The sequence below is a fragment of the Corallococcus sp. AS-1-12 genome, from assembly GCF_020036995.1.
Lineage (GTDB): Bacteria > Myxococcota > Myxococcia > Myxococcales > Myxococcaceae > Corallococcus.
On sequence record NZ_JAIQDD010000010.1, the window covers coordinates 113109 to 169884 of the forward strand.

Here is a 56776-nt window from a genome sequence, read left to right on the forward strand (position 1 = left end):
CGCACGCCGGCTCCGACGTGGGCGCGGCCAAGTCCACCGCGAAGCGCAACGCGGACGGCACCTACAGCATCAAGGGCACGAAGATCTTCATCTCCGGCGGCGACCATGACATGGCCGGGAACATCATCCACCTGGTGCTCGCGCGCATCGACGGCGCGCCGGTGGGCACCAAGGGCCTGTCGCTGTTCATCGTCCCCAAGCTGCGCATCAACGCGGACGGCTCCTCCGGCCAGTCCAACGATGTCACCGTGGCGTCCATCGAGCACAAGATGGGCATCAACGGCTCGGCCACCTGTGTCCTCAACTTCGGTGAGAACGACGGCTGTCTGGGCGAGCTCGTGGGCACGGTCGAGCACGTGGGCATGAGCCAGATGTTCAAGATGATGAACGGCGCGCGCATCGCCGTGGGCATCCAGGGCGTGAGCCTGGCGTCGGCCGCGTACTACAACGCGCTCGACTACGCGAAGGACCGCAAGCAGGGCTCTCACTTCACCAAGTGGAAGGACCCGTCCGCGCCGCGCGCCGCCATCATCGAGCACCCGGACGTGCGCCGCATGCTGCTGGACATCAAGGCGCACGTGGAGGGCATCCGCGCGCTGGTCATCAAGCTGGCCATGCACCTGGACAAGGCGAAGCAGCTCGCGGGCAAGGACGACGACGCGGCCACCTACCACAGGGGCCAGGTGGAGGTGCTGACGCCGCTGGTGAAGTCCTACGGCTCCGACCAGGCCTTCCGCCTCTGCGCGCAGGCCATCCAGGTGTACGGCGGCGCCGGCTACATCCAGGACTACCCGGTGGAGCAGTACACGCGCGACTCGAAGATCTTCTCCATCTACGAGGGCACCAACCACATCCAGGCCATGGACCTGGTGGGCCGCAAGATGGGCCAGGCGGGCGGCGCGCACTTCCAGCAGTTCATGGGCGACGTGGGCAGCTTCGTGGAAGCGCACCGCGAGCACCCGGTGCTGGGCGAGGCCGTGAAGACGCTGGCCGGCGCGCAGGAAGGCCTGATGTCCAGCGCGATGGCGCTGTTCGGCTGGTCGCAGGACGCGGGCCGCTTTCCGCTCATTCCCCTGTCCGCCAACCGCTTCCTCAACATGATGTCCGAGGTCGCCGTGGGCTGGCTGCTCCTGGACGCGGCCGTCATCGCGGAGAAGGCCGCCGCCAGCGTGGCCGCCGACCACCCGGACAAGGCGTTCTACGAGGGCAAGAAGTTCAGCGCCCTGTGGTACGCGCGCAACGTGCTGCCCAACGTGGAGTACGCCGCGCGCCTCATCGCCACCGAGGACACGTCCCCGATGGACATCACCGACGCGGCGTTCGGCGGCGTCTGAGGCACTTGAAGTCCTGAAGTGAAGAAGGCCCTCCGGCGCATGCGCCGGGGGGCCTTTTGCCTAGTTGCCTTCGCGCACGCCGATGGCGAGCTGCGCGAGCCCGGCCTTCTTCGCCAGCTCCATCACCTGCACCACGGTGCCGTGGGGGACGCCTTCGTCCGCCTGGACGATCACCACGGTGTCGGGGTTCTGGTTCTTCGCGGTGTCGAAGGCCTGCTTCAGCTCCGCTTCCGCGACGACGTTGCCCGCGAGCACGAAGCGGCCGTCCGCCAGCACCGCCACGGACAGGTCCGTGGTGCGCGCGGTGACGTCCGCGGCGCCGCCCTTGGGCAGGTTCACCTTGAGGCCCGCCTTCGCGCCGCCGCCCGGGCCCTGCTGGGTGATGACCGAGCTGGTCACCATGAAGATGATGAGCAGCACGAGCATCACGTCCGTCAGCGGCGTGATGTTGATCTCCGCGAAGCCCGCGCCCTCCACCTCGTCGTCGCCCGAGCCGGGCGTCTTTCCCATGGCCATGGTGGGCGTGTCTCCTTACGAGGCGGGCTGCGGATCCGGGCGGGGAGCGGGGGGCGGGGTGCTCTCGCGCGGGGGCGGCGTGGTTTCCGGCAGCGGGCCGCCGGCGGAGCGCTCCTTGAGGACCTCCGCGAACTCGTCGCCCAACAGGCGCAGCTCCACCAGCACGCGGGACAGCCGGGCCTGGAAGTAGTTGTAGAAGACCATCGCCTGCACGGCGACGAGGATGCCCACGGCGGTGGCGACGAGCGCCTCGGAGATGCCCGTCATCACGGCCGCGGAGCCGCCGGTGCCGCCGGCCTCCACGTCCACGCCCAGGTCCTTGAAGGAGCGCATGATGCCGGCCACGGTGCCGAAGAGGCCCACGAAGGGCGTCGTCGAGCCGATGGTGGCGAGCAGCCACAGGTTGCGGCGCAGCTTCAAGCCCACCTGGGCGCGCTCGCGCTCCACGGCGGACTCGATGCCGTTGCCGCCGCTGGAGCGGGAGCGCTCCCAGCGATCGAACCCGGCGAGGAAGATGTCGGCCGCCACGGCGTCGGAGCGCTCGGCGGCGGTGCGGGCGGCGGCCACGTCCCCCCGGAGGAGGTGCTTCTGGACGATCTCCCCCAGGTTGCGGGAGCGCTCGCTCACGCCCCAGAGGGCGATGAGCCGCTCGATGGCCACGCCCAGGGCCACCACGGAGGCGCCCAGGAGGAGGGCGAGGGTGACGCCGCCCAGGCGAAGGTAATGAAGTAGATCGTTCAGGCTCATGATGGATGACCGGGCAGGCGGCCCTGGCTCACACTAGGACATATGAACCGCGCAGCCGCCGCAATCTTCCTGGCCCTCCTCTGTTCGGCCTGCCCCAAACGTCTCGAGTTCGGTCCGGAGGGCCGCATCGAGGACGCCCAGACGCTCTACCAGCACGTGCGCGAGCGGCAGGCGAAGGTGGTGAACCTGGAGGGCGACGCCAAGCTCCACGTGGACTCCCCGCAGGGCAGCGGCACGCTCTCCACCTATCTCTCCATCACCCGCCCGGCCCTCATCCACCTGGAGACGTACGACTTCTTCAACCGCCCGGTGGCCTCGCTCGTCTCCGACGGTGAGCGCTTCGGCATCTACCAGGCGCGGGAGAACACGTACCTCCAGGGCCCCGCGAGCGCGGAGAACGTGTCCCGCTTCCTGCCCGTCGTCCTGCCGAGCGAGGAGCTGGTGGCGGTGATGCTGGGCCAGGTCCCCCTCCTGCCGCCGGAGTCCATGACCCTGGAGCTGGACGAGAAGGAGCGGGTCTACGTGCTCAAGCTCCAGCGGGGGCCGGCGACACAGACACTGCGCGTGGACCCCAAGCACCTGCGCGTGGTGAAGAGCGAGGTCCGGGGCGTGCCGGGCTACGACCTGGCGTTCGAGGACTTCCAGCAGCGGGGCGACCAGTTCTTCCCGGACAAGGTGCACCTCATCGCCGCCTCGGCGGACACGAAGCTGGACCTGAAGTACACGGACATCCGCCTCAACGGCCGCCCGGACCTGACGCTCTATGAAATGGGCGCGCCCGAGGGGGCGAAGGTGGTGGACGTCGACGCGCGGGGCCAGGAGGTCCGCCCGGAAGGGGCGGTGTCGCAGCCGCCCCCTGCGCCGGGTTCCTGAGCTTCCAGGCGTCGAAAGGCAGCGTCCCGGCGCAAACCGGGTACTATGGCGCGCACGACATGGCACAGATCAAGCTTGGAGAACTGCTGATCAAGGCGAACGTCCTGCAGGAGAGCCAGCTCAAGGCGGCGCTCGCCGAGCAGGCCAAGTGGGGCGGGAAGCTGGGCGAGATCCTCGTCCGGATGAACCTCGTCTCCGAGGACATCCTCGTGCGCGCCCTGTCGAAACAGTTGGGCATGCCGGCGGTGAACCTGGACTCCGTGCAGATGGTGCCGCCGCACGTGAAGGCCAAGATTCCGGCGCAGACGGCGCGCGACTTCTCCGTGGTGCCGCTGCAACTGCGCGACGACGGCAAGACGCTGGTCGTCGCCATGTCGGATCCGCTCAACGTGCGCGTGCTGGACGAGCTGCGCGCCCTGTCCAAGTGCCGCATCGTGGCCAACGTGGCCGGGCGCACCTCCGTGGCGCGGGCGTTCGCGCGCCTCTACGAGGAGACGGCGGAGCTGGAGGACGCGGACACCAACTTCAAGGTGGTGGACGCCCAAGGCCGCACCGTCGTGAAGAACCTCAAGGACCTGGACCCGGCCGCCGCCGTCGCCATGTCCCCCAAGCCCGCCGCCGCTCCGCCGCCCCGTCAGGCCCCTCCGCCGGAGGCGCCGCGCGCGGCCTCGGGCAGCCCCGCGGAGCTGCTCAAGAGCGTGGAGGAGGTCCAGCGCAAGGAGGTCGCGGCGCTGAAGGCCATGGTGGAGCTGCTCATCGAGAAGGGCGTTTTCTCCCGCGAGGAATACCTCGCCAAGGTCAAGCGGTAGCCCCCGGCCATGCGCAAGAAGATTGGTGAACTCCTCGTCCAGGCCGGAGTGGTGACGGACGAGCAGGTGAAGCAGGCCCTCGCGTCCGGACGGCGCGGCCAGGGCCGCAAGCTGGGTGAGGTGCTGGTGTCCATGGGCCTGTGCACGGGCCGGGACATCGCGCGGGCGCTGGCGGCGCAGCACGAGCTGCCGTTCGTGGAGATCCCCGAGTACATCCCCCATGCGGTGTCCTCGCTGGTGTCCATGGACTTCCAGACCGAGCACCGGGTGCTCCTCTTCGCGGCGGAGCAGGACGGCCGCAGCGAGAAGATCCACGTCGCGGTGGAGGACCCGGGCAACCTGATGCTGGTGGACGAGCTGCGCTTCCAGCTTCGCAAGCCGCTGAAGGTGTTCGTCGCCGCGCCGGATGACCTGGAGCAGGCGTTGTCGCGCGGCCGGGGCGAGCCCCTGGACATCGTGGAGGCTGAACCGATGGACATGGACGAGGACGATTCGCCGGACATCCTGACGTCTCCGCCGCCCCCGCCCGCCGCCGCGCGCGCGCCCACGCCGCCGCGTCCGCCCGCGCCGGCGCTGGACTGGGACCTGCCGCCGCCGCCGCCCAACGAGTCGGGCGTGGACGGCGCGGAGGTGCTGGAGGACATCCTGGGCTCCACGCCCCGTCCCAAGGTCCCCAAGGCCCCGCGTCCGCCGCCCCCGCCCGCCGCGGCCCGTCCGCCGCCGCCTCCGCCCCCCGCGGAGCCGGAGGACCCGAGCAAGCCGCGCGTCCCGGTGGTGCTCTTCGGCGGCGCCGCGCAGGGCGTGAAGCCGTCCGTGGCGCTCACGCCCAAGCCGGACTTCTCCGAGGAGGACCTGGCGGTGCTGGACGACATCGACCGCATCTCGCGCGGCGAAGAGGCCAGCCTGGACACGGAGAAGGTGAAGCCCGCGCGCATGGTCGCGAGCCTCATCCGCCTGCTCATCCGCAAGGGGCTCATCCAGGAGGCGGAGTTCCTGGAGGAGCTGGCCCAGAAGTGACCGGCGCCGCGCCGTCCCCCGGGGCCTCCACCGGCGCCCCGCTCCTGGACGTGCGGGGGCTCGTCACCCAGTTGTCGCTCCCCCGCGGCACGGTGCGCGCGGTGGACGGGGTGTCCTTCTCCGTTCCCCCCGGCGGCACGCTGGGGGTGGTGGGGGAGAGCGGCTGCGGCAAGAGCCTCACGGCGCTGTCGGTGATGCGGCTGGTCCCCCAGCCGCCCGGCCGCGTGGTGGGCGGCGAGGTGCGCTTCCGGGGCGAGGACCTGCTGGCCCTCCCGGAGAAGCAGATGCGGCGCGTGCGCGGCCGGCACGTGGCCATGGTCTTCCAGGAGCCCATGACGTCGCTCAACCCGGTGTTCACCGTGGGCGAGCAGATTGGCGAGGGCGTCCGGCTGCACCTGGGCGCCACGAAGGCCCAGGCGCGTGAGCGCGCGGTGGAGATGCTCCGGCAGGTGGGCATCCCAGCGCCCGGCGAGCGCGTGGACGCGTACCCGCACCAGCTCTCCGGCGGCATGCGCCAGCGCGTGATGATCGCCATGGCGCTCGCGTGCGACCCGGCGCTGCTCATCGCGGACGAGCCCACCACGGCGCTGGACGTCACCATCCAGGCCCAGATTCTCGAACTGCTCAAGCGCCTGCAGGCCGAGCGCAACATGGCGGTGATGCTCATCACCCACGACCTGGGCGTGGTGGCGGGGAGCTGCGACGCGGTGGTGGTGATGTACGCGGGCCGCATCGTGGAGCAGGCCCCGGTGCGCGAGCTGTTCGCGCGGCCCGCGCACCCGTACACGGCGGGCCTGTTGCGCTCCATCCCGTCGCTGCACGACGCGGGCGCGGCGGTGGAGGGCGGACGTCAGCGCCTGAAGGCCATTCCCGGCATGGTGCCGTCGCTCACCGCGCTGCCGTCCGGGTGCGCGTTCCGCGACCGCTGCGACCGCGCCACGGAGCTGTGCGCCCGCGTCACGCCCGCGCTGGAGCCGAAGCGCGGAGGCCAGTCCGCCGCCTGCCATCATCCGGTGCCCGCGCCATGAGCGAGCCGCTGGTCCAGGTGCGCGACCTGAAGGTGCACTTCCCGGTGAAGGGCGGCCTGCTGGGCCGCACGCGCGGCACGGTGCGCGCGGTGGACGGCGTGTCCTTCGACGTCGCCCGGGGCGAGACGCTGGGCCTGGTGGGGGAGAGCGGCTGCGGCAAGAGCACCCTGGGGCGCGCGGTGCTGCGCCTCATCGACCCGACCTCCGGCTCCATCCGCGTGGCCGGGCGCGAGCTGACCGGCCTGTCGCAGCGCGAGCTGCGTCCGCTGCGCCGCCAGATGCAGCTCGTCTTCCAGGACCCGTACGCGTCGCTCAACCCGCGCATGACGGTGGGGGACATCCTCGCGGAGCCCTTCGCCATCCACGGCCTGGCGAAGGGCAGGGCGCGCGAGGACGAGGTGCTGGCGCTGCTCGACGCCATGGGGCTGCCCCGCGAGGCGCGCCAGCGCTACCCGCACGAGTTCTCCGGCGGCCAGCGTCAACGCATTGGCATTGCACGTGCCATCGCGTTGCGTCCAGACCTGGTGGTGGCGGATGAGCCCATCAGCGCGCTGGACGTCTCCATCCAGGCGCAGATCGTCAACCTGCTGGTGGACCTGCAGCGCGAGCGCGGCCTCACCTACGTCTTCATCGCGCACGACCTGAAGATCGTCGAGTACGTGTCCACGCGCGTGGCGGTGATGTACCTGGGGCGCATCGTGGAGGTGGCGCCGTCGCGGGCGCTGTACGCCGGGCCTCGCCACCCGTACACGCAGGCCCTGCTGTCCGCGGTGCCGGTGCCGGATCCGGAGCGCCCCGGCACGCGCCTGCTGCTGCCGGGAGAGCCGCCTTCGCCCCTGTCGCCGCCGTCCGGTTGCGCGTTCCATCCGCGCTGCCCGCATGCGATGGAGCGCTGCCGCCGCGAGTCACCGCCGCTGTATCCCCTGGGCGGTGGCCACGCCGCGGCGTGCTTCCTGGCCGAAGGGGATTCGCGCGACGTACAGGACGGGCCCGCCGTTTCCGCGTCCGGAGGAGGTGCCGGTGTTCTGGCTCAGCCATCATCACGCGGATGAGTACAACCGCACGTACGTGCTCGCGGGCGTGCGCGTGTGCGCGCGGTGCCTGGGCACGTACCCGGTGCTCGCGGGCGTGTTCCTCGCGTTGTTCGCGCTGAAGGCGCCGCTGCGGTGGGAGTGGGACGTGCCGGCGGTGCTGGCCCTCACGCTGCCCGCGCTCGTGGACTGGGCGGTGGGACGCTTCCGGCCCGCTTCGGGTTCCAACGCGGTGCGCACGCTGACGGGCGTCCTGCTGGGAGTGGGGCTCGGCCGCTCGCTGTACGTGCATGTGCAGCGCCCGTTGCCGGCGGTGCTGCTGGCGCAGGCACTTCTGGTGACAGGGGTGGCGGTCCCTGTCATTCTCGCCACTTACCGGCGGCCACGGCCGGAATAGACCTTTCGCGCACGGCTGTCCGTTACAGGCCGTGGGCGGTGAAGGGGATGGCACCCGTGGCTTCATGGGCACTGGGGGAAGTTTGGCACCCGAAACCTCAGACGAGCAGTTGATGCTCGCCTTCCAGGCGGGAAACGCGCGTGCGTTCGAAGCGTTGGTGCGCAAGCACCGCGCGCCGGTGTTCAACTTCATCCTGCGCTTCGTGGGCCACCGGGCGCGGGCGGAGGACGTGCTGCAGGAGACCTGGCTCAAGGTGGTCCGCAGCGCCCGGGAATACGAGCCCAAGGCCCGGTTCACGACCTGGCTGTACACCATCGCGAGGAACCTCTGCGTGGACAGCACGCGCAAAGAGAGCTACCGCCAGGCGACGTCCCTGGAAGCCCCCTCGGCGGGTGCCGACGGCGACGAGGGACGTCCGCTGGGCGAGGGGCTGCCGGATGCCGGGGCCAGCCCGGAGCGCGGCGCGCACAACGCCCGCCTCCGGCCCCTGCTGGAGCGGGCCCTGTCGGCCCTGCCGGAGGAGCAACGCGAGGTGTTCGTGCTGCGCGAGTACAGCGGCATCCCGTTCAAGGAGATCGCCGAGGTGACGGGCGTGTCCGAGAACACGGTGAAGAGCCGCATGCGCTACGCGCTGGAGGGCCTGCGCCGCCGCCTGGGTGAGCTGGGCGTGGACGGCGACCTGTCGGAGGATGGAAGGACGGTGGCGGGATGAATGCCCAGAATGCCCACGCGCACGAGGACCGGCTCCTCGACTTCGCCTACGGCGAGCTCCCCGCGTCGGAGGCCCACGCGCTGGAGCAGCACGTCCAGGGCTGCGCGCGCTGCACGAAGGCGCTGGCGGACATCCGCGGCGTGCGCACCGCCATGGCGCAGTTGTCCTCGGAGCCCGCGCCGGACGCGGGCCTGGAGTCGCTGCTCGCGTACGCGCAGCAGTCCGCGCGCCGCGCCGCCGCCGGCCCCGAGCCGAAGCCCTCGCGCTGGCGCCGCTTCCTCTTGCCCGCGGTGGGCCTGGCCACGGTGGGCACCTTCGGCCTCCTGACGTTGACGGTGCGCGAGAACCTCGACCTGTCGCCGAACCTGTCACAGCGGGCCGCCCCCAGCGCGGCGATGGAGGCGGCGAAGGTCGCCCCCGTCGCCCCGGCCCCCGCGCCGTCGAGCGCGCCCCTCGAAGGGGACGCACCCGAGGGCGGCTCGGAGGCCCTGGCGGCCGCGCCGGGCGCGATGGAGCTCAACCGCAATCAGATGGAGACCAAGGCCCAGCGCAAGGGCACCGCCGCGGCCCGCCCGTCGGACTGGATGAACGCGGGCAGCGGGGGCGCGCTGCTGGAGCGCCGCGCGGACGCGGAGGCTCCGAAGAAGAAGGTGGCCAAGGCCGTCCGGGACGCGGACGGCGAGTTCGCCGCGCTCGAGCCGCCTCCGGCCGCGCTGGAGGCGCCGTCGAAGGAAGCGGAGGCCCATGACAGCTTCCTCGCGAAGGACGAGCCCGCGCGGGGGCGCGCCTCGGCCAAGGTCAGCGACAAGGCGCTGGCCACGAAGGGCGACTCCCTCCGGTTGGGTGAGGCGGCCTATGGCCGTGGGCTCGTCTCGGATGACGCAGAGGACACGTCCGCGAGCGCGCCTCCGCCGCCGCCTCCTCCCGTTGCCTCCGCGCCCGTGGTGCAGGCCGTGCCCATGGCCCCCGCGAGCGTGGGCTCCATCGGCGGTGCGTCGCCGCCGTCCACGCGCGCTCCCGCCGCGCCCAAGGAGGAGTCCGCCCGGGCCGAGGCCGCGAAGCCCGCTCCCATGGAGAAGTCCGCGTCCCAGGAGGCGATGACGGCGCGCGACCTGTCCGCCCAGGCCCAGGCCGCCGCGAACCAGGGTGACCGCGCCCGGGAGGCACGGCTGCTGCGCGCCGCGCTCGCGGCCGGAGCCAGCGGCAGCGAGAGGCTGGCCCTGCTCTCACGGCTCTGCGAGTCCGAGTCCGCCCAGGGCCGGACCCGGGAGGCCGCCGCCGTCTGCGGGCAGATCATCAAGGAGGCCCCCGGCTCCAGCGCGGCGCAGCTCGCCCAGCGCCGCCTGCGTCAGGCCTCGCCCCCCACGGCGCCGGCGTCCGCGCCGGCCAAGGCCGCTCCTTCCCAGCCCGCGCAGTAGGGAAGGGCGGCAGTCCACATGACCGATGCGGCCGGGGCCCGGGTCCTGGATAATGGGGACATGACGTCGGACGTGCACGCTCCCCCCGTGAACAGCCCCCGGAAGTCGCCGCCGCGCTCCCCGCGCCGGGCCCGCCGTGGCCAGGCCATGGTGGAGTACTCGATGATCAACTGGGTGTTGATCGTCGGGCTCGTCATCGGCGCCACGGTGAAGATCCGCTGGACGGACGACCGGCAGACCAACGTCATCGACCTGTTCCTCGAGGCGTATCAGATTTATTACGACTCGTTTTACTTCGTGCTGAACCTGCCGTTCCCCTGAGGGACGCCAGGGCCGCGGATCAACCCGCTGCGTCGAGCCGTCCTCCCCCTGGGCGGGCAGGCTCCGTGAGCGCTGGAGGTCCCGGGATTCCGCTTTGTCACGAGAGGTGGTTTTGACACCCGATGTGGGGCATGGCTAACATCTTGCTCCGTTCGCGCCCTGGCATCGCCCCCTCGTCCAAAGCAGTCCTGCCGCCACGACGGCGCCCCACCGTTCTGGAGGACCTTGAACCATGTTGAAGGGTAAGACCCCGCTCGTCGTCGCACTGGTGCTCGGTTTGCTCGCGGGCATCGTGGCCTACTCGGCCATCAAGAAGAAGGAATCGGATGTGCGCCGCGGGTGGAACCTGGTGCCCGTGGTGGTGGCGGGCCAGGACATGCCCGAGGGTTCGGTCATCACGTACGAGATGATCTCCCAGCGCTCCGTGCCGGAGCAGTTCGTCACCTCGTCGGTGGTGAAGCCGGACTCCGCCAACTACATCGTGAACCAGAAGGTGCTGGTGGCGCTGCAGGCCGGCGACCCCATCCTCTGGAGCCAGTTCGAGACGACGAAGGCCGCCGAGCGCCTGTCCACGAAGGTGCAGAAGAAGGCGCGCGCCATCACCATCGAGGCGAAGCAGACCACGTCCGTGGGCGGGTGGATCCGCCCGAACGATCACGTGGACATCATCGGCACGTTCCGCGATCCGCAGACGGACGAGAGCGTCGCGGTGACGCTGCTGCAGAACATCATCGTGGTCGCCACGGGCAAGATCACCGGCACCACGAACATCAACCTCATCCCGGAGAACCAGCGCGAGTACTCCAACGTCTCGCTGATGGTGCTGCCGGAAGAGGCGGAGATCCTGGTGCTGGCGGCGGAGCTGGGGCAGTTGACCCTGTCCCTGCGCAACGAGGACGACGTGGACCTCATCGAGGAGCGTGGCCGCGCGACCATCAGCACGCTGCTCTCCGGTGAGCGCACCCGCGTGCTGGAGCAGAAGCGCCGGGAGATCATCCAGATCATCAAGGGCAGTGGCGGCGGCGAGAAGGCCTCGGCCGGAGCTCCGTAGTCGTCGCGCGCGGGGCCGCTTCGCCAACGCTGAAGCGGCCCTGCCGACCCCTCCCTCATCCCCCGGGGATTCGCGCCCATGCTCGCAGGTATCGTCCTCCTTCTCGTCACCGGCTCGGTGTTCTTCTTCAGCCTGGTGATCTTCAGCGTCCTGTCGAAGGCGTATGAGCAGTACCAGGAGCGCTACGTCGCCAAGTCGATGAACGACTTGAGCGACATGTTCCTCTTCATCGACGCGCGGCAGATGTTGATCCTCAACATCGCCTGCATGTGCCTTCTGGGCATCCTCAGCTACATCATCTTCAACCCCATCCTGGCGGTGCTCGCGACCATCTTCGGCTTCTTCCTGCCGATGCTGCTCGTGAAGCACTACCGCAAGCGCCGCATCAAGAAGTTCAACGTGCAGTTGGTGGACGCGCTGCAGGCCATGGCCAACGCGTTCAAGGCGGGCCTCACGTTCCCGCAGGCCATCGAGCACGTGGCGCGCGAGGCGCTGCCGCCCCTGTCCCAGGAGTTCGGCCTCTTCGTGAAGGAAGTGAAGCTGGGCGTGCCGCTGGAGGAGGCGCTCATCAACATGGGCCGCCGCGTGGGCAGCGACGACCTGGAGCTGGTGGTGGTGTCCACCAACATCGCGCGCCAGTTGGGCGGCAACATGGCGGAGATGTTCGAGACCATCTCCACGGTGATCCGCGAGCGCTTCCGTCTGGAAGGCAAGATCGACGCGCTGACGTCCCAGGGCAAGCTTCAAGGCTGGATCGTGGCGGCCATGCCGGCGGTGCTGGGCATGGTGCTCAACTACATGCGTCCGGACCTGATGGAGCCGATGATGAACCACATCTTCGGCTACATCCTGGTGACCCTGATCGCCATCATGGAGATCATGGGCATCCTCATCATCCGGCGCATCGTCAACATCGACATCTGAAGCGAGGCGCACCGTGCAGGAAGTCCTGACATTTCTGCTGATGGGCGGCTCGGCACTGCTGACCGCGGGCGCGGTGGCGTTCCTGGGCATCGGCCTGTACACCAACCTCCTGGAGCGCTTCCTCACGGAAGTCCGCGACGAGTCCGCGGGCGGCATGAAGGGCGCGGGCTCCGTCGCCATCCGCAAGCTGGGCGCGATGAACCGGCGCTTCATGTGGCCGGGCTACGAGTCCAAGACGCGCCGCAAGCTGATCAAGGCGGGCGAGCCGTCCCAGTACAAGCCCGAGGACATCATGGCGCTGCAGGAGGTGAGCGCCTTCCTGGGCCTGCTGGTGGGCCTGTTCGTCGCCAACGGCATCGGGGCGAACCTGGCGTGGTCGCTGCTGGTGATGCTGCTGGGCCTGTTCTATCCGCTCATCTGGTTGAACGACCAGGTGAAGCGCCGTCACCTGGCCATCAGCCGCGCGCTTCCGTACAACCTGGACCTGCTGACGCTGTCGGTGGAAGCGGGCATGGACTTCACGGGCGCGCTGGCGAAGGTGGTGGAGAAGGGCCGCCAGGGGCCGCTGCGCGAGGAGCTGCAGTTGGTGCTCAAGCAGCTCAAGATGGGCAAGACGCGTGAAGAGGCGCTCAAGGGCATGATCGTGCGCGTGGACCTGCCGTCGCTGACGACGTTCGTCACGGCGCTGATCCAGGCGGACAAGATGGGCACGAGCCTGGGCAAGGTGCTGCGCATCCAGTCCACGCAGATGCGCATCGACCGCACGCAGCGCGCGGAGAAGCTGGCGGGTGAGGCACCGGTGAAGATGCTCTTCCCGCTCATCGCGTGCATCTTCCCGACGGTGTTCATGGTGCTCTTCGGGCCCATCGTGTTCCAGTTCATGTTCGGCAACGTCGGGGGCTAGTCCTCTGCCCATCCTGCTCACCATCACCCAGGGGCTCCAGGTTGGACGGGAGCTCGCCTTCGAGCAGGCCGAAGTGAAGATCGGCCGGACCTCGGAGAACGACCTGGTCCTGCATGACCACGGTGTCTCCCGGCGTCATGCCCGCATCACGGCGAGGGATGGGCGTTACTTCGCCGAGGACGTTGGCAGCGCGAACGGCACGCAGTTGAACGGCCAGCCGCTGGGCGGCCAGAAGCAACTGCGCGACGGCGACCGCATCACCGTGGGGCCGGTGGAGTTCACCTTCGTGTGGGTGGCGCCGGAGGATGACGACGACGTCACCCGGCCCATCCGGCGGATGCTCGCGCCGCCGCACGCGAAGGTGTCGCCGCAGGGCGTGGAGCAGGCCTCGCTCGCGGAGATCGAAGCGGCGCCCACGAGCTACCAGCCGTCGATGCCGGCCATGGCCCGGCCCGCGTCCCCGCCGCGCCCGGGAATGGCCGTGCCCGCCGCGAAGGGTGGGGCGATGCCAATGCCGGCCGCCACGCCGAAGCGGCCCTCCGCTCCGGATCTACCGGCGGTCAGTGCCTCCGCGCCGGGCCGGGCTGCACCGGGAACTCCCGTGCTGGGAACGCCCACGCCGGGGGCGGCGGCTTCGCCCAAGCCTGGTGTGCAGGGAGCCTCTGTTCCGGCGACTCCGCCCCGGCCTCCCTCGGGTCCGCCTGCGCTGGGCGCCTCTGCGTCCTCTGCTTCGGGCAAGGTTCCCGCCGCGCCTTCCGTGGTGGGGAGCCTGGGGCAGGGCGCGACCGCGCCGGCCAGGACTCCCGCGGGCCCTCCGGTGTTGGGTCCCGCGGCTCCCAACGAGGGTTCCCCGGCCAGGGCTCCTGCTGCTCCCCCGGTGCTGTCGGCCGGGAACAAGGCCTCGGGAGCTTCCGCCGCCGTCCGTGCCTCCGGGCCGGGACCGTCCTTGGCGGCCCGGGGCGCAGCGGCTTCGTCACCCGGCCTGCCGTTGATGTCTCCGCCGGGGCTGATGGTTCCGCCTCCTCCCGCACGGCCTCTCGCCGTGCCTCCTCCCGTGGAGCTGGCCCCCGTGGCGCCGGACGAGCCCGAGGAGCGCACGCTGATGGCGATCTCCACGGTGGACTCGCCCGTGCCCGCCGCCACGCCGCCTCCCGTGCTGTCCCTCCCGGACATGGACGAGCCCGAGGAGCGCACGCTGATGGCGATCTCCACGGTGGACTCGCGCGTGCCCGCCGCCGCGCCGCCTCCCGTGCTGCCTCTCCCGGAGCTGGACGAGCCCAACGAGAGCACGCTGATGGCGATTCCCACGGCGGACCTGGCCGTGCCCGCCGCCACGCCGCCCCCGGTGCTCTCCTTCCCGGAGCTGGACGAGCCCGAGGAGCGCACGCTGATGGCGATTCCGGCGACCCCGGAAGCGCCACCGGTTCCCGTCGCGCCGCCGCCGCAGGAGGCCCCGCCCGCGCTGCCCCCGCCGGCGATGGAGGAGCCCGAGGAGCGGACCGTCCTCGACCTCCGGCCCATCACGCCGGTCAAGCCGCTCGTGGCCCCTCCGGTGCGCATCGTGAGCGCGCCCGCCGCCGCGATCGACTCCAGCGAGCCCTCGACCTTCGTCGGCCAGGACGATGACCTCTCCGCGGCCCCCGAGGAGACCCGGGCCTCCGGGACCTTCTCGGGCCAGGTCTCGCCCGGACCTGCCGCACCGGCCGCGGCGCCTCCGCCGGTCTGGAGCCCTCCCGTCCCGCCGCCTTCCGAGGAGCCGGTGACGTTCGTCGGCCACGACCGCGCCCCGCCTGCCCCGGCCCTGGACCCCGGGCTGCTGACGGGCGAAATCCCACTGCTGGCCCATGTGCCCGCTCCGGACGCGGAGGGTGAAGCCACCCTGCCCGTGCCGGCCAACCTGGATGAGTCCGCCACCCAGCCCGCGCCAAGGGGCCCGGTGACGGTCGTCGCGAAGGTCGAGCCCTCGTCCGCCGCCGACAAGGCCCGCCAGCGGCGCCAGTTGGGCAAGACGCTCAAGGGCCGGTTCCTCCTCTTCTGGCAGCGCCAGTCGCTGCCCAGGCGCATCGGCTTCGCGTCGCTGGCGGGCGTGGCCGTGCTGGGCGTGCTGACGCTGCTCGTGGCGCTCGCGGCCCCCTCGGCCATCCGGCTCCCGGGCCGCGAACCCTTCACGCTGGGCATGGAGCCGGTGCCGGACTCCTTCGGCCTGGGCGAAGGGGTGCGCTGGGTCCACGCCGACGACAAGCTCTTCGACTTCCGCTTCGTGTCCCCCACGCGCGCCGTGGCGGTGCTGCACTACCAGGCCAGCAACATCGCCCGGGACGAGGTCAACCTGTCCCTCAACGGCGTGTCCCTGGGCTGGGTGCCCCCGGATACCGCCCAGACGGCCGAGCGTGAGCTGGAGCAGGTCCTCCCGCCCAGCCTCCTGCGGCGCAACGCCAACAACCAGCTCCTCTTCGACAACGCCCTCAACCCGCCCGGCCGCGACCCCTGGCGCATCTGGAACCTGCGGCTGGAGATCATCCCGGTGCCGGAGCTGCCGCCGGATCAGCTCATCACCTCCGCCCGGGAGGCCGCCAAGGCAGGGGCCCGCTTCTACGAGCTCAAGGACGTGGGCGCGGAGAACCTGTTCAAGGCGTGGCGGGAGTACCGCGCCGCGTGGATCACCCTGGAAGCGCTGGACGACAAGCCGGAGCTCTACGAGGACGTCCGGGAGCGGATCGCCCAGATTTCAACGGAGCTGGACCACCGCTGCAGCCAACTGATGATGCAGTTCCAGCGGGCGGTTCAGTTCCGCAGCCGACGGGATGCGGTCGCCACCCTGGAAGACGTACGGAGACGCTTCCCTACGGCCGAGCATCGCTGCCACAATCTCGCGCTGGAAAAAGCCTATGAGCACGAGCTTTAGGGCTCGTGCCCCCCTCAGCAGGACGCGGTGACCTCCATGTCGAACGCACCACCCCCCGCCCGCCGACGGCCTACATCTGGCACGCCCTCCTCCGGGACCGGTTCGCGCGCGCCGGTCCGCCGGTCGTCCGCCGGTGCCGCCGCGGCCCGCCCCGCGAAGCTCGTCGTCATCGCCGGCCCCATGGAGGGTGAGGAGTTCGCGCTCTCCGAGCTCGAGTACACGGTCGGCCGCTCCACCGACAACCCCATCTGCATCCAGGACACGTCCGTCTCCCGCAAGCACGTGACGCTGCGCAAGGAGTCCGCCGGCTGGATGGTCAGTGACATGGGCTCCGGCAACGGCACCATCGTCAACGGCGAGCCCATCTCCGAGGAGACGCTCCTCGCCAACGGCGACGTCATCACGCTGGGCGACTCGGAGCTGCGCTACGAGGACACCGCCAACAGCACCGCGAAGGTGCAGGCCCCCACCGGCCCCCGGCCCCGTCCATCCTCGGCGGCGGGCCGCGGTTCCACGGCCGTGCCCCCGCGCCCCGCCCGCGAGGGCCGCGCGCGCCCGCAGACGTCGCGGGCCGCCGCCGCCGCGGAGCTCTCGCCGGAGGTGCAGCGCAAGCGCATGCGGATGAAGCTCGCGGGCGCCGCCGTGCTGGTGGTGCTCTTCGCGGGCCTGGGCGTCGCGCGCTCGCGCATGCGGCAACAGGCGGAGGAGCAGGGCCGCATCGAGGCGGAGCAGCGCAGCTACCGCGAGCAGTTGGGCGGCCTCTTCCAGGAGGCGAAGAACCTGGTGCGCGAGGGCCAGTGGCAGCAGGCCAAGGCGAAGCTGGAGGAGCTCCACGCGCAGGCGCCGGACTACCCCGGCGTGGCGGACTACCTGAAGGCCGCGGAGCGGGAGATCCCCAACCAGAACCACCTGAGCACGGCCCAGGCGGCGCTGGACAAGGGCCAGTTGGCCAGCGCGAAGGCGTCCATCGAGAAGGTGACCAGCGACACCCAGCTCTACGAGCAGTTGAAGACGGCGCGCAAGAACCTGACGGACGCCGCCGACACGCGCACGAAGGAGGCCAAGCGGCTGCTGGACACCCGCCAGTTGGAGAACGTGCAGCAGGCCAAGGCCATCACCGACGACGTGCTCGCGACCTTCCCCGAGCACCGCGACGGCAAGCTGGTCAACGACGACGCCGTGCGCGTCATCGCGGACCTGACGCGTCCGGACCCCGTGCGCGTGGCCGCGGCGCCCAAGCCGTGGGAGCCCGCCGTGGACCGCTTCCGCGACGGTGACATCACCGGCGCGGTGGCCATCCTCAACGCGTGCGCGGCCAAGACGTCCCAGTGCAAGCAGTTGATGGCGCAGGTGACGGAGTTCGGCAACCTCTACAAGAAGCTGGAGGACCTGGACGCCAAGGGCCTCACCCGCCTGCTCGCGCTGGACAAGGACATCACCGACGGGCGCGCCAGCAAGATGGCGCGCAACGCGGGCACCCGCGCGGGCAACATCTATTACAAGAGCGCCGCGGGCGCGAAGGCCGCCGGCCAGTGGTCGCGCGCCATGGAGTTCGCCCGCCGCGCGCTCCAGGCGGACCCCAGCCACGCGGGCGCCGCCAACATCGTCAACGACCTCAAGGGCAAGGCGAAGGACCTGTACATGCAGGCCTACTCCATCAAGGACTCCAGCCCGGAGGACGCGCTGCCCAAGTTCCGCGACGTCGTCGCGATGACGCCGCCCGACGACGAGCTGCACGGCAAGGCCCAGGGCTGGGTCGAGAAGCTGTCGCGATGAAGAAGCGCAAGGGGTTGGAGCCGCCCCCGGCCGACGAGCCGGGGCAGGGCGACCTGTTCGGCACGTCGCTGCTACCCCCCTTGCGTCCCGCGCCGGCGAAGGCCGCCAGCGGAGGCAGGCCGCCCCCGGCCCCGCCCACCGCGCCGGTGGCTGAAGTCGCCGCGCCGCCGCCGCCCGCCGCAGTCACCCCGCCGCCGCGCCCCGAGCGCACGGTGCTGTCGGTGGGCGAGCTCACCCGGCAGATCAAGCAGACGGTGGAGTCGCGCTTCCCGCGCGTGATGGTGCGCGGCGAGGTGTCCAGCTTCCGGGGCGCCAACGCGCGCGGCCACTGGTACTTCACGCTCAAGGACCCGGACGCCTCCATCGACGCGAAGGTGTGGGCGTCCATGGCCAGCCGCATCCGCTTCGCGCTGCGCGACGGCATGGAGGTCGTGGCCGAGGGCAGCGTGGACCTGTACGAGCCGCAGGGCCGCTACAGCCTCATCGTGTCCCGGCTGGAGCCGGTGGGCGAGGGCGCGCTGGCGCTCGCGTTCGAGCAGCTCAAGCAGCGGCTGGCGGCGGAGGGGCTCATCGGCGACCGGCGCGTGCGGCCGCCCCGGCCCGTGCCGTTCCTGCCCCGGCGCATCGGCGTCGTGACGAGCCGCACCGGCGCGGCGCTCCAGGACTTCCTGCGCGTGCTGCACTCGCGCAACCCCCGGCTGGGCGTGCTGCTGGCGGACGCGCGCGTGCAGGGGGAGGGCTCCGCGGAGGACGTGGCGCGGGCCATCGAGCGGCTCTCGCGCACCGACGTGGACGTCATCGTCGTGACGCGCGGCGGAGGCTCCGTGGAGGACCTCTGGACGTTCAACGAGGAGCGGGTGGCGCGCGCCATCTTCGCCTCGCCCGTGCCGGTGGTGTCCGCCATCGGCCACGAGATCGACTTCACCATCTCCGACTTCGTCGCGGACCTGCGCGCGCCCACGCCCAGCGCGGCGGCGGAGCGGCTGGCGCCGGTGCTGGCGGACCTGGAGCTGACGCTGGCCACGCAGTCCGGCCGGCTGCGCCGGGCCATGGAGCGCCGGGTGCTGGAGCTGCGCGAGCGCCAGGGCCAGCTCCGCGCGCGGCTGCCGGACCCTCGCCGCGAGGTGAACCACCAGCGCCTGCACCTGTCCGAACAGGTGGAGGCGATGATGCGCGTGCTGCGCCCCCGCGTGCGTCAGGACCGGGAGACCTTGCGCGCCTTGCAGGAGCGGCTGCAGCGGGCGCGGCCCCAGACGCGGCTGTCGGAGCAGCGGGCGCACCTGCTCAAGCTGGCCATGCGCCTGTCGGACGCCGCTCGTGCGGGCGTCACCCGGCGGCGGGGCGCGCTGGCGGACGCGCGGCTGGGGCTGGAGCGGCAGTCCCCCACGGCGCGGGTGGCGGCCGAGCGGGCGAAGGTGGCCCAGGCGCGAGCGCGGCTCCTGGAGCTCCAGCGGGGAATGCTGGCCTCCGCGCAGACGCACTTCGGACGGCTGGGCGGCCGCCTGGACGCCCTGAGCCCCCTGAAGGTGATGTCGCGCGGCTACGCGGTGACGTTCCGCCAGCGGGACGGCGTGGTGGTCCGCTCCATGGCGGACGTGGTGGTGGGGGACGTGCTGGGCATCAAGCTGGCGGCCCACGGGGCGAAAACCCTGGGTGGATGTGAAGAAATCGAAGCGACCGTTACCAGCCTGAAAGGCCCGGTGGACTGCTAGCGGGCCACCCTCTACATTCCGCGCCCCGCTCGGGGAGGTGGATGGCCGTGGCGAAGTCGGACAAGAACCCCAAGGTGGAGCCCGCTCCGGAGCAGTACGGAGACGTGGTGTCGCGCCTGGAAGAGACGGTGGCGCGGCTGGAAGGCGGCGACCTGTCACTGGAAGAGTCGCTCAAGGCGTTCGAGGAGGGCATCCGCCTCGTCCGCCGGGGCGAGAAGCTGCTCACGGAGGCCGAGCAGCGCATCGAGCAGTTGCTGGTGGACGAGGACGGCCAGGACGTCGTGGCGCCGCTGGCGGTGGCGGCCCGGCCCGCTCCCCAGGCTGCCCCCCGGACGACCGCGCAGGCGCGTCCGCCACCGGAGGACGATGTCCCGTTCTAGGCATCAGGGGAAGGGCGGAGGCCGGGCATGTCGAAGCCGAAGATTACGATTGTCGATGACGACCGCGACACGCGCGAGCTGCTCGCCGAGGCCCTGGGGGCCGAGGGCTTCGAGGTCATGTCCGCGGCCAATGGCCTGCGGCTCGTCGCGTCGCTGGAGCTGCACCGCCCGCACGCCATCCTCCTGGACGTGAACATGTCCTGGATCAACGGCTTCGAGCTGTGTCAGGCCGTGAAGCAGAACAAGCAGTTCCGGGACATCCCCATCATCTTCATCAGCGGGCGGGGAGACCCGGAGGACAAGCGGCGTGGCATGGAGGTCGGCGCGGCCGACTACTTCGTGAAGCCGCTGGAGCTGGACGCGCTCGTCAAGCGCATCCGCGAACTCATCCCCGCCGACGTGGCGAAGGAGCCCTGACGCCGATGGCCGCATTCAACCTGGAACCCTTCATGCGCACGCACCAGGCGCGGGTGGAGGCGCTCCTGCTCGAACGCGCGGACCGCCTGGGTCCCGCGGGCACGCCGCCCCGGCTGGCGGAGGCCATGCGCTACTCGCTGCTCGCGGGCGGCAAGCGCCTGCGCCCCGTGCTCTGCCTGGCCTTCGCGGACGCGGTGGCGAAGGCGAGCACCGACAGCGCCGTGGTGTTGGATGCGGCGTGCTCGCTGGAGTACGTGCACACCTATTCGCTGGTGCATGACGACCTGCCCTGCCTGGACAACGACGACCTGCGCCGGGGCCGGCCCACGAACCACAAGGTCTACGGCGAGCCGCTGGCGCTGCTGGCCGGGGACGGGCTGCTCACGGAGGCCTTCCACGTGCTCGCCGGAGGGCCGGAGCCGGTGCGCGGCCTGCTGTGCGCGGAGCTGGCGCGTGCGGCGGGCGCGAGCGGCATGGTGGGCGGGCAGGTGCTGGACATCGCGGCGGACCGGGCCGCGACGCTGGACTACCTGCTGCGGCTGCACCGGATGAAGACGGGCGCGCTCATCCTCGCGGCGTGCCGGATGGGCGTCCTGGCGGCCGGGGGCGACGCGGCGGCGCTCGCCAGCGCGGTGACGTACGGTGAGGCGGTGGGCCTGGCCTTCCAGATCGCGGACGACGTGCTGGACGTGACCTCCAGCGCGGAGGCCATGGGCAAGCCGGTGGGCGCGGACGCGGAGGCCGGGCGCTTCACCTTCCCGGCGGTGGTGGGGCTGGACGAGTCCCGCCGCATGGCCGACGAGCTGGTGGCCCGGGCGGAGGCCGCGGTGCGCCCGCTGGAGGGCGTGGACGGTCCGCTGGCGGCGCTGGCGCGCTACTCGGTGGAGCGGAAGTCCTGATGGCGGACGTGCTGTCCGGTGTCGAGTCTCCCGCGGATGTGCGCGCGCTCCCCGAGGACGCGCTGCCCGGCCTGTGCGAGGCGCTGCGCGAGGCCATCATCACCACGTGCGGACGCGTGGGCGGCCACCTGGGCGCGTCGCTGGGCGCGGTCGAATTGATCGTGGCCCTGCACCGCGTCTTCCACACGCCGCAGGACGCGCTCCTCTTCGACGTGGGGCACCAGGCGTACGCGCACAAGCTGCTCACCGGCCGGCGGGACCGGATGCACACGCTGCGGCAGGCGGACGGCATCGCGCCGTTCCTGGATCCGCGCGAGAGCCACCACGACGCGCTGGCGGCCGGGCATGCGTGCACGGCCATCTCCGCGGCGCTGGGCCTGCTCTCCGGCCGGCGGCAGTTGGGCCACACGGGCCACGTGGTGGCGGTGGTGGGCGACGGCGCGCTCACCGGGGGCCTGAGCTTCGAGGGGCTCAACAACGCGGGGGGCAGCCCGCTGCCGCTCGTGGTGGTGCTCAACGACAACCAGATGTCCATCAGCGCGAACGTGGGGGCCATCCCCGCGCTCCTGCGCACGCGCAACGCCCGCGCCTTCTTCGAGTCGCTGGGCTTCACCTACCTGGGCCCGGTGGACGGGCACGACCTGGGCGCGCTCACGCGGGCCCTGCGCGAGGCGAAGGCGTCATGCCGCCCGGTGGTGGTGCACACGCTGACGAAGAAGGGGCGCGGCTTCCCGCCCGCGGAGGCGGACGAGCAGACCCGCGGCCACGCGATGGGGCCGTACGAGTGGCGCGACGGCAAGCTGGTGCGCTCGCGAGGGGGTCGGCCCACGTTCAGCGAGGCCTTCGCCCAGGTGCTGGGCGACGCGCTGGAGCGCGACCCGCGCGTGGTGGCGGTGACGCCCGCGATGCTGGAGGGCAGTGCGCTCACTGGTTTGAAGGAGCGCTTCCCGGACCGCGTGCACGACGTGGGCATCGCGGAGCAGCACGCGGTGACGTTCTGCGCGGGGCTGGCCGCGGCGGGCGCGAAGCCGGTGTGCGTCATCTACTCCACCTTCCTCCAGCGCGCGTACGACCAGGTGGTCCACGACGTGTGCCTGCCGGGGCTGCCCGTCGTCTTCGCGGTGGACCGGGCGGGGCTCGTGGGCGCGGACGGCGCCACGCACCAGGGCGCCTACGACGTGTCCTTCCTCCGGCCGCTGCCGGGCCTCACGCAGTGGGCCCCGGTGGTGGGGGAGGACCTGGAGCCCATGCTCGCCACCGCGCTCCAGGCCTCCGGGCCCTCCGTGCTACGCTTCCCGCGAGGCACGCTGCCGGACCTCCCGCCAGAGCTGGCACAGGGCGACACGGAGGCGCAGGGGTCGTCCTCGCCCGGGCAGCCGGCCCACGACACGCGCGCTGGCGCGGCAGGGGCCATGGATTCTGCGGCCTCGCGGTTGGCGCCGGCCGCGCTCCCCATGCCGGGGGCCCGCTGGTTGAAGCGCGTGGCCGGATCTCGGCTGACGCTGGTGACGCTGGGCCCGCTGGGCCTGTCCGCGCTGGAGGCCGCGCGGAGCGAGCCGGACTGGAGCGTGCTGGACGCGCGCCGGGCGTGGCCCCTGGATGAGGCCGCGCTCCTGGAGGCCGCGGCGGGCGGGCATGTGGTGGTGGCCGAGGAGGGCACCACCCGCGGCGGCCTGGGCAGCGCGGTGCTGGAGCTGTACGCGGCCTGCGGCGTGTCCCCCCGGGTGACGCTGCTGGGCATGCCGGATGTCTTCCTGCCGCACGGGGACGCGCGGGTGCAGCGGACGCAACTGGGACTGGACGCGGCGGGCCTGCGGCGCGCGGGCCGTGCGCTGCTGGGAGAGGAGCACCGGTGAAGCCGAAGAAGGAACGCCTGGACGTGCTGGTGGTGGAGCGCGGGCTCGCCGAGTCTCGCACCAAGGCCCAGGCGCTCATCCTCGCCGGCCAGGTGGTGGTGGCGGATCAGCGCGTGGACAAGCCCGGCTCCCTGGTCCCCGTGGAGGCCGAGCTGCGCCTCAAGGGCGAGGTGCTGCCGTACGTGTCGCGCGGCGGCCTCAAGCTGAAGGCGGCCATGGACCGCTTCGGCCTGGACGTGACGGGCCGCGTGGGCGCGGACATCGGCGCCAGCACCGGCGGCTTCACCGACTGCCTGCTCCAGCACGGCGCGGTGCGGGTGCACGCCATCGACGTGGGCTACGGCCAGCTCCACGAGAAGCTGCGCGTGGACCCGCGCGTGCGCTCCCGCGAGCGCGTCAACGCGCGCTACCTCACGGACGAGGACCTGCCGGAGAAGGTGGGCGTCGTCGTCATCGACGTGAGCTTCATCTCGCTCACCCAGGTGCTGCCGTCGGTGCTGCCGTTCCTCTCACCGGGCGGCCTGCTCATCGCCCTGGTGAAGCCCCAGTTCGAGGTGGGCCCGGAGCGCGTGGGCAAGGGCGGCGTGGTGCGCGACCCGGAGGCGCGCCAGGACGCCATCGACACCGTGACGGCCTTCGTGCGCGAGCACGGGCTCACCGTGCGCGGGGTGATGGACTCACCCGTGCCCGGGCCCGCCGGCAACGTGGAGGCGCTCCTCGTCGCCGACAGGCCCTGAGGGCCGCCGTCACTGCCTGACGGCGCGGTACTCGGGCAGCGTGAGGGCCTGGACCAGGTTGTTGCCCACGCGCATCCACAGCCGCCCGCCGTCATCCACGGAGCAGGACAGGCTGCTGGAGACCTCGTAGCGGAACAGCTCGCCCTGCTCGGCGGAGTCCACCGCGACGATCTCCTGGGGCAGGGCGCCCGCCACGTTCGGGCCGGTGAGCAGGTAGAACTCCGGGCTCGTCGGCAGGCCCAACTGCACCTGGTGGATGCGCAACTGCCCGGACGCGTCCACGGACGTGCCGCCCTTGTTCATCACCAGGCCGCTCGTCGAGTTCAGGAACCACACGCGCTGGTCTCCAATGGCCGCCACCTTCGAGCCGCCATGGAACGGGAGCAGGAAGCGGATGGGCACCGGGAAGGTGGTGCTGGACCAGCGGTACGCGTTGCCCTCGCAGCCCGCGGCCTCCGTGGAGCAGGCCTCGATGCGCGACTGGTTGTTGGCGAAGTCGAAGGACATGTAGAGCGTGGACCCGTCCACGCTGAACGACGCGGGCGGCGGCGCGCTGATGAGGCCGTTGTACGTGTAGATGATGCGCGTGCTCACCGGCTGGAGGTCCGCGCTCGTGGCGTTCGCGTCCAGCGTGGCGATCTCGATCTGCAGGGCGTCCCCGCCGCCCCCCGCGTTGTTCGGGTAGGCCACCAGCACCTGCTGGCCCTTCTCCTTGGGCGGGGTGATGGGCTGCAGCGGCGCGTTCTCGAACGTCCACTGGAAGGAGCCGCCGGACGCCGTGTGCTTCAGGCGCGACACCGTGTACAGGTCGTTCACCAGCGCGTCGCCGTTGGCCATCACGGACAGGTTCTGCAGCTTGTACGTGGGCGCGGTGCGGCCGGTGATGGCGAAGTTGGCGTCCACCGCCACCGCGCCCGTGCCGGGCGTCCACACCCACCGCTTGCCGCTCTGGGCGTTGACGCTGGTGATGACCGTCGCGGAGCTGCACGGGATGCCCATCTCCACCGAGTTGCGCACCACGCCCGCCGAGTCCACGCGGAAGAGCGTGCCGGAGCCCGTGGTGGGGTTGCCGCACCCGATGAAGGCGACGTTCGTGCCGCTGCCCTCGGCGATGAAGAAGTCCGTCACCACCTGGCCGTTGGGGTCCGGATCCTTGATGACCTTCGCCACCGGCAGGAACGTGGCCGCCTGCGGCTGGGACACGTTCGTCCGGCCGTCCGCGCACGTCGCCCGCGCGTTGAGCGACAGGCTCGCGGCGAGCCCGCGGGTGTACTTGATCTCATTCGAGGCCAGCTCGAAGTCCATGGACCCGCTGGTGTAGGCCACGGTCTTCAGGAACGTGTCCCGGTCGTAGATGTCCACCCGCGACACGGCGTCACACCCGGACACGATGACCCGCACCGTCAGCGACGGGGCCGCCGTGTTGGGCTGCGGCACGGTGAGCGTCACCGTCGGCGGGTCCGGAGTGGGGGCCGGCTTCTCACCACCACAGGCGGTGAACACGGAAGCACAGAGGGTCAGCGAGGCCAGGAGGGCCCGCGGCGCGAACGGGCGCGAAGGGACGGAGTGCATGGTTTCGCACTCTAGCGCGCTCCCTCGGGAAGCGGGCGGGGCCACCTCCCCCGCGCCTTCCCCCGGCTCCCTGATCGCGAGATCCCCTGAAAACCCCCAGCGGGCGCCTGCCCGCCCGCCCTGCCTCCGGCCGGACGAAGAGGGTGGTATTGGAAGAAAGTGACAGCCTGGCTGTTTTCATGGGATTCCCGCCTGGCAAGGGCTGGGCGGGCGGTTTCCGGTCACCGGACCGTCACGCGCGTGCGGGATTCCGGAGGAAGAAGGCCGGTCCGGGGTATACGTCGCGCGCCTTTTCCCACCCCTCTCTCATGAGGAGAGCCCCGTTCATCCGCTGGCCCGCGGACGGGTTAGACGGCATGATCCGGAATCGACCATGACTCCTTTCGCACCCAACGGGTTTCCGCGACGTCGTTCCCTGTCTGGGCGGGGCGGAGGCGCGCCGTGAGGATCGAGATGTTGTCGTCGGAGCAGCGGGGGCGGGTGCTCGTGCTCGCGGCGAAGGCCGCGGGTGACGCGTTGGTGGAGCGGCTCACGGCGAGTGGCTACCAGTGCGCCTCCACGGAGCGGGAGACCGGGCTGGCGGAGATGGTGGATCAGCTCCAGCCGGAGGTGGTGCTCCTGGCCGTGACGGCCAAGCGGGCGGCGGAGCTGCTGGAGACGGTGCGCAAGACGGACAAGCTCCAGCGCCTGCCGGTGCTGGTGGATCAGGGCCGCGCGCGCTCGGCGGAGGCCTTCAAGCGCCTGGCGGTGGACGACTTCGTGCGCGGCGCGGATGAGCTGGTGCCCCGGCTGGAGTCCGCCCTGCGCGCCTGGAGGCTCAAGGAGCGCGAGGAGCGCATCCGGATGCGCATGGGGATGCTGCTCGAAATCACCCAGGCGGCCACCAGCTCGCTGGAGCTGGAGGAGATCCTCCGCATCGCGGTGGAGAAGGTCGGCCAGGTGACGGGCACGGACCGCTGCTCCGTGGTGCTGGTGGAGGGCAGCCACGCGCGCACGGCCACGGTCGTCGCGACGCAGGAGGACCCCAGCCTCGTCCAACTGGACATCGAGGTGGCGCGCTACCCGGAGCTGCGCCGCGCGCTGGAGACGCGGCAGCCCGTGCTGATTGAAGAGGCGCAGCGCGACCCGCTGATGGCGGAGGTGCGCACGTCGCTGTTGCCTCAGGGCGTGAAGTCCATCCTGGTGCAGCCGCTCATCTGCCAGGACGACCTGCTGGGCGCGCTCTTCCTGCGCGTGTCCAAGGGCGAGGCGTCCATCGGGCGCGACGAGCAGGAGTTCGCGGAGGCGGTGGCGGGCGTGCTCGCCAACTCCATCCGCAACGCGCGCCTGCACACGGCGGTGAAGAAGAAGCGCGAGGACCTGGAGCTGGCGTACGTGGAGCGCTACCGCGAGCTCAACGACGCGAACCGCCGCCTCAAGGAGCTCAACCGCCTCAAGGACGAGATCATCGCGGTGTGCAGCCACGACCTGCGCGCGCCGCTCCAGGTGCTCCTGGGGCACGGCCGGCTGCTCCTGGAAGGGCCGCTGGAGGCGCAGCAGAAGCAGTCCGCGGAGGCGATGATCCGCCAGGGCCGGAAGATCCTCACCCTGGTCGAGTCCCTGCTGGAGAAGGGCAAGGGCGAGGCGGCGCGCCTGTCCATCGAGCCCCGCGTGCTGGACGTGGCGCAGTTGTGCCGCGACGCCGTGGCGGAGCTGGAGATCCTGGCGGCGGAGAAGGCCGTGTCGCTGCGCTCCGAGTGCCCCGACAGCCTCATGCTGATCGGCGACGAGGTGAAGTTGCACGAGGTGCTGCAGAACCTCATCAGCAACGCCATCCAGCACGCCAGCGACCCGGGCGTGGTGGTGGTGCGCACGCAGCGGCTGTCCCGGCCGGACGGCGACGCGGTGCGCGTGATGGTGAGCGACAACGGCGTGGGCATCCCGCCGGACGAGCTGCACCTCGTCTTCGACCGCTACCGCCACGGGCCCAAGGGCACGGGGCTGGGGCTGGCCATCTGCAAGGAGTTCGTGGAGCTGCACGGCGGTGAGATCTGGGCGGAGAGCCCGGCGGACGGCGGCTGCACCTTCGTCTTCACGCTGCCCCTGGCGCAGGAGGCCGCGCGCAACCCCCGGCCGCAGCCCGCGCCCGGCGCCGCCCCCGAGCAGCCGCGCGTGCTGGTGGTGGAGGACGAGCCGGAGATCGCCGCGGTGCTGTCGGAGGTGCTGCGCTCGAAGTACCGCGTGGAGGTGGCGCGCGACGGCGCGGAGGGCCTGGCGAAGGCACGCGCGTCCCGTCCGGACCTGGTGGTGATGGACGTGTTCCTGCCCAAGCTGGACGGCCTGGACGCGGCCATGGCGCTCAAGTCCTCGTCGGACACGGCGCACATCCCGGTCATCCTCCTGTCCGCCCACCAGGGCGTGGCCGACAAGGTCCGCGCGCTCAACCTGGGCGCGGTGGACTACATGGCCAAGCCCTTCAACGCGGTGGAGCTGCTCAACCGCACCGAGCGCGCGCTCAAGCTGCGCCAGGGTGAGAAGGAGCAGGACACCAAGACGAACTCGCTCCAGCGCCGCACCGGCAGCGACCCCGTGACGGGGCTGCACGACCGCCGGGGCCTGCTCCTGCGCCTGGAGCAGGAGGTGGCCCGCAGCCGCCGCTACCACCGCGCCCTCACGCTGGCGGTGCTGCGTCCGGACCGCGAGCTGGAGGTGATGCCCTCCAACATGGGGGACGTGATGCGCAAGCGCGTGCGCCACCCGGACGCCATCGCCCACCTGGGGCAGGGCGTCTTCGCGGTGGTGCTGCCCGAGTGCAACGCGGACGCGGCGCGCACGGTCATCAACCGCCTGATGCCGGACGTGGAGCAGGTGACCTCCATCGAGTACCGGGCCGCCATGGCGGACGTCAGCCAGGACAGCGATCCGGTGGAGAAGCTGCTGGAGAAGCTGGGGGCGCCCCCTCCCGAGGTCCACTAGCCCGCGTGCGCCCGCTCCCGCTCCTCAGCCGTGCCGCGGTGATGTGCCTCGCGCTGGCCGCCGGAGGTTCGGGGGCCGCGCCCGCGAGGAGGGCCCCGGCCCCGCACGTCGACCGCGAGGCGATGCGCGAGGCCATGGACTCGAGCAGCCGCGACGACGAGCCGTCCGCGTCGTCCGCTAGCTACGCGCACTACCTCCAGGCGCGGCTGATGCACCTGGAGGGCAACCACCGGGCCTCGGTGGACGAGCTGCGGCTGGCGCTCGCCACCGACGACGGCAACCCGACCCTCCTCACCCAGTTGGGCGAGGAGTACGCGCGCCTGGGCGACCTCACGCGCGCCGAGCGCGAGCTGCGCCGGGCCGTGGAGAAGGCCCCCACGCACTACGCCGCCCACGTGCTGCTGGGCCGGGTGCTGCTGGAGTCCGGCCGCACGGCGCGCGCGAAGCAGCACCTGCGCCGCGCCGTGACGCTGCGCCCCCGCGAGCCGGAGGCGTACCTCGTCCTGTCGCAGTTGTACCTGGACGCGAAGGACCCCGACGAGGCGGTGAAGGTGGTGGAGGCGCTGGCCCACGCGCTGCCGGGCGAGGCCTCCGGCTACCGTCGGCTGGGGCTCGTCCTGGCCGAGCGCGGCGACGCGCCCCGCGCCGAGCGCCTGCTCGCGAAGGCCGCCGAGCGCGACCCGGGCGACGTGGAGGTGTGGTCCACGCTGGCCCGGCTCTACGAGGGCTCCGGCCGGCCGAAGGAGGCGGAGGACGCGCTGGCCCGCGCGCTGGAGGCGGATCCGGACAGCCGCGAGGTGCTCCTGTCCGCGGGCCGCGCCGCGCTCAAGGGCGGGTCGGTGACCCGGGCGCGAGCGTACTTCGACCGGCTGCTGTCGCTCTCCGCGTCGCCGGAGCTGGCCGTGCGCGTGGCCTTCAGCTACCTGGCCTCCGGAGAGCCCGCCCCCGCGCGGGAGGTGCTGGACGCCGCGCGCAAGGACGCGCCGGATGAGCCCCGGCTGGCGTACTACGCCGGCCTCGTCGCGGAGCGCACCCGCCGCTTCTCCGTCGCCGCCCAGGACTTCGCGGGCGTGCCCCCGGACTCGGAGGTGTTCCCGGACGCCCGCGTGCGCCAGGCCCGCTGCCTGTCGCTGGCGGGAGACCACCCGCGCGCGCTGGCGCTCTACCGCGCGGCCATGTCGGACGCGCCTGACGACGTGGAGGTGCGCGTCGGCTACGCCCGGGCGCTGGAGCGCGGCGGGGACGCGGCGAGGGCGGAGGGCGTGCTGCGCGAGGCGCTGGCGGGGGAGGGCGGGGCGCTGGCGTATGACGCGCTGGCCAGCCTGCTGGAGCGCCAGGGCCGGGCTCCGGACGCGCTCGCGCTCCTGCGGGACGCCGTCGCGAAGGCGCCGAGGAACCAGGACCTGCAGTTCGCCCTGGCCACCCTGCTGGAGCGCCAGGGCGACGTGGCGGGGGCGCTGTCGCGCATGCGGGCGGTGCTCGCGCTGAAGCCGGACCACTCCGCCGCGCTGAACTTCATGGGCTACGTGATGGCGCAGCGGGGCCGGGACCTGGACCAGGCGGAGCGGCTGGTGCGGCGCGCGCTGGCGCTCCGGCCGGACAACGCGGCCTACGTGGACTCGCTGGGGTGGGTGCACTACCAGCGCGGTGACGCCCGGAAGGCCGTGGAGGTCCTGGAGCGCGCGGTGGAGCTGTCCCCGGACGACCCCGCCATCCTGGAGCACCTGGGAGACGCGTACCTCAAGGCGGGCCGCGCCCCGGAGGCCGTCCGGACCTGGAAGCGCGCGCTGGAGGTGCTGACGCTGGAGCCGGAGGCCGCCGAGCCCGCCAACCAGCGCACCACCCTGGAGCGCAAGTTGAAGGCGCTACCCTCGACCGCGCCGGGCCGCTAAGGTCCCGGGCTCATGGCCCGCCACGACGAAGGCTTCTTCACCGGGAAGGACAACACCCGGCTGTTCTGGACGCTGGACCTGCCGGACACGCCCCCCCGCGCGCACGTCGCCATCGTCCATGGCTATGGCGACCACATCGGCCGCTACCGGCCCGTCATCGACGCGCTGGTGAAGGACGGCTTCGCCGTGCACGGCTTCGACTACCGGGGCCACGGCCGCGCGGACGGCCGGCGCGCCTACGCCGCGAAGTGGACCGAGTTCCTCGACGACCTGGACGGCTTCTGGCAGCGCGTGCGCAAGGCCGCGGGCAACGAGAAGATCTTCCTGCTCGCCCACAGCCACGGCGGCCTGATGGCCGCGCACGCCCTGACCGGGAGGCTGGAGGGGCTCTCCGGCGCCATCCTCTCCGCGCCCTACCTCAAGCTCGCCATCACCCCGCCGGCCGCGAAGGTGCTCGCCGCGCGCATGGTGGGCTCCGTGGTGCCCTGGATGAAGGTGCCCTCCGGCCTGGCCCCGGACATGCTCAGCACCGACCCGGAGATTCAAAAGGCGGTCGGGGCGGACCCGCTGTACGTGCCCTTCGCCACGCCCCGCTGGTTCGTGGAGTCCACGGCCGCCCAGGCGCAGACGCTCTCGCTGGCGCCGAAGATTCAAGTGCCGCTGTTCGTGCTGTGCGGCCAGGAGGACGGGGTGGCGCTGCCGGCGGCGGCGCGGGCCTTCTTCGAGGCGGCGGGGACGGCGGACAAGAAGTTCAAGGAGTACCCCGGAATGCGGCATGAGCCGCTCAACGAGCGGGACCGCGCGACGGTGTTCCAGGACATCTCCGGCTGGATCTCCGCGCATCTCTGACATAATCAGGTCGCCCCGCTCCCGACGGAGCAGGCGCTGGCGAGGATCACCTCATGGCACAGGGTGAAACGGGCATCATTGGCAAGGGCATCGTCATCAGGGGCAACCTCACGGGCGGAGGGGACCTGGTCATCGAGGGGCGCGTGGAGGGGCAGATCGCCCTGAAGAACCACCTCACCATCGAGGGCACCGGCAAGGTGCAAGCGGACATCCGCGCCGAGGAACTGACCATCAACGGCGAGGCGAGCGGCAACATCGACGCCTCCACGCGCGTGGCCATCAACGCCTCGGCGAAGGTCGCGGGCGACATCAAGGCCCCGCGGGTCATCATCGAGGACGGCGCCGTGTTCAACGGCTCCATCGAGATGGACGTGAAGTTGCCGGACGACATCTAGCATCCACCGGGGACCGACCCACGGCCCCCCATGCGCACAGCTTCGAGAAGGCGGACACACTCATGGCGAATACGATCATTGGCTCGAGCATCGTCATCGACGGAGAGATTTCCGGTGACGAGGACCTGGTCATCCAGGGCACCGTGAAGGGGAAGATCTCCCTCAAGGAGAGCCTCTACGTGGAGGGCTCCGGCGTCGTCGAGGCGGACATCGAGACGCAGAACGTGGAGATCGCCGGCCGCGTGACGGGCAACATCGCCGCCAGCGACAAGGTGGAGCTGAAGACGGACTGCCGCGTGGTGGGCGACATCAAGGCCCCGCGCATCCTCATCGCCGACGGTGCCTCCTTCAAGGGCAACGTCGACATGGACATGAAGGAGCGCTGATCCGTGGCGACCGCGAAGGATCTTGCAGGCAACGCCGTCGACAACACCGTGGTGGGGCCCTCCATCCTCATCAGCGGTCGGCTCACGGGTGACGAGGACCTCACGGTCCGCGGGCGCGTCGAGGGTGAGCTCACCCTCAGCCGCACCCTCATCGTGGAGCCGTCCGGCGTGGTGAAGGCCAACGTGGCGGTGAAGAACGCCATCGTCAGCGGCGTGGTGGTGGGCAACATCAACGCCACGGAGAGCGTGGAGCTCACCCGCGAGGGCCGCATGGTGGGCGACATCCGCGCCCCCCGCGTCATCATCGTGGACGGGGCCAGCTTCCGCGGCCGCGTGGACATGGGCGACGTGGAACCGGGCCGGCTGCCGTCCGAGCGCCCCGCCGTGGCCCGCCCCCAGGCGGTGACGCGCCCCACGGTGCGTCCGGGCGCCACCCCGCCGCGTCCTCCGACGCCGCCGGCAGCCCCGCCGCGCGCCGCTCCGACGCCGCCGCCCCCGCCTCCCGCGCGCACGCAGCCCGCGACGACGGCGCCGGCCACCGTCGTGGCCCGTCCGTCGGCCAAGCCGCTGCCGCCGCCCCCGCCGCCCGCCGCCACCACGACCCGGGCGCCGGAGCCTCCGCGTCCGGCCGCCACTGAGCAGGCGAGCAGTGCTGGCGCGCCCGTTCCCCGCGTGATGGGTGCTGGCGCGAAGAAGAAGGTCGTGGTGAAGAAGTCCCGTTAGAGCCCGCCCGCCGCGCCGTCGTTTCCGGCGGCGCGGGGGTGGAACAACCGGGGGTGCCACCATGGACGCCGAGCACAGGGCCGAGGGACAGGAAGGGATGCCGGGCACACCTGGAGAGAACGCGACGCCGTCCCAGCAGGAGGGCGCGGCCGACGCGTCCGCGCCGAAGCATGGCGAGGGCGCGAGTGGAGACGTGACGCCGGAAGGGGCCGCCCGGGCCGAAGCGGCTGGGGCCCAGACCGGCCTGCCGGCGGAAGGTGGGCAGGTGACCGGAGCCAGCGGTGAGGGCAACGCGGCCCCGCACGGCACCGACGCCAGCGCCTCCGCCCACGGCACCGACGCGAGCGAGGGCATCGCCTCCGCCCACGGAGCCGGCACGAGCGCGGCCGGTGGCGAGGGCAACGGATTGGATTCCAGCGAGGCACGCGACGCTGGCGCGGGGACGGATTCCAGCGCGGCCGGTGGTCAGGGTGCGCCGTCTTCGACCGGAGCGGACGCGGCGGGGCAGGGCGAGGGCACCCGTGCGGACGCGGAGGCCTCCGCGGGCCCCGGCCGCTACGTGGAGCTGTCCTCGGGCGAGAGCGTCCAGGACGCCTCCGGCACGGGCAGCGACGGTGGCGGCGAGGCGAAGGACGTGCTGGCGGAGCCGCGCTCCGGTCTGGTGTCGGGCGCGGACGACGCGCTCTTGGGCGCCGGCATCTGGGACGTGGCGAGCCGGGCGAGCCAGGAGGACGCGGGCTCCGGCGAGGGGACGGAACAGGGAGCCAACGACGGCGCGGCGACTTCGGAAGGGGAGCCCCACGCGCAGGCCATCGAGCCGCGCGTGATGGGACAGGTGACGGCGATGGTGCTGCCGCTGGAGCGACTGGAGGAGGACACGACCTTCCGCCTGCGGGACGAGGGCGACGTGTCCGAGCTGGCCACGGACCTGGCGCGTCTGGGCCAACTGTTCCCGGTGGACGTGCGCCCGCGGGGCGAGGACCGCTACCAGCTCATCTGCGGCTTCCGGCGCGTGGCGGCGCTGCGCTTCCTCAAGCGCGACCAGGTCCAGGTGCGCGTGCACGAGGAGCTGTCCGACGAGGACGCGCTCCTGCTGTCCCTGGCGGAGGCCATCCACGCCTCGCCGGTGGAGCACGACGTGCTGGAGGCCAAGCGCGAGTCGCTGGAGGCCGAAGGCCGGCTGACGGCGCCGGTGCGCGACATGCTGGAGAAGGCGCTCGCCACCGAGGAGACGCTGGCTCCGGAGGGCGTCGAGGAGGAGATCGACGCGGACGAGCTGGCGGTGGACGTCGCGCAGCGCATGGGCGCCCTCAACCAGGACCTGTCGCTGCTCGCGGACGTGTTCGCGGCGCTGGACGAATCGCGCAAGGCGGAGCTGCTGATGCAGTTGCGCTACTCGGCGCAGTTGGTGGCGTACCTGGAGGGTCTGTAGGCCATGGCGGAAACGCTCGAACGTGACCGCGCCCGGCTGCTGGAGGTGCTCACCCAGCGCTCCTTCGAGCGCCGGCGCGTGGTGCTCTCCTCCGGCAAGGAGTCGGACTTCTACATCGACTGCAAGCGCACGGCGCTGCTCGCCGAGGGCCACTACCTCATCGGCCGGCTGCTGCTGGAGGCCATCCGGCGCGACGCTCCGTCGGCGGTGGCCGCGGGTGGGCTGACGCTGGGCGCGGATCCGCTCGCGTCGGCGGTGAGCCTCACCAGCTTCCTGGAGGGCGGCGGCCAGAAGCCCCTGCACGCGTTCATCGTGCGCAAGGAGCCCAAGGGCCACGGCACCGGCCAGTGGATTGAAGGCCTGTCCGCGCTGGGCCCTGGCGCCCCGGTGGCCATCGTGGAGGACGTCGTCACGACGGGCGCGTCCACGCTCAAGGCCATCGAGCGCGCGAAGCTGGAGGGCCTGACGGTGCTGGGCGCCTTCGCGCTGGTGGACCGGCTGGAGGGCGGACGCGAGGCCGTGGAGTCCGCCGGCCACCGGCTCACCACGCTGTTCACGCGCAAGGACTTCATCCCGTGAGAAGGCTGCTGGTGGCCGCGGTGCTGCTGGGCGCGCTGGGCGGCTGCTCCACCGCGCCCCCCGTCGTCGGTGAGCCCGCGCCCACGCTGGATGATCCGAAGCAGGAGTCGGCCTACCTCGCGGTGCTGGACAGGTACTCGGACCGCAAGGAGATCTACGACGGCTTTGACACGCGCGTCTTCGCGGGGACCACGTTCCAGACCCCCGCCTTCCGCGAGGCCCGCGTCCACCGCCGCGCCATCTTCCAGACGCTGCCCGCCGCGAAGGTGGAGCAGCTCCTGGAGGAAGAACAGGCCGACGCGGCGAAGTTCCACGAGTTCTTCCTGGCGGTGCACGTCAACGACTACCGCTACGACGACTTCGCCCACCGCAACAGCATCTGGCGGATCGCGCTGGTGACGCCCGCGGGCGAAATCACGCCCATGGAGATCCGCCGCCTGGGCCGGGCGGACCTCAACGTGCGCGCCTACTACCCCTACGCCAGCCTCTTCTGGGTGGGCTACCGCGTGCGCTTCCCGAAGACCTTCGCCAACGGCCAGCCCGTCATCCCCGAGGGCACGGAGCAGGTGATGCTCCGCGTCGCCTCGTCGCTGGGCAACGCGGCGCTGAAGGTCCACGCGCGCTGAGCCCGAGGAGCCCGGCCGCGGGCCCTCAGGTCTGCTGGCCGTCCTTCAGCCACTTCGACGTGAGCGGCATGGTCGGCCCCGCGAGCAGGCGGTCCAGGAGCGCGTCCGGCGAGGCGTTCACCGCGAAAGGGGTGCCCTGCGTCTCCGGGACGAAGCCCGCCTCCACCATCTGCTTCGCCATCGCGAGCAGCGGCTGGAAGAAGCCGTCCACGTCCAACAGGCCCATGGGCTTGCGGTGCAGGCCCAACTGCGCCCAGGTGATGATCTCGAAGAGCTCATCCAGCGTGCCGAAGCCGCCGGGCAGGGCGACGAAGGCGTCCGAGCGCTCGGCCATCAGCGCCTTGCGCGCGTGCATGGAGTCCACCCGGTGCAGCTCCGTCAGCCGCGGGTGGGCCAGCTCCTTCGCGTCCATGAAGTGGGGCAGCACGCCCACGGCCTTGCCGCCGTTGGCGATGACCGCGTCCGCCACCGCGCCCATCAACCCCACGCTGGCGCCGCCGTAGACGAGCGTCAGGCCCCGCTTCGCCAGCGCGGCGCCCATCCTGGACGCGGCCTCGCGGTACTCGGCGCGCACGCCGGAGCGCGAGCCACAGAAGACGCAGACGCTGCGCACGGGGGTCTCAGCCATCGTCAAAGGCCTCCAAGGCGCCCGGGATGGGCGGCGACCACGGCCAGCGCCGCGGCGATGAACAGCAGGACGGGGATGGCGCGAGCGAAGAACTTCGGGCCCTGGCGCAGCGCCATGCCGCACGGCAGGCCGAAGACGAAGCCGCCCAGGTGCCCCGCCCAGCTCACGCCGGGCAGCAGGCTGATGACCGCCACCTGCAACAGCCAGAACATGTGCTCCTTGCGGCCCTGCTGGGTGAGGATGGGCAGCATCGCGCCGCCCCAGCCGAGGATCATCCCGGACGCGCCCACCGTCACGGTGTCGAAGTTGAAGAAGAGCGCGAACGCGGAGCCGCCCAGCGCCGTGACGAGCGACAGCCCCAGGAACCTCAGGCTCCCGATGCCGCGCTCCAGCGACGCGCCCAGCGAATACACCGCGAGCATGTTGAAGAGCAGGTGCATGGGGCCGCCGTGCTCGAACACCGTGCCCAGCAGGCGCCAGTACTCGCCCGCCTGGACCCACGGCCCGTAGAGCGCCAGCGGCCCCACGATGCCGTAGTTCGTCCCGCCGATGACCAGCGGGCGGCCCAGGGACTGGCTGACGAAGAACATCCCCACCGCGCCCGCGATGATGGCGTAGCAGACGTAGGGCGTGGGCAGCACGCGCCGCGGCTGCGGCGGACCCGGCGGCGGACCGTTGCCGTCACCGGGGCGCGGCGCGCCGTCCTGCGTGTCTCCCAGCCCGGAGGGGCCGGGGAGGTCATCCAGCATGTTGCGGGGACGGGACATGGGTGCTCACAGCTCCCGGGAGAGGACGGTGTCGCGCGTGCCCTGGTGCTCGTCCGTGTGGGGGTAGTCCAGGGTGTAGTGCAGGCCCCGGCTCTCCTTGCGGCGGCTGGCGCAGTCCACGATGAGGTGCGCCACCTCCGCGATGTTGCGCAGCTCGATGACGTCGCGGGTGACCTTGAAGCGCCAGTAGTAGTCGCGGATCTCCTCGCGCAGGAGCTCCAGCCGGCGCCTGGCGCGCATCAGCCGCTTGTCCGTGCGGACGATGCCCACGTAGTTCCACATCAGCCGGCGGATCTCATCCCAGTTGTGGGTGACGACCACGCTCTCGTCGGAGTCCACCGCGCTGCCGGAGTCCCAGGCCGGCGGGTCCTCCTTCGGCAGCGTCAGCGACGCCAGCTCCTCGGACGCCACCTGCACCGCGCGGTGGCCGAAGACGAGGCCCTCCAGCAGCGAGTTGGACGCGAGCCGGTTGGCGCCGTGCAGGCCCGTGCAGGACACCTCTCCAATGGCGTAGAGGCCCGGGATGTTGGTGCGCCCGTGCAGGTCCGTCACCACGCCGCCGCACTGGTAGTGGGCCGCGGGCACCACGGGGATGGGCTGCACGGCCATGTCGATGTTGAAGGCCTTGCAGGTGGCGTAGATGTTCGGGAAGCGCTCGGTGAGGTACGCGCGGCCCAGGTGCGTCATGTCCAGGTAGACGCAGTCGTTGCCCGTGCGCTTGAGCTCCGCGTCGATGGCGCGCGCCACCACGTCGCGCGGGGCCAGGTCCTTCATGGGGTGGTAGCGGTCCATGAACGTCTGGCCGCCCTTGAGCCGCAGCTTGCCGCCCTCGCCGCGCAGCGCCTCGCTGATGAGGAAGCTCTTGGCCTCCGGGTGGAAGAGGCACGTGGGGTGGAACTGGTAGAACTCCATGTTCGCCACGCGCGCGCCCGCGCGGTACGCCATGGCCACGCCGTCGCCCGTCGCGACGTCCGGGTTGGACGTGTAGAGGTACACCTTGCCCGCGCCGCCCGTGGCCAGCACCGTCACCTTGGAGAGGAAGCGCTCGATGGAGCCGTCCTCCATCAGCGCGTACGCGCCCAGGCACCGGCTGCCGGCCGGCATGTGCGGACGCCGGTCCAGGATGAGGTCGATGGCGGCCGTGTTCTGGAAGAAGGTGATGTGGGGCTGCTCGTCGCACGCGGCCAGCAGCGCGCGCTGCACCTCGCGGCCGGTGATGTCGCCCGCGTGGATGATCCGGCGGGCGGAGTGGCCCCCCTCGCGCGTGAGGTCGAACTCGCCGCCGCGCTGATCGAACGCCGCGCCCAGCGCCACCAGTTCCTTGAGGCGCGCGGGGCCCTCCCGCACCGTCACCTCCACCGCGTCGCGGTGGCACAGGCCCGCGCCCGCGACGAGCGTGTCGTCGATGTGCGCGTCGAAGGTGTCCGTGGGGGACAGCACACCGGCGATGCCCCCCTGGGCGTAGGCGGTGTTGCCTTCACCGCGCTCGCGCTTGGTGAGCACGGCGACCGTGCCGTGCCGGGCCGCCTGCAGGGCGAACGACAGTCCGGCCACGCCGCCGCCCATGACCAGGAAATCAAACCGATGGGGCATGGCCAACAGGCTTAATGGCGGTAAGTGCTGGAAACAAGGCGTTTTCTTGAGGACTTTCCGGGCGTTGTCTAAGGTTTCGCCCGCCGCCATGCGTGTCCTGCCCGCCCTCGTCGTCCTGCTGACCTGTGCCCTCCCGGCCGCCGCCGCGGACGGCATCTACAGCTACGTGGAGAAGGACGGCACCATCGTCTACACGAACGTGCCGCCTGGAGGCGCGCGCAAGGCCCGCAAGCTGTCCGGGACCTTCACGCCCGCGCCGGCCAAGTCCGCGCCCGTGCGGGGCCGCTCGCGGACGCCCGCGGAGCTGGATCCGCACATCACCAACGCGGCGCTGCGCTACCGCATCCCGCCCGCGCTGGTGCGCGCCATCATGCACACGGAGAGCAACTTCAACCCGAACGCGCTCAGCCACAAGGGCGCCAGCGGGCTGATGCAGCTCATGCCGGGCACCGCGTCGGAGATGTACGTGAAGGACATCTTCGACTCGAAGGACAACATCGAGGGCGGCGTGCGCTACCTGCGCGTGCTGGCCAACATGTTCGACGGCGACATGGTGAAGATGGTCGCCGCGTACAACGCTGGCCCGGACGCGGTGAAGAAGTACGGAGGCCAGGTGCCGCCGTACGCCGAGACGCAGGAATACGTGCGCAAGGTCCTCCAGCTCTACCAACACTACAAGGAGCGCGAGCGGCTCGCCCAGGCCGAGGCCAGCAGCCGTGAGCCCACACCCGAGAATGACGACGCGCACGAAGGGGACGAAGCCGCCGGGCCCCGCTGACGAGGAGTTCCTGCAGCAGCTCCAACGCGGGAGCGAGCTGCTGGGCGCCGGCAAGGTCACCGAAGCGAAGGACTTCCTGGAGCGTGCGCACCAGCTCCAGCCGCGCCACGAGAAGGCCCAGAACCTCCTGGGCCTGACGTATTTCAAGCTGGGCCTCTTCGACCGCGCCGCCGACCTGTACGAGATGCTCGTGCGGGACAACCCGGTGGACCCCACGCTGCGGGTCAACCTGGGGCTCGTCTACCTGAAGACGAACGCGCTCCAGCGCGCGGCGCGCGAGTTCGAGACCGCCACCGACCTGGCGCCGGACCACAAGAAGGCCCACAACTACCTGGGCCTGACCTTCGCCCAGATGGGCGAGTACGGCCGCGCGCGCGAGCACTTCCTCCTGTCCGGCAGCGACGCCATGGCGGAGAAGATGTCGCGCGCCATCGCGGGCGAGGTCTACAGCCGTCCGCCCGCGGCCCCCGCGCCGGCCCGCCCGCGCGAGGAGGAGGACGAGACCGCCGTCGTCGTCGCGCCGCCCGCGCCCACGCCGGCTTCCGGTGAGAGCGACTGGGGGGCCCAGTTCGGTCTGGATGAGACGCCCCGCGCTCCTCGCGCCGCCGCGCCGCCCCAGGCCGCCGCGAAGGCACCGGAGGACGACCTGCTCTTCGCGGAGGACGAAGGCCCGCCGGCCCCCACGGATGACCACGCGTTCAGCTTGCCCGCCGCGACGCAGGTCCAGGAGGACGAGGACCCCAGCCTCGCCGCTGGCGCGAGCACCTTCGAGGAGGACGCGGAGCTCGCCGCCACCACGGACGCGGACACCTCCGGGGCCGACGTCGAGGTCGCCGACGAGCTGCCCCCCACGCCGGTGTCGGAGGAGATTGAAGTCTCCGAGGAGCCGCCCGTCCTCGCGTCCGACCTGGAGTCGGGCCCCGGCGACGCCTTCGCGGAGACCTTCGCCACGCTGGCCACGAGCGAGCCGCCCCCCACGACCCGGCCCGCCGGGTCGATTCAGGAGCCCCGGTCCTCCGAGCGGCCTCCCGCGCCTGACGCCGGCACGGGCGCGAACCCGCCCGTGCTCACCGCGTGGGTGCCCTCGGTGGCGCTGCCGGGCGCGGCGCCGGGCCAGCCCTTCACCCAGGGCGCGTCCGCCATGGCGCTCTCGGTGGAGGGCGAGCTGCTCACGCGCCTGGAGGGGCTGATCGCCGTGCGCGGCCAGGTCACCTTCGAGCCGGAGATGAAGCGCTTCCGGGGCCGGGCCACGGACAAGCCCTTTGGCGAGGGCGACCAGGCCATGGTGCGCGCCCGGGGGCAGGGGACGCTGCACCTGGAGCCCGTGTCCGGGCGCCAGTGGGTGGCGGTCTCCCTGGACGACGAGTCCGTCTACCTGCGCGACGCGTGCGTCTTCGCCTTCGAGGAGCCCGTCGTCTTCGAGAACGGCCGCGTGCCGTCGGACCTGGCACAGGACCTGGACCTGGTGCACCTGCGCGGGCAGGGGCGGGTGCTGCTCAGCCTGACGGGCCCGCTGCGCTCGGTGCCGGTGGCCATGGACCAGCCGGTGACGGTGCCCCTCACGCACCTGGTGGGCTGGGTGGGCAACCTCACGCCCCGCGTGGTGCCGCTCGTGACGACCGCTGGCGGGGAGACACTGAAGGCGGCGGTGGAGCTGGGCGGTGAAGGATTTGCCCTCATCGCACTCGGGGTCCGGTAGAACGCGCGCCCATGGCCACCGAGCGAGCCCTCAGGAAGCAGCGCAAGCGCGAGGAGCGGGCCCGCCGCCGCGCGTCCCGCCGTCCCAGCATCCTGGTGCAGGAGTTCTGGAACCTGCCCAACATGCTGACGCTGGGGCGCATCCTCCTCATCCCGGTGTTCGTCTGGCTCACCTACGACGCGGACCCCCTGCACTCGCTGCTGGCCGCGCTGGTGTTCGCCGTGGCCGCCATCACCGACGTCATCGACGGCTACCTGGCCCGCCGCTGGAACCTCATCACCGTGGTGGGCAAGTTCATGGATCCGCTGGCGGACAAGCTCATCGCCATGGCCGCCCTGGTGATGATGGTGCGCCTGGGCCGCATCGCCGCCTGGGTCGTCATCGTGCTGCTGGCCCGCGAGTTCATCGTCACCGGCCTGCGCACCATCGCCGCCAGCGAGGGCATGGTCATCGCCGCGGGGCAGGAGGGGAAGTGGAAGACGTCCCTCCAACTGGTGGGGATCATCTCCCTGTGCGTCCACTACGTGCACCCGCTGGACATGGGCTTCCGCGTCGTCACCGTGGACTACAACCAGGTGGGCAAGGTGCTGGTCTACCTGTCCGGCGCGTTCTCCGTGTGGAGCGCCGTCGTCTACTTCCGGGCGTTCCTCGGCATGCTCGCCCGGCGAGGCGGGGCGGATCCGGATGCGAAAAGTGTTTGACGTGCCTGGGAGGCCTCTGTATATCCCGCCCCACTTCCGGGGCGGCACTGACCGGGCAGCACGCGGTACCTGATGCGGGAATAGCTCAGCGGTAGAGCATCGCCTTGCCAAGGCGAGGGTCGAGGGTTCAAATCCCTTTTCCCGCTCCAATCGAAGCACGCAGCACCGCAGTACCTGATGCGGGAATAGCTCAGCGGTAGAGCATCGCCTTGCCAAGGCGAGGGTCGAGGGTTCAAATCCCTTTTCCCGCTCCAATCGAAGGCCCTCTGGGAAACCAGGGGGCCTTTTTCTTTTCCCAGCCGGCCTCCTGGCGGCGCGCGAGGCCTGCCGGCCAGACGGGCTTTCGCGTGGATGGCTGGAGTCCCATGCCTGACACCTTCCGGGGGCATGAGGTATGGATGGCGCCGCATGCTTCGCAACCTCCGTGAGCTCTACCAGTACCGGGGCCTCCTGCTCAGCCTGACCCAGCGGGAACTGAAGGCCCGGTACCGGAACTCGGTGCTCGGCTTCTTCTGGACGTTCCTCAACCCGATGCTGCAGATGGGCGTCTACTCGCTGCTCTTCACCGTCTACATGCGGCAGAAGATCCCCGGGTACACGTTCTTCGTCTTCGTGGGGCTGCTGCCGTGGATCTGGTTCTCCACGTCCCTGGGGACGGGGGCCAGCGCCATCAGCGACCGGCGCGACCTGCTCACCAAGGTGCGCTTCCCCGCGCAGGTGCTCCCGGCCACGGTGGTGGTGACCAACCTGTGCAACTACGTGCTGTCCCTGCCGCTGATGGTGGCGCTGGGGCTCTTGCTGGGCTACGTGCCCAGTTGGCACGTGGTGGCGTTCCCGGTGGTGCTGCTCACCCAGCTCTGCATGACGGTGGCGCTGGTCTACATCGTGTCCGCGCTCAACGTGACGTTCCGGGACCTGCAGCAGATCATCGCCAACCTGCTGACGATGTGGTTCTTCGTCACGCCGGTGTTCTACCGGGTGGACTCGCTGCCGGAGGCGGTGCGGGCGCCCGTGGTGCTGCTCAACCCCATGGCGGTGATGGTGACGTCCTACCAGGCCATCTTCTACGAACATCAACTGCCGCAGCCCGGCCCGCTCCTGATGTGGATGGGCATCTCCCTGGCGCTGCTGTGGATCGCGGCGGGCATCTTCGAGCGCCGCCGCGAGGACTTCGCGGAGTTCATATGACCAGCGCCATCGCGTCTCCGGACGCCATCGTGCTCCGCAACGTGGTGAAGCGCTTCCGGAAGAGCACCATCCGGCGCGAGTACACCACCATCAAGTCGGAGCTCATCCGCTTCCTGCGAGGCCAGCGCGACACGGACGGCAAGTCCATGATCGAAGCGCTCCGGGGCATCGACCTGGTGGTGCCCCGCGGCAAGACGGTGGGCATCATCGGGCGCAACGGCTCCGGCAAGAGCACGCTGCTCAAGCTCATCTCCGGCATCTACACGCCGACCACGGGCACCATCGACATCAACGGGCGCATCAGCGCGCTGTTGGACCTGGGCGCGGGCTTCCACCCGGACTTCTCCGGCCGGGAGAACATCCTCATCAACGGCATCATCCTGGGGATGTCGCGCGCGGAGGTGAAGGCGCGCATGGAGGAGATCATCGCCTTCAGCGAGCTGGGCGACTTCATCGACGAGCCGGTGCGCACCTACTCCAGCGGCATGTACATGCGCCTGGCGTTCTCCGTGGCCACGCACGTGGACCCGGACATCCTCATCATCGACGAGATCCTCGCCGTCGGTGACGAGCACTTCGGCAAGAAGAGCCTGGCGAAGATGACGGAGTTCAAGCGGGCCGGGAAGACCATCGTCATCGTCACCCACGACCTGGGGACGCTGGAGCGCTGGTGCGACCTGGGCGCGTGGATCGACGCCGGGCGCATCCGCGAGTTCGGCCCGCCCGCGGACGTCATCCGCAGCTACCGCCGCGCGGTGGAGCTGGCGGAGGAGCGCGGCATGTCCATGGAGGCGCCCGCGCTGGCGTCGGACGGCGGCGCGCTGCCCTCGCTGGCGGCGCCCCAGGCCGAACCGTCCCCGCTCACCCTGGAGGCGGTGACGCTGAAGGGCCGGGACGGCGGGGCGGTGGAGTGCGTGGACACCGAGGACGGCCTGGAGCTGAGCGTCGCGTACACCGCGAATGCGCCCGCGCCGGAGCTGGGCCTGGGGCTGGAGCTCCTCCGGGCGGACGGGGTGCTGGTGCACGCCACGGACACGTTCGCGGAGGAGGTGCCCTTCTGCGCGGCGGCGGCAGGCAGCGGGACGGTGCGCTTCGTGGTGGACCGGCTGGGCCTCACCGCGGGGCGCTACGCGTTCACGGTGGTGGTGCGCGACCGGGCGGGGCAGGTGCGGGAGAAGCGCGAGGCGGCGTGCGCCTTCGAGGTGCGCTCCGGCGTGCGGGACGGCGGGGTGACGCGGCCTCCACACCGGTGGATTGTCGAGGGCGCCGCGGCTCGCGTGGCGCCGGTGCGAGACGTCGGCTCGTGAGCGGCCCTGCTTCGGCGAACGGGGGGGGGCCGGGCATCTGGCTGGGCATCGTGCTTTACCGGAACCCGGAGCGGGAGCTGGAGCGACTGTGGGAGTCGCTCCGGTGGAACCGCGAGGTCCCGGGTGCGCCCGCGTTCCGGGTCGTCTGGCTGGACAACTCGCCGGACGACACGCTGCGCGCGCGGGTTGCGCGGCTGGACGCGGACGCGGACTACCGGCACGCGGGCGGCAACCTGGGCTTCGGGGCCGCGCACAACCGGCTGATGGCGGAGGCCTTCGGCTCGGGCGGGGCGCGGTACTACGTCTGCGTGAACCCGGACGGGCTGCTGCATCCGGACTGCGTGCGGGAGCTGGCCCGTGAGGCGGATCAGCGCGCGGACACGGGGCTGGTGGAGGCGCGGCTGTTCCCGGACGAGCACCCCAAGCCGTACCACCCGGCGACGGGCGAGACGCCCTGGTGCAGCGGCTGCGTGCTGCTGGTGACGAAGCGGCTGCACGCGCGGGTGGGGGGCTTCGACGAGCGCTTCTTCATGTACTGCGAGGACGTGGACCTGTCGTGGCGCGCGAGGGCCTCCGGGCTGTCCATCCGGGTGGCGCCCGCCGCGCTGGTGCACCACTACACCGTCACCCGCGAGGAGAGCCCGGTGCGCGAGCGGATGGTCCGCCGCAGCGCGGCCCTGCTCGGGGCGAAGTACGGGGACGCGGCGTTCATGAACGCCCGCCTGCGGGAGTACGCGCAATTGGGCGGCGAGCCGTTCCCGACGCCGGACGTCCTCAAGCCCGGTCGGAAGCTCGCGGGCATCGCGGACTTCAGGCACCACCTGGAGTTCGCCCGGAGGCGCTGGTGAACGCTCTATCCGAGGAGGCCTCCCCGTCCGCCGCGACCGAGCGGTGGATGGAGTGGGTGCGGTCGCGTGCGCGCGCGGGCGCGGTGGTGAGCCTGGTGGGCGCGTCGCCCGCGCTGGCGGAGGCCCTGCGGGCCCGGGGCCTCTCCGTGCGGGCGCTGCCGGGGCCGGAGTGGAAGCGGGGCAAGGGGCCCGCGCCGTCGCTGGTGGTGCTGGAGGGCGACGCGGTCGAGCGGGTGCTGGAGGAGGGGCTGGAGGCGCTGCGGCGCGAGGCGCCGGGGGCGGAGCTGGTGTTCGGCCTGCGCAACGCGGGCTCGGCGCGGGCGTTGATGGGCGCGCTGACGGGCGAGGCGCCGGTGCGCGCGGGGCTCTCCGAGCAGCGGATGTTGCGGCGGCTGGCCGAGGCGGGCTACCGCGTGGCGCACCGCGAGGTGGTGCCGTGCGCGTCCGGAGGCACGGCGCTGGCGGAGGACACCGCGCAGGCGCTGCGGGCGGTGCTGGCCCAGGTGTCGCCGTCCACGCAGGTGGAGGAGGGGCTCTACGTCGCGGTGCCGGACGAGCCCGTGCGCGCGCTGGTGGCGGGGCTGCTCAGCGTCGTCGTCACGGTGGATCCGGGGGCGCGGGACGCGGCGCTCGACGAGGCGCTCTTCGCGCTGGCCTGTCAGGAGCAGCAGCCGTTGGAGTTGCTGCTCGCGGCGCCCGAGGGCGTGGACCTGTCCGCGGCGGAGGCGGCGCTGGAGCGCTACGGCAGGTTGGGGTCGTTCCAGGCGCGCGTCGTGCGTGCGTCCTCGGGGGCCCTGTACGCGGAGGCCGTGCGCGAGGCGCGGGGACAGTACCTGTCATTCGTGGACGCGCGGTGCCTGGTGTATCCGCGTCACTACGTGGAGCTGGTGCGCGCGCTCCAGACGGGCCGCGAGGCCTGGGCGGTGGCGCGGGCGTTCCGCACCGAGTGGGCGTCCAGTGAGGGAACTCCGCCCTACGTGCGCGCGAAGGTGCCATTCCCGCTGGGTGAGCGGCTGGAGGTGGAGCACCTGGTGCAGCATCCGGAGCTCGTCCACGCGATGGTGATCGACCGGGGTCGCATCGGTCCCTTCGCGGTGGCGACGGAGTCGGGGCTCGGGGAGCTGCCCGCGCGGCTGGGGGCGTTGTTTCCGCCGGTGTTCCTGGGCGGCATCGCCTCATGCGAGGTGCGAGGGCCGCGCGAACCGCCGGCGGCCGCGATGGCTCCGGGGACCTGGTTGCTGCGCCCCCTGGATGCATGGGTGGAAGCCGTGGCGCGGATCCGCGACGAGACGCTCCAGGCCCGGGAGTTCCGCCACCGGATGGTGGACGCGCTGAACGCGCGAGTCCACGGCATCCCCTGGGTTCACAGCACGCTCAAGACCCTGGCGAACCGGCTCAAGTCCGGCAACGAGCGCTGAGACGATGGGCACCGCCGACAGCGAGGGCCCACGTAACCCGCGAGGGACGTCAGGAGTCGGGGGCGCGGAGATGGGCCCGGCCAATCCTAAGGCATCCTCTGCTTCGTCCGGAGCTGCCGGTGGCCGGGCGGGTCCGCCGCACGATGTCTTCGTCGAGGTGCTGGGCTTCGACGTGCCTCGGTCGCACCGCGCGCGCTGGGGCCCGATCATCACCGCCGCCAAACGCTGGGGGACACGGGGGCTTTCTCCCTTGCAGCGGTGGGTGCTGGACCGCCAACTGCGCTTTGACCTGCGGCTGAGAGCGTTGATCCGGGCGCCGGACCACACGCTTCCGGAGCGAGCCCGTGAGGAACTGTCGCGACTCGCGGATCCGCGTCCCGGGGGCGCGGTGGGCCGGTGGCTTCCCTCCGTGCCGGGGCTGGAGGCGCAGCGGGCCTGGAACCTCGCGGTCGTGGCCCTGCTCTCCAATGCCGGGTGGCCCCTTCGGACCGAGGGCGCCGCCGAGGCGCTGGACGCACTGGAAGCCCGCTGCGACGTGCTGTCTCAAGAGGCCCGAGCCGTGGGCCTTCCCCTGTGGCGCGAGCTGTGGCGCCGGCAGGTCGCCTTCAATCACGCGACCGTGCGCCTGTTGCGGCACCTCCTTGGCGCGGCCCGTCCGGTCGTGCTGTTGCCCGCGCCGGAGTCGTACACGCGCGAGGCCCTGGCGCAGGAGGCTCGCGAGGTCCGCGACGCGACCGCCGCGCTGACCCGGCTGGCGCACCGGCCTCGGATCAGCCTCGTCACGCCTGCCTGGGAGACGCCGGTGGACGTCCTCCGCGCGTGCGTCGCGTCCGTGCGCGCTCAGGTGTATCCGCACTGGGAGCTGTGCATCGTGGACGACGGCTCGCGCTCGGCGGCGGTCGCGGACGTGCTGCGTGAGGCCGCTGCCGGCGACGCGCGGATCCGCTTCGAGCGGCTGGAGTCGAACCAGGGCATCGCCCGCGCCACCAACGCGGCGCTGGCACTGGCCACCGGCGAGTACGTGGGCTTCCTTGACCATGACGACCTGCTGGCGCCGCACGCGCTGGCCGAGGTCGCGCTGCGGCTCGGGGAGACTCCGGACGCGGATGTCGTCTACTCGGACGAGGACAAGGTGGACGCGCGGGGGCTGCGCTTCGCGCCCTACCTGAAGCCCGCGCTGTCCCCGGAGCTGCTGCGCGCGGTGAACTACGTGTGCCACTTCCTCGTGGTGCGCGCATCACTGCTGCGCGAGGTGGGAGGCATCCGCCCGGGCTTCGAGGGCGCGCAGGACCATGACCTGCTCCTGCGCCTGATGGAGCGCACTCCGCGCTTCGACCACATCCCCCGCGTGCTCTACCACTGGCGGACGCTGCCCGGCTCCACGGCCACGGACGCCAGCGCGAAGCCCGCGGCCTCCGAAGCGGGCCGCAGGGCCGTGGCGGAGCACCTGGCGCGCATGGGGGAGGGCGGCTCGGCGGAGACGGTCGCGCCAGGGCTGTACCGCATCCGCCACCCGCTCGTGGGCCGCCCCCGGGTGTCCGTGCTGCTCTCGGAATCACCCACCGACTCCGAGCTCGCGGCGCTCCTCGCCTTCACGGACGACCTGGACGTGGAGGTCCGCGTCCCTGCTTCGTCTCCCGGCGCCGCCTCCACCAGCAACGTCATCCCCGTCGAAGTGGACGCGGCCTTGAGCCCGGGCGCCGTGGCGAACCGGCTGCTGCGCGAGGCCCGGGGCGAGCTCATCCTCGTCCTGGAGGCCGGCACGCTCCCGACCGGAGCGGGGTGGCTGAGGGAGCTCGCGTCACAGGCCTCGCGCCCCGGCGTCGGCGTGGTGGGCGCGCGCATCGTCTCTCCCGGAGGACAGGTGCTGGAGGCCGGCCTGCGCTTCGACGCCGAGGGCCGGGTGCTGCGCCCCTTCGCAGGGCTGTTCGATCCCACGCTCGGCGCGTTCGGCGGCTCGCATTGGCCCCGGGACGTGCGCGCCGTCTCCAGCGCCTGCGCGATGATCCGCCGCGAGGTCCTGGAGTCACTCGGTGGTTGGGACGCGGCCTTCACGTCCGACGAGGCCCGGGGCGTGGACCTGTGCCTGCGCGCGGGCGAAGCCGGGCTGCGTGTCCTCTACGCACCCCATGCGCGCCTCGTGCGCACCCGTGCGCGGGAGGGCGCACCTGCGGCTTCCCACGATGCCGACCGGCTCCGTGAAGCGTGGGTTCGCGCGGGACGGACCGACCCCACAGGGCATCCGCGGCTCGGCTTCGTCCAGACACCGTAGAAAAGAACAGCGAGCGCGCTTCCCTCCATGAGGAGCGGGCGGCCTGCCAGCCTTGACGCTCTCAGGGGGGGATGACATGGAGGACATCCGCCAAGGAGAGGGGGGGCGTGCCTTGCCTGCCGCGAGGGTCTGCCTTCCGGACGCCACGAACATGCATCCACAGCTCAATCCCCTGGAACATCCCCTCTGCCTCACGCAGCCCCTGCGCCTGCTGGAGTCCTCCGCCTGGGTGGAGCACGTCCCGTTCGCGATGTTCCTGGTGGACCTGCTGCGTCCCGCGACGCTGGTGGAGCTGGGGACGCACACCGGCGTGTCCTACTCCGCGTTCTGCCAGGCGGTGGACGCGCTGAAGCTGGAGACGCGCTGCCACGCGGTGGACACCTGGCAGGGTGACCCGCACGCGGGCTTCTACGGGCCGGACGTCCTCGCGGACCTGCGCGCGCACCACGACCCGCTCTACAGCCGGTTCTCCCAACTGCACCCGATGACCTTCGACCAGGCCCTGGGCCAGTTCGAGGACGGCTCCATCGACCTGCTCCACATCGACGGCTGCCACGAGTACGCGCAGGTGAAGGCGGACTTCGAGCGCTGGCGCCCCAAGCTGAGCGCGCGCGGCGTCGTCCTCTTCCACGACACCCACGTGCACGAGCGCGACTTCGGCGTCTGGCGGCTGTGGGAGGAGCTGCGGGGCCAGCATCCCTCCTTCGAGTTCGAGCACGGCTTCGGTCTGGGCGTGCTCGCGGTGGGCCCGGAGCAGCCGGAGGGGCTGTTGGCCCTGACGAGCACCCGGGACGCGGAGCGCGAACACGTGCGGCAGGCCTTCGCCACGCTCGGCGGGCGCCTGACGCTCCTGCTGCACCGGCAGCACCTGCGCGACGCCTACGGCCAGAAGGAGCAGCAGGCCGCGGACCACGCGCGTCAGGCGCAGCAGCTCCAGGCGGAGCTGGACGCCGCCCGCGAGGCGGCGCGCGACACCGCGAGCACCCTTCGCGAGTTCGAAGGCCGGCTCGCGCGGATGGGCCTGGCCCAGCGGATGCTCCAGGAGGAGCTGGGCCGCAAGAACGCCCGCATCTACGAACTGGACGCGCACGTGGCGACCCAGGGCTCGCAGTTGGCGCACATCAACGGCAGCCTCGCCTGGAAGGCCATCAACCGCTACTGGGCCATGCGCGAGCGCGTGCTGCCCCCCGGCACGAAGCGCGGCCACCTCTACCAGAAGAGCAAGGGCACGCTGCACAAGGTGGGCGCGAAGCTGATCAAGCTGCCCGCGAAGAAGGGCGCCCTCCAGGCCCTGCGCGCCGCGAAGGCCGCCCTCACGCCGGCCGCCCCCGTCCCCCCCACCGCCGCCTTGGTCGAGGCCCCGAGCGCGCCGCCCGCGCGCCCGGCGCCGTGGACCGCGCCGCTCACGCACGTCTCCCAGGCCAGCCTGGGCCGGCGCATCCTGATCATCGCGGAGCTGTCGCTGCCCCAGTGCAAGCGCTACCGCGTGGATCAGAAGGTCGCCATGTTCCACCGGCTCGGGTACGACGTCACCGTCCTGCGCTGGAACGACCACGAGGAGTGCAAGGCCGCGCTCCAGTTCCACGGCCTGGTCATCTACTACCGGGTGCCCGCCTTCCCCGGCGTGGAGGAGCTGCTGGCGGAGACCCGGCGCCTGGGCCTCCCGCACTTCTTCGACGTCGACGACCTCATCTTCGACGTGGAGGAGTACCAGCGGAACACCAACGTGCAGCGGCTGCCCGCGAACGAGCGCGAGCTGCTGCTCAACGGCGCGAAGCTCTACCGCAAGGCGCTCAGCCTGTGTGAGCACGCCATCGCCAGCACGCCCACCATCGCGGAGCAGATGTCCCGCGTCATCTCCGGCAAGGTCTACGTCGTCGAGAACTGCCTGGACGACGGCATCCTGGAGCTGGCCCGGGAGATGGAAGCGCGCCCGCCCGCGGTGGACCCGGACACGGTCACCATCGGCTACGGCAGCGGAACGCGCACGCACGACGCGGACTTCACCATCGCCTCCGACGCCATCCTCGCGGTGATGGAGCGCCATCCGAACGTGCGCCTGGCCATCCACGGCTTCCTGGAGCTGCCGGAGGGCTTCTCGCGCTTCTCCGACCGCGTCTTCCGCATTCCGTTCCTGGACGCGGACGACTACCTGCGCGCGCTCGCGTCCTGGCAGATCTCCATCGCGCCGCTGGAGCAGACGGTCTTCAACGACGCCAAGAGCAACATCAAGTTCATCGAGGCGTCCATCTTCCGCGTGCCCGCGGTGTGCTCCGGCTCCGGGCCGTTCCGGGAGATCATCGACCACGGCCGCAACGGCTTCATCGCCACCACCCGTGAGGAGTGGGAGTCCGCGCTCTCCGCGCTGGTGCAGGACGCGTCGCTGCGCAAGCGCATGGGCGAGGAGGCGCACCGCAGCGTGCTGTCGCGCTACCACCCGGCGGTCGTGGCCACGGAGCGGCTGCAGCCCATCCTCCAGCACCTGCCGCCCGCGCCGCCGCCGCGCCTGAAGGTCCTGGAGGCCAACATCCTCTTCGCGCCCCTGAGCTTCGGCGGGGCGACCGTCGTCACGGAGCAACTGGCGCACCAGTTGAAGGCGGAGGGCTGCGACGTCACCGTGTTCACCGGCATCATGAACTCGCCGCTGCCCGCCTATTCGGTGGTGCGCTACGAGGCGCTGGGCCTGCCGGTCATCGCCACCCAGGTGCCGTCCCTCACCGACCGCGCCCAGGAGTACCAGAACCCGCGCATGGGGGAGACCTTCACCCAGGTGCTCAAGGCCGTGCGCCCGGACGTGGTGCACTTCCACTCCATCCAGCTCCTGAGCTCCGCGCTCGCCACGGCGTGCGCCGCGGAGGGCATCCCGTACACCATCACCGTGCATGACGCGTGGTGGCTGTGCGAGCGCCAGTTCATGGTCCGCGAGGACTCCACGTACTGCGGCCAGAAGGGCATCGACCTGCGCGTGTGCACCAAGTGCGTGCCGGACTCGCGCTACACCTTCAAGCGCACGTTCGCCCTGCGCAAGGTGCTGGACGGCGCGGCCCTGCTGCTGGCGCCCAGCGAGTTCCAGCGCCAGCTCTACATCGCCAACGGCGTCGCGCCGGAGCGCATCGTCGTGAACAAGAACGGCGTGCTGCTGCCCGGCCGCGCGCGCGCCCCGCGCCCCGCGAACGCCCCCGTCCGCTTCGCCTACCTGGGCGGCCGCGCGGGGCACAAGGGGTACTTCTGGCTCAAGGACATCCTGGAGTCGGTGCCGGAGTCCGGCTGGGTCCTGAAGATGACCGACATCCAGTTGCGCATGGGGTCGGCCTCCATCGACGCGAAGGAATGGAAGGTGAAGGGCCAGGTGGAGGTGGTGCCTCCGTATGATCAGGACGGGATGGACGCCTTCTTCGACGGAGTGGACGTGCTGCTGATGCCCTCGCAGTGCAAGGAGAGCTTCGGGCTGACCGTGCGCGAGGCCATGGCCCGGAACGTGTGGGTGGTCACCACGGCGTCGGGCGGCGTCAGCGAGGACATCGTGGAGGGCGTCAACGGCAACGTCGTGGACATGTCGGACGCCGACGGCTTCCGCCGCGTGCTGCGCGACCTGGTGGCCCACCCGGAGCGCATCGCGCGCGACCCGAACGCCCAGCGCACCCCGGTGCGCGACTACGAGACCCAGGCCCGGGAGCTCCACTCGCTCCTGTCCGGCCTGGTGAATCCTCCCGCCCGGAGCACGCCCCGCCAGGACGCCAGCGCCGCGGTGCCCCACCGTTGAACCCCCGGAGACGCTCCATGCCCTTGTCCCAGCTCAAGGCCCTGATTCCTCCCGCGATCAAGACCGCCGTGCGCGCACAGCTCCAGACGGGGCTGCTGCGCACGGAGAACCAGTTGGCATCGCTCCGGTCTCGCTGGTCGCCGCCGGCCCCCGTGGAGCCGTCACCGCCGGTCGTCGAGGCGCCGCCACCGCCGGCCCCCGCGCTTCCGCCCATCACCCGGGAGCTCATCGCGGCCCAGTACCTGCGCGGCGAGGGCCTGGAGATCGGAGCCCTGTCCAATCCCACGAAGGTGCCCGCCGGGGTCCGGGTCCGCTATGTGGACGTGGCGCCCATCGACGTGCTGCGCGCCCGCTTCCCGGAGGTGGCCGACCGCATCGTCACGCCGGACATCGTGGACAACGGCGAGGAGCTGGGCACGGTGGCGCCGGACTCCCAGGACTTCGTCATCGCCAACCACGTCCTGGAGCACTGCGAAGACCCCATTGGCACGCTGAAGAACTTCCTCCGGGTCCTGCGCCCCGGAGGCATCCTCTTCATGGCCATCCCGGACAAGCGCTTCACCTTCGACCTGCCCCGGGAGCTCACCTCCGCGGCGCACGTCGTGGAGGACCACCTGAAGGGGCCGGAGGTCTCCCGGCGCGCCCACTACGACGAGTGGCTGCGCCTCATCGACCGGAAGGAGGGCGAGGAGCTGGCCCGCCTGACGGAGGACTTCCTCCAGAACCGCACGAACATCCACTTCCACGTGTGGACCTTCAACGAGATGTCCGAGCTGTTCTCCGCGGCCCGCAACCAGTTGGGCCTGCCCTTCGACGTCAAGCTGGCCTTCCTGGATCCGCCGTGTCTGGAGGTGGTGTGGGTCCTGGAAGCGACGAAGCCCCGGTCCTGAGCGCCTACGCCGGGCCGTAGTAGCGCTGGTACACGGTGGTGAGCGTCACCACCGTGGTGAGCAGGATGAAGCCGGCGATGAGCACCGGCTTGAGGCGCGTCAGCGCGCGCGGTGCCCAGGTGGGCGGGGCCAGCGCCACCACCAGCAGCGGCGTGTAGGGCAACAGGTAGCGGCCCTGCACCCCGTCCACGTGGTTCGCGCCCGGCGCCGTCCACGCCAGGTACAGCATGGCCTGGATGGCCAGCACGCCCGCCACCGCCACCCCCAGGGCCACCGCGCGCTCGCGCCAGCCCACCTTCGGCGCGGCCCCGTCGGCGTCCAGCACCATCACCCCCAGGAGCAACGCGGCCAGCCCGAGGAGCGCGGGGCGGGGCACCGGCGTGTCCAGCCAGCCCAGCACGCCGCCGCCCTGGTGCAGGAAGTCCGGCAGCCGCGTCCAGAAGTCGCTCACCAGCACGCCCAGCACCTGGAAGGGGTGCGCGCGCACGTGGGCCACCTGCGCCACCACCTCGCTGGGGCGGAAGATGTCCCGCACCGTGGCGGACCACGCGAACTGGAGCAGCGCGGGCACGGCGACGATGGCGGCCAGCGCCAGGGCATAGCGGCCGCGCGTTCCCAGCCGGGTGAGCGGCAGCAGCAGGAACACCAGCGTCAGCGGCAGGTAGGCCTGCTTGCACAGCGCCACGAACACCGCGCTCGCCAGCAGCAGGCCCAGTTGCTTCGCGCCCAGCGGCCCCGGGTGCGCGAAGGTGAAATGCAGCGACAGCGCCACCAGCAGCAGGCACGCCGACATCGTGATGGGGTCCGCGGACACGGACGCGCGCTGGAAGAGCACCATGGGCGTGAGCGCCAGCAGCGCGAAGGCCCACCGCTGGAAGGGCATCAGGCGCAGCGCCACCGCGGTGAGCACCAGCGCCACCAGCACGTTGCCCAGCCGGCCCGCCCACAGCACCACCACCGGGGGCGCCTCCAGGATCCGCGCGGGCGCCATGCCCAGCGACTGCGGGAAGTAGACCAGCGGGAAGTAGATGGCGGACGCGGCGAAGCGCCACTCCTGGGTGTCCTGGGGCGCCAGCGCCGCGTGCATCGCGTCGCGCAGGCGCTGCCGGTCCTGGCGCGCCGCGGGGTTGCCGCCCACGCCCTCGGACACCTCCTGCGCCACCCGCACGATGCTGCGCGGGAGCTGCCCGCCCGCGTCACCCACCGGGATGCGCGTGGCCGTGAGCTGCCCCTCGGAGACCTGGTACGCGCGGTAGAAGTGCGCCGGCTCGTCCGCCACCTGGAACGGCGGGGTGAGGAAGCTCAACACCGCGCCCAGCACCGCGGCCACGACGAGGAAGGCCACGACGGGCGCGATGAAGAACGGACGCAGCGGGGACGGGGACGGGGCAGACGGAAGCATGGAGGACGGGAGGGGGCCCGGTGGGCCCTCAGGCGGCGTGCGGGTCGCGCCGGGCTGCGGCGGCGGGGGGGACGGCTTCGGGACGGGGCTGCGCGCGCGCGGCGCGCTCGGCCTCCGCGGAGGTGAGCAGGGCGACCTCCTGGGCCAGCCGCTTGAGCTGCTGGCGCTGATCCGCCACCTGGAGGCTCAGCCGGTACACCAGCCACATGAGGCACGACAGGGCGATGAAGAAGAGGGCGGACGGGGCGTAGTAGATGCCCATGGCCGCCGCCAGCGCGTCGATGCCGTGGCGCCACAGCGACAGGCCCGCGATGGCCGCCGCCACCAGCAGCCACGCGAAGGTGTGCCGCTCGCTGGTGCGCCGGCCCCGGGCCGACCACAGGACGCTGAAGGCGAAGACGGCCGCGAAGGCCACGCCGATGAGGCTGGAGCGAAGCATGGGCATCAGACGGGACGGACCCGCTCCATGAGCAGGGCGAAGGACACCTTCGCCATGTAGAAGGCCGACTTCCACGGCGTCAGCGAGCTGGTGCCGGTGAGGCGCGGCCGCATGCGCACCGGCACCTCCGCGATGGCGAAGCCCTGGCGCGCCGCCATCAGCACGCTCTCCGGCTCCGGGTAGTCATGCGGGTGGACGCGCGCGAAGAAGCGGATCGCCTGCGGACCGAAGCCCCGGAAGCCGGAGGTGGGGTCGGTGATGCGGTGGCGGCTCAGCGTGGACAGGAGGCCCGCCAGGAACCGGTTGCCGAAGCGGCGCAGCCGCGTGGAGCGGAAGCTGGTGACGCCCGCGAAGCGGCTGCCGATGACCAGCTCCACGCCCGACTGGAGCGCCTCGCGCAGCGCGGGCACGGACGCCGGGTCATGCTGGCCGTCGCCGTCCATGCGGATGACGTGGTCGTACCCGTTGCGGGACGCGAACAGCAGGCCGCTGGCCTCGCCCGCGGCGACGCCCAGGTTGAAGGGATGGCTGAGCACCCGCGCCCCGCAGTCCCGCGCGCGCTGCGCCGTGGCGTCGCGCGAGCCGTCGTCCACCACGAGCACGTCGAACTCCGGCAGCGCCTCGCGCAGCTCCGCCACCGTCGAGCCGATGCACTCCTCTTCGTTGAAGGCCAGCAACACGATGAGGCCCCGTCGGGTGTCCATTCAGCCCCCTCCTGCGTCTTCCGGGCCTTCTACCGTTACCCGGCACGCGCGAACAACCCGCTACGCTCGGTTCTCCACCACTCGCTCGACGAAGATACCCGCGTCCTCCAACCTCAGGCCCCGGGCCAGCGCTCCCAGCCCCTGGCCCGCCAGGGAGACGAGCGGCCGGGGGAGCCTGCGCAGGGCGCGCGCCCGGTCCGCCAGGCTGTCGGCCTCGAAGTCCAGGCCCCCGAAGGTGTCCCTGACGCTTCCGCGCACCCCCCGTCACGTGGCCGCCCGGCTCCCAGGCCGGTCAGCGGCCCCGGCGCCGCGAGGGCGCGCGGCGCGGCGGCTCCTTCGGGGGCTCCTGTGGGGGCGGAGGCAGGCGCGACAGCAACTGCTCCAACTGGCGCTCCACCTCCTGGCGCCACAGGGACTGCGTGCGCGCCTGGACGCGCTGGTGCTCGTGGATGAGCGCGAGCGCGTCCAGGATGGCCTCGTTGAACTCCACCTGCCGCCGGAGCGCCTCGTTGATGAAGGGCTGGAACGCCAGCCGGAAGGCGCGCTTGGCCATCACCAGCGCGGGCCCCACCAGGGGCCGGTGGGATGAAGGCGGATCCGCGTAGCGCGCGTCGCGCTTCAGCCGCGCGCCCTCCAGGAACGGGGGCCACGCGGCGTTGATGGCCGGGGCCTGGGTGGCGGCGAGGCGCCGGCGCAGCGCCTCCACCTTCTCGGGCTCCGGCGTGGGCAGCCGCGCCAGGGACTCCAGCACCGCCTCCACCGTGGGGTCGCGGGTGATGAGGTCCTCAGCGCGCATGCGGGTGTCCTCCCACGTCCAGCTCCCTCGCCAGCTCCGCCGCGAGCGACACCAGGTCGCGCCCCGGGGTGAGCTCCCACAGCTTCTTTCCCAGGACCTGCTTGACGCCCGCGTCCGGCGCGCGGCGGGCCTCCCAGACGCCCGCGACGCACGCCTCCGGCGGCAGCCGCGACACGGTCCTCCGGGCGACCTCCTCCCCGGCGCCCGCGAACAGCAGCGGCCCGGAGGCGCACCGCACGCCCGTCTCCAGCGACGACGACGGCGGGCTGACCCCCTCCAACCCGAAGGAGGGCTCGTCCGGCGTGAAGCGCCGCACCCGCGTCACGCCCTCATGCTCGTCGCGCGGGGCCAACTGGAGGGGCAGCACCTGCCGGCGCACCGTCCACAGGCTCGCGTCCGGCAGCCGGTCC

General features: G+C 71.8%; 52 protein-coding genes and 2 tRNA genes (2 of these 54 only partly in view). 42 read left to right on the forward strand and 12 right to left on the reverse strand.

Translation table 11 applies throughout. From position 1 onward, the window contains the following. Positions 1-1334, forward strand: the 3' portion of a protein-coding gene (locus K8556_RS18530) for an acyl-CoA dehydrogenase (protein ID WP_223741401.1). 511 nt of this gene lie to the left of the window's left edge; only the last 1334 of its 1845 coding nucleotides appear in the window; its start codon lies off the left edge, out of view; its stop codon occupies positions 1332-1334. A 60-nt stretch (positions 1335-1394) separates the two neighbouring features. Here K8556_RS18530 and K8556_RS18535 read toward each other — a convergent pair whose 3' ends face one another. Beyond that, complete coding sequence (locus K8556_RS18535) at positions 1395-1850, reverse strand: biopolymer transporter ExbD (RefSeq protein WP_120546675.1); 456 nt, start codon at positions 1848-1850, stop codon at positions 1395-1397. Positions 1851-1865: 15 nt separating this feature from the next. Then, positions 1866-2597: a MotA/TolQ/ExbB proton channel family protein gene (locus K8556_RS18540; protein ID WP_223741402.1), complete on the reverse strand. Its 732-nt coding sequence runs from the start codon at positions 2595-2597 to the stop codon at positions 1866-1868. A gap of 42 nt (positions 2598-2639) precedes the next feature. On the opposite strand from K8556_RS18540, the gene K8556_RS18545 reads away from it, so the two are divergent. The 20 genes from K8556_RS18545 to K8556_RS18640 all read left to right on the forward strand — a co-directional run bounded on the left by K8556_RS18545 (position 2640) and on the right by K8556_RS18640 (position 23764). Next, positions 2640-3470, forward strand: coding sequence for a DUF4292 domain-containing protein (locus K8556_RS18545; protein WP_223741403.1), 831 nt, complete (start codon positions 2640-2642; stop codon positions 3468-3470). Positions 3471-3529: 59 nt separating this feature from the next. Next, a complete protein-coding gene (locus K8556_RS18550) occupies positions 3530-4279 on the forward strand; it encodes a general secretion pathway protein GspE (protein ID WP_223741404.1) in 750 nt (249 codons plus the stop codon). 9 nt (positions 4280-4288) lie between these two features. Then, positions 4289-5296, forward strand: coding sequence for a general secretion pathway protein GspE (locus K8556_RS18555; protein WP_223741405.1), 1008 nt, complete (start codon positions 4289-4291; stop codon positions 5294-5296). Then, positions 5293-6324: an ABC transporter ATP-binding protein gene (locus K8556_RS18560; RefSeq protein WP_223741406.1), complete on the forward strand. Its 1032-nt coding sequence runs from the start codon at positions 5293-5295 to the stop codon at positions 6322-6324. The genes K8556_RS18555 and K8556_RS18560 overlap by 4 nt, the downstream gene beginning before the upstream one ends. After that, entirely contained in the window at positions 6321-7376 is a 1056-nt protein-coding gene (locus K8556_RS18565) for an ABC transporter ATP-binding protein (protein WP_223741407.1), read from the forward strand. Before K8556_RS18560 ends, K8556_RS18565 begins: the two co-directional genes overlap by 4 nt. After that, positions 7345-7752 (forward strand): DUF2085 domain-containing protein, encoded by a 408-nt coding sequence (locus tag K8556_RS18570; protein WP_223741408.1) that lies wholly within the window; start codon positions 7345-7347, stop codon positions 7750-7752. Before K8556_RS18565 ends, K8556_RS18570 begins: the two co-directional genes overlap by 32 nt. A gap of 64 nt (positions 7753-7816) precedes the next feature. Continuing rightward, positions 7817-8464 carry an RNA polymerase sigma factor gene (locus K8556_RS18575; RefSeq protein ID WP_206793212.1) on the forward strand — a complete coding sequence of 216 codons (648 nt, stop codon included), beginning with the start codon at positions 7817-7819 and terminating at the stop codon, positions 8462-8464. Then, positions 8461-9882 carry a zf-HC2 domain-containing protein gene (locus K8556_RS18580; protein WP_223741409.1) on the forward strand — a complete coding sequence of 474 codons (1422 nt, stop codon included), beginning with the start codon at positions 8461-8463 and terminating at the stop codon, positions 9880-9882. The genes K8556_RS18575 and K8556_RS18580 overlap by 4 nt, the downstream gene beginning before the upstream one ends. Before the next feature lie 60 nt (positions 9883-9942). Further along, complete coding sequence (locus K8556_RS18585; RefSeq protein WP_120565599.1) at positions 9943-10203, forward strand: hypothetical protein; 261 nt, start codon at positions 9943-9945, stop codon at positions 10201-10203. Between the two features lie 232 nt (positions 10204-10435). After that, positions 10436-11254, forward strand: coding sequence for a Flp pilus assembly protein CpaB (gene cpaB, locus K8556_RS18590; protein ID WP_120622540.1), 819 nt, complete (start codon positions 10436-10438; stop codon positions 11252-11254). A gap of 78 nt (positions 11255-11332) precedes the next feature. Next, a complete protein-coding gene (locus K8556_RS18595) occupies positions 11333-12178 on the forward strand; it encodes a type II secretion system F family protein (protein WP_223741410.1) in 846 nt (281 codons plus the stop codon). A 13-nt stretch (positions 12179-12191) separates the two neighbouring features. Continuing rightward, positions 12192-13082 (forward strand): type II secretion system F family protein, encoded by an 891-nt coding sequence (locus K8556_RS18600; RefSeq protein ID WP_223741411.1) that lies wholly within the window; start codon positions 12192-12194, stop codon positions 13080-13082. A gap of 22 nt (positions 13083-13104) precedes the next feature. After that, a complete protein-coding gene (locus K8556_RS18605) occupies positions 13105-15987 on the forward strand; it encodes an FHA domain-containing protein (RefSeq protein WP_223741531.1) in 2883 nt (960 codons plus the stop codon). 36 nt (positions 15988-16023) lie between these two features. Further along, a complete protein-coding gene (locus tag K8556_RS18610) occupies positions 16024-17763 on the forward strand; it encodes an FHA domain-containing protein (RefSeq protein WP_223741412.1) in 1740 nt (579 codons plus the stop codon). Next, entirely contained in the window at positions 17760-19475 is a 1716-nt protein-coding gene (xseA, locus tag K8556_RS18615) for an exodeoxyribonuclease VII large subunit (protein WP_223741413.1), read from the forward strand. The genes K8556_RS18610 and xseA overlap by 4 nt, the downstream gene beginning before the upstream one ends. Before the next feature lie 41 nt (positions 19476-19516). Further along, positions 19517-19855 (forward strand): exodeoxyribonuclease VII small subunit, encoded by a 339-nt coding sequence (gene xseB, locus K8556_RS18620; protein WP_120565593.1) that lies wholly within the window; start codon positions 19517-19519, stop codon positions 19853-19855. 27 nt (positions 19856-19882) lie between these two features. Beyond that, positions 19883-20272 (forward strand): PleD family two-component system response regulator, encoded by a 390-nt coding sequence (locus tag K8556_RS18625; RefSeq protein ID WP_014397650.1) that lies wholly within the window; start codon positions 19883-19885, stop codon positions 20270-20272. A 5-nt stretch (positions 20273-20277) separates the two neighbouring features. Further along, positions 20278-21171, forward strand: coding sequence for a polyprenyl synthetase family protein (locus K8556_RS18630; protein ID WP_223741414.1), 894 nt, complete (start codon positions 20278-20280; stop codon positions 21169-21171). Then, positions 21171-23027, forward strand: a complete 1857-nt coding sequence (locus K8556_RS18635; protein ID WP_223741415.1) for a 1-deoxy-D-xylulose-5-phosphate synthase — start codon at positions 21171-21173, stop codon at positions 23025-23027. Before K8556_RS18630 ends, K8556_RS18635 begins: the two co-directional genes overlap by 1 nt. Then, the gene (locus K8556_RS18640) at positions 23024-23764 is read left to right on the forward strand and encodes a TlyA family RNA methyltransferase (protein ID WP_014397647.1); all 741 of its coding nucleotides are present in this window, start codon (positions 23024-23026) and stop codon (positions 23762-23764) included. The genes K8556_RS18635 and K8556_RS18640 overlap by 4 nt, the downstream gene beginning before the upstream one ends. A 9-nt stretch (positions 23765-23773) precedes the next feature. Here the strand turns inward: K8556_RS18640 and K8556_RS18645 are convergent, their stop codons facing one another. Next, the gene (locus tag K8556_RS18645; RefSeq protein WP_223741416.1) at positions 23774-25336 is read right to left on the reverse strand and encodes a hypothetical protein; all 1563 of its coding nucleotides are present in this window, start codon (positions 25334-25336) and stop codon (positions 23774-23776) included. 456 nt (positions 25337-25792) lie between these two features. Between K8556_RS18645 and K8556_RS18650 the strand changes: the two genes are divergently transcribed. The 9 genes from K8556_RS18650 (at position 25793) to K8556_RS18690 (ending at position 35173) form a co-directional block, all read left to right on the forward strand. Next, positions 25793-28291 (forward strand): ATP-binding protein, encoded by a 2499-nt coding sequence (locus K8556_RS18650; protein ID WP_223741532.1) that lies wholly within the window; start codon positions 25793-25795, stop codon positions 28289-28291. A 5-nt stretch (positions 28292-28296) separates the two neighbouring features. Further along, a complete protein-coding gene (locus K8556_RS18655) occupies positions 28297-30183 on the forward strand; it encodes a tetratricopeptide repeat protein (RefSeq protein WP_370639941.1) in 1887 nt (628 codons plus the stop codon). Between the two features lie 12 nt (positions 30184-30195). Next, positions 30196-31032: an alpha/beta hydrolase gene (locus tag K8556_RS18660; protein ID WP_223741417.1), complete on the forward strand. Its 837-nt coding sequence runs from the start codon at positions 30196-30198 to the stop codon at positions 31030-31032. A 53-nt stretch (positions 31033-31085) separates the two neighbouring features. Beyond that, positions 31086-31427: a bactofilin BacN gene (bacN, locus tag K8556_RS18665; RefSeq protein ID WP_014397642.1), complete on the forward strand. Its 342-nt coding sequence runs from the start codon at positions 31086-31088 to the stop codon at positions 31425-31427. Between the two features lie 62 nt (positions 31428-31489). Next, on the forward strand, positions 31490-31813 hold the full coding sequence (locus K8556_RS18670; protein ID WP_120565586.1) for a polymer-forming cytoskeletal protein: 324 nt from the start codon (positions 31490-31492) through the stop codon (positions 31811-31813). 3 nt (positions 31814-31816) lie between these two features. Then, a complete protein-coding gene (locus tag K8556_RS18675) occupies positions 31817-32536 on the forward strand; it encodes a polymer-forming cytoskeletal protein (RefSeq protein WP_223741418.1) in 720 nt (239 codons plus the stop codon). Between the two features lie 97 nt (positions 32537-32633). Next, positions 32634-33968: a ParB N-terminal domain-containing protein gene (locus K8556_RS18680; protein WP_223741419.1), complete on the forward strand. Its 1335-nt coding sequence runs from the start codon at positions 32634-32636 to the stop codon at positions 33966-33968. A gap of 3 nt (positions 33969-33971) precedes the next feature. After that, entirely contained in the window at positions 33972-34547 is a 576-nt protein-coding gene (gene pyrE, locus K8556_RS18685) for an orotate phosphoribosyltransferase (RefSeq protein WP_223741420.1), read from the forward strand. Beyond that, positions 34544-35173, forward strand: a complete 630-nt coding sequence (locus tag K8556_RS18690) for a hypothetical protein (protein WP_223741421.1) — start codon at positions 34544-34546, stop codon at positions 35171-35173. Before pyrE ends, K8556_RS18690 begins: the two co-directional genes overlap by 4 nt. 25 nt (positions 35174-35198) lie before the next feature. Here K8556_RS18690 and K8556_RS18695 read toward each other — a convergent pair whose 3' ends face one another. From K8556_RS18695 to nadB, 3 genes are read right to left on the reverse strand one after another with little or no spacing between them, the layout of a single operon-like run. Further along, a complete protein-coding gene (locus K8556_RS18695) occupies positions 35199-35801 on the reverse strand; it encodes a TIGR00730 family Rossman fold protein (protein ID WP_223741422.1) in 603 nt (200 codons plus the stop codon). A gap of 2 nt (positions 35802-35803) precedes the next feature. Further along, positions 35804-36568: a rhomboid family intramembrane serine protease gene (locus tag K8556_RS18700; RefSeq protein ID WP_223741423.1), complete on the reverse strand. Its 765-nt coding sequence runs from the start codon at positions 36566-36568 to the stop codon at positions 35804-35806. 6 nt (positions 36569-36574) lie between these two features. Continuing rightward, positions 36575-38161: an L-aspartate oxidase gene (gene nadB, locus K8556_RS18705; RefSeq protein ID WP_223741424.1), complete on the reverse strand. Its 1587-nt coding sequence runs from the start codon at positions 38159-38161 to the stop codon at positions 36575-36577. A gap of 88 nt (positions 38162-38249) precedes the next feature. Between nadB and K8556_RS18710 the strand changes: the two genes are divergently transcribed. The 12 genes from K8556_RS18710 to K8556_RS18765 all read left to right on the forward strand — a co-directional run bounded on the left by K8556_RS18710 (position 38250) and on the right by K8556_RS18765 (position 53025). Then, positions 38250-38939: a lytic transglycosylase domain-containing protein gene (locus K8556_RS18710; RefSeq protein ID WP_223741425.1), complete on the forward strand. Its 690-nt coding sequence runs from the start codon at positions 38250-38252 to the stop codon at positions 38937-38939. Beyond that, the gene (locus K8556_RS18715) at positions 38896-40638 is read left to right on the forward strand and encodes a tetratricopeptide repeat protein (protein WP_223741426.1); all 1743 of its coding nucleotides are present in this window, start codon (positions 38896-38898) and stop codon (positions 40636-40638) included. The genes K8556_RS18710 and K8556_RS18715 overlap by 44 nt, the downstream gene beginning before the upstream one ends. A gap of 11 nt (positions 40639-40649) precedes the next feature. Then, the gene (gene pgsA, locus K8556_RS18720) at positions 40650-41339 is read left to right on the forward strand and encodes a CDP-diacylglycerol--glycerol-3-phosphate 3-phosphatidyltransferase (protein WP_223741427.1); all 690 of its coding nucleotides are present in this window, start codon (positions 40650-40652) and stop codon (positions 41337-41339) included. A 74-nt stretch (positions 41340-41413) separates the two neighbouring features. Next, positions 41414-41488: transfer RNA gene (locus K8556_RS18725), tRNA-Gly, on the forward strand. 30 nt (positions 41489-41518) lie between these two features. Beyond that, positions 41519-41593: transfer RNA gene (locus K8556_RS18730), tRNA-Gly, on the forward strand. A gap of 154 nt (positions 41594-41747) precedes the next feature. Continuing rightward, positions 41748-42527: an ABC transporter permease gene (locus tag K8556_RS18735; protein ID WP_223741428.1), complete on the forward strand. Its 780-nt coding sequence runs from the start codon at positions 41748-41750 to the stop codon at positions 42525-42527. Beyond that, on the forward strand, positions 42524-43834 hold the full coding sequence (locus K8556_RS18740; protein ID WP_223741429.1) for an ABC transporter ATP-binding protein: 1311 nt from the start codon (positions 42524-42526) through the stop codon (positions 43832-43834). The genes K8556_RS18735 and K8556_RS18740 overlap by 4 nt, the downstream gene beginning before the upstream one ends. A 50-nt stretch (positions 43835-43884) precedes the next feature. Beyond that, a complete protein-coding gene (locus K8556_RS18745) occupies positions 43885-44682 on the forward strand; it encodes a glycosyltransferase family 2 protein (RefSeq protein WP_223741430.1) in 798 nt (265 codons plus the stop codon). Continuing rightward, positions 44679-46100 (forward strand): glycosyltransferase family A protein, encoded by a 1422-nt coding sequence (locus tag K8556_RS18750; RefSeq protein ID WP_223741431.1) that lies wholly within the window; start codon positions 44679-44681, stop codon positions 46098-46100. The genes K8556_RS18745 and K8556_RS18750 overlap by 4 nt, the downstream gene beginning before the upstream one ends. A 250-nt stretch (positions 46101-46350) precedes the next feature. Next, on the forward strand, positions 46351-48372 hold the full coding sequence (locus tag K8556_RS18755; RefSeq protein ID WP_223741432.1) for a glycosyltransferase: 2022 nt from the start codon (positions 46351-46353) through the stop codon (positions 48370-48372). Positions 48373-48523: 151 nt separating this feature from the next. Further along, positions 48524-52135 carry a class I SAM-dependent methyltransferase gene (locus K8556_RS18760; RefSeq protein ID WP_223741433.1) on the forward strand — a complete coding sequence of 1204 codons (3612 nt, stop codon included), beginning with the start codon at positions 48524-48526 and terminating at the stop codon, positions 52133-52135. A gap of 17 nt (positions 52136-52152) precedes the next feature. Continuing rightward, a complete protein-coding gene (locus tag K8556_RS18765; RefSeq protein ID WP_223741434.1) occupies positions 52153-53025 on the forward strand; it encodes a class I SAM-dependent methyltransferase in 873 nt (290 codons plus the stop codon). Positions 53026-53029: 4 nt separating this feature from the next. On the opposite strand, the gene K8556_RS18770 is transcribed toward K8556_RS18765, so the two are convergent. The 6 genes in view from K8556_RS18770 to K8556_RS18795 are tightly spaced (at most 60 nt apart) and all read right to left on the reverse strand, a layout consistent with a single transcriptional unit that may run on beyond the window. Next, positions 53030-54427: a DUF2142 domain-containing protein gene (locus K8556_RS18770; protein WP_223741435.1), complete on the reverse strand. Its 1398-nt coding sequence runs from the start codon at positions 54425-54427 to the stop codon at positions 53030-53032. Between the two features lie 28 nt (positions 54428-54455). Further along, on the reverse strand, positions 54456-54872 hold the full coding sequence (locus K8556_RS18775; RefSeq protein WP_223741436.1) for a DUF2304 domain-containing protein: 417 nt from the start codon (positions 54870-54872) through the stop codon (positions 54456-54458). Beyond that, positions 54872-55570, reverse strand: coding sequence for a glycosyltransferase family 2 protein (locus K8556_RS18780; RefSeq protein ID WP_223741437.1), 699 nt, complete (start codon positions 55568-55570; stop codon positions 54872-54874). Before K8556_RS18780 ends, K8556_RS18775 begins: the two co-directional genes overlap by 1 nt. A gap of 60 nt (positions 55571-55630) precedes the next feature. Continuing rightward, positions 55631-55828, reverse strand: coding sequence for a hypothetical protein (locus K8556_RS18785; RefSeq protein WP_223741438.1), 198 nt, complete (start codon positions 55826-55828; stop codon positions 55631-55633). Positions 55829-55862: 34 nt separating this feature from the next. Then, positions 55863-56366 carry a hypothetical protein gene (locus K8556_RS18790; protein WP_223741439.1) on the reverse strand — a complete coding sequence of 168 codons (504 nt, stop codon included), beginning with the start codon at positions 56364-56366 and terminating at the stop codon, positions 55863-55865. Then, positions 56356-56776, reverse strand: the 3' portion of a protein-coding gene (locus tag K8556_RS18795; RefSeq protein ID WP_223741534.1) for a glycosyltransferase. 1217 nt of this gene lie beyond the right edge of the window; the window shows 421 of its 1638 coding nt (coding positions 1218-1638); its start codon lies off the right edge, out of view — the gene reads right to left on this strand; it ends in the stop codon at positions 56356-56358. Before K8556_RS18795 ends, K8556_RS18790 begins: the two co-directional genes overlap by 11 nt.

What these genes read in the sequence shown, in the direction of transcription:
- K8556_RS18535 (WP_120546675.1), bottom strand. Translation starts at nt 1,850, where the DNA reads ATGGCCATGGGAAAGACGCCCGGCTCGGGCGACGACGAGGTGGAGGGC.
- K8556_RS18540 (WP_223741402.1), bottom strand. Translation starts at nt 2,597, where the DNA reads ATGAGCCTGAACGATCTACTTCATTACCTTCGCCTGGGCGGCGTCACC.
- K8556_RS18545 (WP_223741403.1), top strand. Translation starts at nt 2,640, where the DNA reads ATGAACCGCGCAGCCGCCGCAATCTTCCTGGCCCTCCTCTGTTCGGCC.
- K8556_RS18550 (WP_223741404.1), top strand. Translation starts at nt 3,530, where the DNA reads ATGGCACAGATCAAGCTTGGAGAACTGCTGATCAAGGCGAACGTCCTG.
- K8556_RS18555 (WP_223741405.1), top strand. Translation starts at nt 4,289, where the DNA reads ATGCGCAAGAAGATTGGTGAACTCCTCGTCCAGGCCGGAGTGGTGACG.
- K8556_RS18565 (WP_223741407.1), top strand. Translation starts at nt 6,321, where the DNA reads ATGAGCGAGCCGCTGGTCCAGGTGCGCGACCTGAAGGTGCACTTCCCG.
- K8556_RS18575 (WP_206793212.1), top strand. Translation starts at nt 7,817, where the DNA reads ATGGGCACTGGGGGAAGTTTGGCACCCGAAACCTCAGACGAGCAGTTG.
- K8556_RS18580 (WP_223741409.1), top strand. Translation starts at nt 8,461, where the DNA reads ATGAATGCCCAGAATGCCCACGCGCACGAGGACCGGCTCCTCGACTTC.
- K8556_RS18585 (WP_120565599.1), top strand. Translation starts at nt 9,943, where the DNA reads ATGACGTCGGACGTGCACGCTCCCCCCGTGAACAGCCCCCGGAAGTCG.
- cpaB (WP_120622540.1), top strand. Translation starts at nt 10,436, where the DNA reads ATGTTGAAGGGTAAGACCCCGCTCGTCGTCGCACTGGTGCTCGGTTTG.
- K8556_RS18595 (WP_223741410.1), top strand. Translation starts at nt 11,333, where the DNA reads ATGCTCGCAGGTATCGTCCTCCTTCTCGTCACCGGCTCGGTGTTCTTC.
- K8556_RS18610 (WP_223741412.1), top strand. Translation starts at nt 16,024, where the DNA reads ATGTCGAACGCACCACCCCCCGCCCGCCGACGGCCTACATCTGGCACG.
- xseA (WP_223741413.1), top strand. Translation starts at nt 17,760, where the DNA reads ATGAAGAAGCGCAAGGGGTTGGAGCCGCCCCCGGCCGACGAGCCGGGG.
- xseB (WP_120565593.1), top strand. Translation starts at nt 19,517, where the DNA reads ATGGCCGTGGCGAAGTCGGACAAGAACCCCAAGGTGGAGCCCGCTCCG.
- K8556_RS18625 (WP_014397650.1), top strand. Translation starts at nt 19,883, where the DNA reads ATGTCGAAGCCGAAGATTACGATTGTCGATGACGACCGCGACACGCGC.
- K8556_RS18630 (WP_223741414.1), top strand. Translation starts at nt 20,278, where the DNA reads ATGGCCGCATTCAACCTGGAACCCTTCATGCGCACGCACCAGGCGCGG.
- K8556_RS18635 (WP_223741415.1), top strand. Translation starts at nt 21,171, where the DNA reads ATGGCGGACGTGCTGTCCGGTGTCGAGTCTCCCGCGGATGTGCGCGCG.
- K8556_RS18645 (WP_223741416.1), bottom strand. Translation starts at nt 25,336, where the DNA reads ATGCACTCCGTCCCTTCGCGCCCGTTCGCGCCGCGGGCCCTCCTGGCC.
- K8556_RS18660 (WP_223741417.1), top strand. Translation starts at nt 30,196, where the DNA reads ATGGCCCGCCACGACGAAGGCTTCTTCACCGGGAAGGACAACACCCGG.
- bacN (WP_014397642.1), top strand. Translation starts at nt 31,086, where the DNA reads ATGGCACAGGGTGAAACGGGCATCATTGGCAAGGGCATCGTCATCAGG.
- K8556_RS18670 (WP_120565586.1), top strand. Translation starts at nt 31,490, where the DNA reads ATGGCGAATACGATCATTGGCTCGAGCATCGTCATCGACGGAGAGATT.
- K8556_RS18680 (WP_223741419.1), top strand. Translation starts at nt 32,634, where the DNA reads ATGCCGGGCACACCTGGAGAGAACGCGACGCCGTCCCAGCAGGAGGGC.
- pyrE (WP_223741420.1), top strand. Translation starts at nt 33,972, where the DNA reads ATGGCGGAAACGCTCGAACGTGACCGCGCCCGGCTGCTGGAGGTGCTC.
- K8556_RS18695 (WP_223741422.1), bottom strand. Translation starts at nt 35,801, where the DNA reads ATGGCTGAGACCCCCGTGCGCAGCGTCTGCGTCTTCTGTGGCTCGCGC.
- K8556_RS18700 (WP_223741423.1), bottom strand. Translation starts at nt 36,568, where the DNA reads ATGTCCCGTCCCCGCAACATGCTGGATGACCTCCCCGGCCCCTCCGGG.
- nadB (WP_223741424.1), bottom strand. Translation starts at nt 38,161, where the DNA reads ATGCCCCATCGGTTTGATTTCCTGGTCATGGGCGGCGGCGTGGCCGGA.
- K8556_RS18710 (WP_223741425.1), top strand. Translation starts at nt 38,250, where the DNA reads ATGCGTGTCCTGCCCGCCCTCGTCGTCCTGCTGACCTGTGCCCTCCCG.
- K8556_RS18715 (WP_223741426.1), top strand. Translation starts at nt 38,896, where the DNA reads ATGACGACGCGCACGAAGGGGACGAAGCCGCCGGGCCCCGCTGACGAG.
- pgsA (WP_223741427.1), top strand. Translation starts at nt 40,650, where the DNA reads ATGGCCACCGAGCGAGCCCTCAGGAAGCAGCGCAAGCGCGAGGAGCGG.
- K8556_RS18735 (WP_223741428.1), top strand. Translation starts at nt 41,748, where the DNA reads ATGCTTCGCAACCTCCGTGAGCTCTACCAGTACCGGGGCCTCCTGCTC.
- K8556_RS18740 (WP_223741429.1), top strand. Translation starts at nt 42,524, where the DNA reads ATGACCAGCGCCATCGCGTCTCCGGACGCCATCGTGCTCCGCAACGTG.
- K8556_RS18760 (WP_223741433.1), top strand. Translation starts at nt 48,524, where the DNA reads ATGCATCCACAGCTCAATCCCCTGGAACATCCCCTCTGCCTCACGCAG.
- K8556_RS18765 (WP_223741434.1), top strand. Translation starts at nt 52,153, where the DNA reads ATGCCCTTGTCCCAGCTCAAGGCCCTGATTCCTCCCGCGATCAAGACC.
- K8556_RS18770 (WP_223741435.1), bottom strand. Translation starts at nt 54,427, where the DNA reads ATGCTTCCGTCTGCCCCGTCCCCGTCCCCGCTGCGTCCGTTCTTCATC.
- K8556_RS18775 (WP_223741436.1), bottom strand. Translation starts at nt 54,872, where the DNA reads ATGCCCATGCTTCGCTCCAGCCTCATCGGCGTGGCCTTCGCGGCCGTC.
- K8556_RS18780 (WP_223741437.1), bottom strand. Translation starts at nt 55,570, where the DNA reads ATGGACACCCGACGGGGCCTCATCGTGTTGCTGGCCTTCAACGAAGAG.
- K8556_RS18790 (WP_223741439.1), bottom strand. Translation starts at nt 56,366, where the DNA reads ATGCGCGCTGAGGACCTCATCACCCGCGACCCCACGGTGGAGGCGGTG.